This is a genomic window from Streptomyces roseolus, assembly GCF_014649855.1.
Taxonomy (GTDB): domain Bacteria; phylum Actinomycetota; class Actinomycetes; order Streptomycetales; family Streptomycetaceae; genus Streptomyces; species Streptomyces roseolus.
The window spans coordinates 264,933-321,287 of the sequence record NZ_BMTV01000004.1 but is presented as its reverse complement, the minus strand read 5'-3'; the positions used below and the strand labels follow the sequence as shown (position 1 = coordinate 321,287).

Sequence of the window (56,355 nt, the reverse complement as noted above, 5' to 3'; positions counted from 1 at the left end):
CGCCCCTCGCCTGACACGACGGCCACCGGTGGCGTACCTTTGACGGCTGCCCAGTGCACGTCAGAAGGGGGCCTTAGTGGCCGCGCAGGAAGCCGTCGACACGGTCAGAGACCGTGAGATCGGCGTCGAGCAGGAACATCTGGACCAGGTCTACCGCCGCCTGGAGGAGAAGATCCACGAGGCGGAGTTCCTGATGAACGACGCCGCGCAGAAGGGGCACGTCGGCACGCCCGGCGCGCTCGCCGAGCGCGACGCCCAGGTCTTCCGCGCCGGGGTCCACCTGAACCGGCTCAACAACGAGTTCGAGGACTTCCTGTTCGGGCGGATCGACCTGCTGGAGGGGAAGGACGGGATCAAGGGGCCCGACGGGGCGTACACGTCCGTCGAGCCGGCCGACGACGCCGTCCGGGCCGACAACACCGCCGACATCCGCGAGACCCTGCACATCGGCCGCATCGGCGTCCTCGACGCCGACTACTCCCCGCTCGTCATCGACTGGCGCGCCCCCGCCGCCGCGCCCTTCTACCGGTCGACGCCCGTGGAGCCGGGCCGGGTCGTCCGCCGCCGGGTCATCCGGTCGAAGGGCCGCCGGGTCCTCGGCGTCGAGGACGACCTGATGCGTCCGGAGCTGAGGGCGAGCCTCGGCGGCGCCGAGCTGCCCGTCATCGGCGACGGCGCGCTGATGGCCGCCCTCGGGCAGGCCCGCTCGCACACCATGCGGGACATCGTCTCGTCGATCCAGGCCGAGCAGGACCTCGTCATCCGCGCGCCCGCCGCCTCCGTCACGTACGTGGAGGGCGGGCCGGGCACGGGGAAGACGGCCGTGGCGCTGCACCGGGCCGCGTACCTGCTCTACCAGGACCGCAGGCGGTACGCCGGCGGCATCCTCATCGTCTCCCCGACGCCGCTGCTCGTCTCGTACACCGAGGGCGTGCTGCCCTCCCTCGGCGAGGAGGGGCAGGTCGCCATCCGGGCGCTGGGGAACCTGGTCGACGGGGCCGAGGCCGACGCGTACGACGAGCCCGCCGTCTCCCGGATCAAGGGCTCCTCGCGGATGCTCGCCGTGCTCCGCAAGGCGGCCCGCGGCGCCCTGGACCGGCCCGACTCGCCGAAGCTCCTCCGGGTCGTCGCCTTCGGCCGCCGCCTCGAACTGGAGGAGGCCGAGCTGCGGCGGATCCGGCAGAACGTGCTCTCCGGCACCGCTCCCGTCAACCTGCTGCGGCCCCGTGCCCGCCGGCTCCTCCTGGACGCCCTGTACGCCCGCTCGGGCGCCGCGGGCCGGCACAGCGACCCCGAGCTCGCCGCCGAGCTGCGCTCCTCCTTCGACGAGGACGTCTCCACCGAGGACGCCTTCCTCGGCTTCCTCGACGCCTGGTGGCCGGAGCTGGCCCCGCGCCAGGTCCTCGACGCCATGGCCGACGAGAAGCGGCTCGGCCGCTGGGCCCGCCGGATCCTCAACCCGGGGGAGGTCCGCCGGGTCGCCCGCTCGCTGCGCCGTCCGGGGCTCTCCGTCCACGACGTGGCCCTCCTCGACGAGCTGCACACCCTGCTGGGCGCCCCCGCCCGGCCGAAGCGGAAGCGGGAGTACGACCCGCTGGACCAGCTCACCGGTCTGGAGGAGCTGATGCCGGTGCGCGAGGAGACCCAGCGGGAGCGGGCCGAGCGGCTGGCCGCCGAGCGCACCGAGTACGCCCACGTCATCGTCGACGAGGCGCAGGACCTGACGCCCATGCAGTGGCGGATGGTCGGCCGCCGGGGCCGGCACGCGACCTGGACGGTCGTCGGCGACCCGGCCCAGTCGTCCTGGTCCGACCCGGACGAGGCGGCCGCCGCCCGCGACGAGGCGCTGGGCTCCCGGCCGCGCCGGCGCTTCGAGCTGACGGTGAACTACCGCAACCCGGCGGAGATCGCCGAGCTGGCCGCCAAGGTCCTCGCCCTCGCGATGCCGGGCAAGGAGTCGCCGAGGGCGGTCCGCTCGACCGGCGTCGAGCCCCGTTTCGTCGCGGTCGGCGCGGGCGGCGACCTGGCCGGAGCCGTACGGTCCGAGGCGGAGCGGCTGCTCGCCGAGGTGGAGGGCACGGTCGGCGTGGTCGTGGCCATGGACCGGCGCGCGCAGGCCGCCCGCTGGCTCGACGGCCTGGGCGACCGGGTGGTCGCGCTCGGCTCGCTGGAGGCGAAGGGCCTGGAGTACGACGCCACCCTCGTCGTCTCCCCGGCCGAGATCGCCGACGAGTCCCCGGCCGGCCTGCGCGTCCTGTACGTGGCCCTCACCCGTTCGACACAGGCGCTGACGGTGCTCTCGGGCGAGCGGGACCTGCCGGACGAGGCCGGTGTCCCGGACCTCCTGCGGGACTGAGGCCAGGGCTCTCCGGGGGTGATTTCCGGTCAACACGCGCCGGGGGAATCACCTTCGGGGCGGGTTTGTTAGCCTGGTCGTGACACCGGCTCGATCCAAGCCCCCGGGCCCAACCTTCGTCCCTCAGAGGGACCACTTGCCGCGAGGCGAGCATGGCGGGTCGGTGTCACTTAGACATACATACGAAGTTGGGGCCCCGGTCGTCTTCCGACGACCGGGGCCCCTTCTGTTGCCCGGGAAACTCTCGTATGGTGGAAACTACTTTCCGAAAACAAAATGACCGCATTACCTGCTACCGGCGGGTAGGTGCGACGATCGGAGGGCGCCGTCAGGGCAACCAAGCCGGGGCGGCGTAGCAACGAAGCTAGGGAAAGCAGAGGAATCCGGCCATGGCAACGGCGCCCAGCGTCTCGTACTCGATGACGGTCCGGCTGGAGGTGCCCGCGAGCGGCACCGCGGTCTCGCAGCTCACGGCGGCGGTCGAGTCCCACGGAGGGTCCGTCACCGGCCTCGACGTCACCGCCTCGGGTCACGAGAAGCTCCGGATCGACGTCACCGTCGCCGCGACCTCCACCGCGCACGCCGACGAGATCGTCGAGCGGCTGCGGGACATCGAGGGCGTCGTCCTCGGCAAGGTCTCGGACCGTACGTTCCTGATGCACCTCGGCGGCAAGATCGAGATGGCGTCCAAGCACCCCATCCGCAACCGTGACGACCTGTCCATGATCTACACCCCGGGCGTCGCCCGCGTGTGCATGGCGATCGCCGAGAACCCCGAGGACGCCCGCCGCCTCACCATCAAGCGCAACACCGTCGCGGTCGTCACCGACGGCTCCGCCGTCCTCGGCCTCGGCAACATCGGCCCGATGGCCGCCATGCCGGTCATGGAGGGCAAGGCCGCCCTCTTCAAGCGCTTCGCCGACATCGACGCCTGGCCGATCTGCCTGGACACCCAGGACACCGACGAGATCGTGGCGATCGTCAAGGCCATCGCCCCCGGCTTCGCCGGCATCAACCTGGAGGACATCTCCGCGCCGCGCTGCTTCGAGATCGAGGCCCGACTCCGTGAGGCCCTCGACATCCCGGTCTTCCACGACGACCAGCACGGCACCGCCATCGTCGTCCTCGCCGCCCTCACCAACGCCCTCCGGGTCGTCGGCAAGGGCATCGGCGACGTCCGGGTCGTCATGTCGGGCGCCGGCGCGGCCGGCACGGCCATCCTGAAGCTGCTGATCGCCGCGGGCGTGAAGCACGCGGTGGTCGCCGACATCCACGGCGTCGTGCACGCCGACCGCGAGGACCTGGTGGCGGCCCCGGCGGACTCCCCGCTGCGCTGGATCGCCGACAACACCAACCCGGAGGGCGTCACCGGCACCCTCAAGGAGGCCGTCGTCGGCGCGGACGTCTTCATCGGCGTCTCGGCCCCGAACCTGCTGGGCGCCGAGGACGTGGCGGCGATGGCCGAGGACTCCATCGTCTTCGCGCTCGCGAACCCCGACCCGGAGGTCGACCCGGCCGCGGCCCGGCAGACCGCCGCCGTGGTCGCCACCGGCCGCTCGGACTTCCCGAACCAGATCAACAACGTGCTGGTCTTCCCCGGCGTCTTCCGCGGTCTGCTCGACGCGCAGTCCCGCACGGTGAACACCGAGATGATGCTCGCCGCCGCCAGCGCCCTCGCGGACGTCGTCACCGAGGACGAGCTGAACCCGAACTACATCATCCCGTCGGTCTTCAACGACAAGGTCGCGGGCGCCGTCGCCGGGGCCGTCAGGAACGCCGCCAAGGCGGCCGCCGCGGGCGCCTGAGCGTGTCGCGATTCGCGGAGCCGTAAACCCGCCTTTAGGGTGGCTTTTCGGCTCCGCACCGTTTGCGGGGAGTCGACGCTACGTCACCACCAGGGGGCTCCGGCGCCTTTCCTGTGCCCCCAGGGGGTGCCGGATTGGCGTTCCCGCCGCTGGTGGGGGCAGGATGCTCCCCCGAGGACTTCGTCCAGGGGGGAACCCCCAGGGCGCGAGGGATCCACGAGAGACAGACCCGAGTCCGGGGACTGTCCGAGGCCCCTGGCAGCATCGGCTTCGATCTCACGCCTCACAGGCAAGAAGAACACGGGAGTAACAACATGAACCGCAGTGAGCTGGTGGCCGCGCTGGCCGACCGCGCCGAGGTGACCCGCAAGGACGCCGACGCCGTGCTGGCCGCCCTCGCCGAGACCGTCGGTGAGGTCGTCGCCAAGGGCGACGAGAAGGTCACCATCCCCGGCTTCCTGACCTTCGAGCGCACCCACCGTGCCGCTCGCACCGCTCGCAACCCGCAGACCGGCGACCCGATCAACATCCCGGCCGGCTACAGCGTGAAGGTCTCCGCGGGCTCGAAGCTCAAGGAAGCCGCCAAGGGCAAGTAAGCGGCCTGTAGGCGCACGAAAAGGGCGGCCACCCCTTCCGGGGTGGCCGCCCTTCCGTATGCCCTTCTCAGGCCCCCTGGAGGGCTCAGACGAGCGCGCCGCCCGGCAGTTCGACCTTGGCGCCGAGCTCCACGAGCTTCTCCATGAAGTTCTCGTAGCCGCGGTTGATCAGGTCGATGCCGTGGACCCGGCTGGTGCCCTGGGCGGCGAGGGCCGCGATCAGGTACGAGAAGCCGCCGCGCAGGTCCGGGATGACCAGGTCGGCGCCCTGGAGCTTCGTCGGGCCGCTGACGACCGCCGAGTGGAGGAAGTTGCGCTGGCCGAAGCGGCAGTCGGAGCCGCCGAGGCACTCGCGGTACAGCTGGATGTGGGCGCCCATCTGGTTCAGCGCCGAGGTGAAGCCGAGCCGGGACTCGTACACCGTCTCGTGGACGATGGAGAGGCCGGAGGCCTGCGTCAGGGCGACGACCAGCGGCTGCTGCCAGTCGGTCTGGAAGCCGGGGTGGACGTCGGTCTCCAGGTGGATCGCGTTCAGCGAGCCGCCCGGGTGCCAGAAGCGGATGCCCTCGTCGTCGATCTCGAAGGCGCCGCCGACCTTCCGGTACGTGTTGAGGAAGGTCATCATCGAGCGCTGCTGGGCGCCGCGCACGTAGATGTTGCCCTCGGTGGCGAGCGCCGCGGACGCCCAGGAGGCCGCCTCCAGGCGGTCCGGGAGCGCCCGGTGGGTGTAGCCGTCGAGCTTGTCGACACCGGTGATCCGGATGGTCCGGTCGGTGTCCATCGAGATGATGGCGCCCATCTTCTGCAGGACGCAGATCAGGTCCTCGATCTCCGGCTCCACGGCCGCGTTCGAGAGCTCGGTGACGCCCTCGGCGAGGACGGCGGTGAGCAGCACCTGCTCGGTCGAGCCGACCGAGGGGTACGGGAGGCGGATCTTGCAGCCGCGAAGGCGCTGCGGGGCCTCCAGGTACTGGCCGTCGGCGCGCTTCTCGATGGTCGCGCCGAACTGGCGGAGCACGTCGAAGTGGAAGTCGATGGGCCGGCCGCCGATGTCGCAGCCGCCGAGGCCCGGGATGAAGGCGTGGCCGAGGCGGTGCAGCAGCGGGCCGCAGAAGAGGATCGGGATGCGCGACGAGCCGGCGTGGGCGTCGATGTCGGCGACGTTGGCGGACTCGACGTGCGTCGGGTCGAGCACCAGCTCGCCGGGCTCCTCGCCGGGGCGGACCGTCACGCCGTGCAGCTGGAGCAGGCCGCGGACGACGCGGACGTCGCGGATGTCCGGCACGTTGCGCAGTCTGCTGGGGCCGCTGCCGAGCAGGGCGGCGACCATCGCCTTGGGCACGAGGTTCTTCGCGCCGCGAACGCGGATCTCGCCCTCCAGCGGGGTTCCGCCGTGGACAAGCAGGACATCGTCTGTGCCGGTCATGAATCTCGCGTTCCGGAGTCGTCGGTCGGGTGGCCAGAGAAAAGGGTAAGGGGCCATTGGACCCTGATCGGGCCGGTCGGGGTGCCTGTCAGATGTAATGAATTCGGCACAACACCCTCCGTTCCCGTGATCTTGCGGAGTGTCACCGTCCGTTTGTCCCGGAGGGGCGGCCGGGGCGGTCCCGTCCCGCCCTTCCGACCTGCGGGGCTCGCCCTCGCCTCCCCCGCTTTCCCGGGATTCCGCCCGAGAACCCCCGCCCGCGCCGAAGATGCGGGATCATGTGTCGCATGACCGAGGTGTCCTCGCTCACAGGACGGCTGCTCGTGGCCACGCCCGCCCTCGCGGATCCCAACTTCGACCGCGCGGTGGTGCTGCTGCTCGACCACGACGAGGAGGGCTCGCTCGGCGTGGTCCTCAACCGCCCCACCCCCGTCACCGTCGGTGACGTCCTCGCGCCCTGGGCGGGCCTCGCCGGCGAGCCGGGCGTCGTCTTCCAGGGCGGGCCCGTCTCCCTCGACGCCGCCCTCGGCCTCGCCGTCATCCCCGGCGACGAGGGCCCGCTCGGCTGGCGCCGGGTCTTCGGGGCGATCGGCCTCGTCGACCTGGAGACCCCGCCCGAGCTCCTCGGCCCCGCCCTCGGCGCGCTCCGCATCTTCGCCGGGTACGCGGGCTGGGGCCCCGGCCAGCTGGAGCTCGAACTCACCGAGGGCGCCTGGTACGTCGTCGAGTCCGAGCCCGGCGACGTCTCCTCGCCCACCCCCGAGACCCTCTGGCGCCAGGTGCTGCGCCGCCAGCGCGGCGACCTCGCCATGGTCGCCACCTATCCGGACGACCCTTCGCTCAACTGAGGGCCGCGGGGTTCAGTACCCTTGGGACCCATGAGCACTCTCGAGCCCGAGCGCGGGGCAGGTACGGGAACCCTCGTCGAGCCGACGCCGCAGGTGTCCCACGGTGACGGCGACCATGAGCGCTACGCCCATTACGTCCAGAAGGACAAGATCATGGCGAGTGCCCTCGACGGCACTCCCGTCGTCGCACTCTGCGGGAAGGTCTGGGTGCCCGGGCGCGACCCGAAGAAGTACCCGGTCTGCCCGATGTGCAAGGAGATCTACGAGTCCATGGGCTCGGGCGGGGACAAGGACAAGGACAAGGGCGGCAAGGGGAAGTAACCCCTCCTCCCGGACCGTCGGGGACGGCCCCCGTCGCGCGCACCAGCGGTGCGCGCGACGGGGGCCGTTCCGTGTTTCCGGACCCCGCGCCGGGGTGCCCGCCGAGGCCTTCTCCGGTGCCGGGGCGGGGGTGAAGTGGTCGAGACCTCTTGTCGTGATCGCCGGGCGCGCCTAACCTCACCGCTGTTGTTGTGCAGCACGAAACGCCCGTTGCGTATGTTGCAACGCACGCTCGGAGGGGAACCGCCATGAAGCTTCCTGCCCGGATCACCGCCCCCGTCGCCCTGCCGCTCGCCGCCCTCGTCCTGGCCGCCTGCGCCCCCCAGACCTCCGCCCCCGCCGCCGGCGGGGACGAGAAGACCGGCACCCTGCGCGTCTGGCTCTTCCAGGAGGTCGCCAACCAGCCCAAGGAGAAGGTGGTCGACGCGGCCGTCGCCGCCTTCGAGAAGAAGCACCCCGGCGCCGACGTCGAGGTCGAGTACATCCCCGTCGAGACCCGCGCCCAGCGCGTCAAGGCGGCCTTCAACGACCCCGGGTCCGCCCCCGACGTCATCGAGTACGGCAACACCGACACCGCCGGATACGTGAAGGACGGCGGACTCGCCGACATCACCGCCGAGTTCACCGCCTGGGACCAGGCGAAGGACACCGACCCCACCGCCCGGGAGTCCGTCACCGTCGGCGGCAAGGTCTACGGCGCCCCGCTCTTCGTCGGCGTCCGCGCCCTCTACTACCGCACCGACGTCTTCCGGGAGCTCGGCCTCGCCGCCCCCAAGAGCCAGGACGAACTCGCCGCGACCGCCCGGAAGATCCGCAAGGCCAGGCCCGAGATGTACGGCATCGCCGTCGGCGGCGCCTACACCTACGGCGCCCTCCCCTTCGTCTGGGCCGCCGGCGGCGACCTCGCCACCCAGGACGGCTCCGGCGCCTACAAGGCCGCCCTCGACTCCGACGCCGCCGTCCGGGGCCTCACCGCCTACACCTCGCTCCTCGGCGACGACAACTGCCCCGCCGCCACCTGCGCCCAGATGGGCGGCAACGCCACCGTCACCGCCTTCGCCGCCGGCAAGGCCGGCATGGCCATCGTCGGCGACTTCAGCCACGCCGCCGTCGAGGCCGGACAGGTCAAGGGCAAGTACGCCGTCGTCCCGCTGCCCGGCACCACCCCCGGCTCCATCGCCCCCGCCTTCGCCGGCGGCAACAACATCGGCGTCCTCAGGTCCACCTCCCACCGCACCCTCGCCGTCGAACTCACCAAGGAACTCGCCGGCAAGGAGAGCCAGGCCGCGCTCTTCGACGCCATGGGCTTCCTGCCCACCTTCACCGACGTCCGCGCCGCCGCCGCCGGACGCAAGCCCTTCGTGAAGCCCTTCATCGACACCCTCGCCGCCGGCACCAAGTTCGTGCCCGCCACCGCCGCCTGGGGCCGCATCGACTCCTCGCTCGTCGTCCCCACGATGCTCCAGGAGATCGCCAGCGGCCGGAAGAACGTGCGGACCGCCGCCGGCGACGCCGCCGAGAAGATGGACGCGGCCTTCGCCGAGGCGGGCCGAGCCGGATGACGGCCACCCTCACCGAACGCCGGCCCCGGAGCCGTACCGGCAGGACCGGCGCGACCCCCACCGGCACCTCCCGCACCGGAACCTCCGCCTGGACCCCCTGGCTCTACCTCCTGCCCGCCCTCGCCGTCCTCGGCGCCCTCCTCGTCTACCCCGTCTACCAGCTGGGCCTCATCTCCTTCCTGGAGTACACCCAGGCCCAGGTCAGCGGCGGCGAACCCACCTCCTTCCAGGGCCTCGGCAACTACACGGCCCTCTTCACCGACCCGCAGTTCCGTCAGGTCCTGCTCGCCACCGTCGTCTTCGCCGCCGCCTGCGTGGCCGGCACCCTCGCCGTCGGCTGCGCCCTCGCCGTCCTCCTCACCCGCGTCCGGGCGCTGCCCCGGCTCGCCCTCATGCTCGCCGCGCTCGGCGCCTGGGCCACCCCCGCCGTCACCGGCTCCACCGTCTGGGTCTTCCTCTTCGACGCCGACTTCGGCCCCGTCAACAAACTCCTCGGCCTCGGCGACTTCTCCTGGACCTACGGGCGGTACAGCGCCTTCGCGCTCGTCCTCCTCGAAGTCGTCTGGTGCTCGTTCCCCTTCGTGATGGTCACCGTCTACGCCGGGATCCGGGCCGTCCCCACCGAGATCCTGGAGGCCGCGGCCCTCGACGGCGCCTCCCAGTGGCGGATCTGGCGCACCGTGACCGCGCCACTGCTCCGCCCGATCCTCGCCGTCGTCACCATCCAGTCCGTCATCTGGGACTTCAAGGTCTTCACCCAGATCTACGTCATGACCAACGGAGGCGGCATCGCCGGCCAGAACCTCGTCCTCAACGTCTACGCCTACCAGCAGGCCTTCGCCTCCTCCCAGTACAGCCTGGGCGCCGCCATCGGCGTCGTCATGCTGCTGATCCTGCTCGCGGTCACCCTGGTGTACCTGCGGGTCCTCCGCCGCCAGGGGGAGGACCTGTGACCGCTTTCCGCGTCCGCCGTCCCGGGCGGCTGCTGGCCGAGGCGGCGGCCCTCCTGACCGCCGTCGTCGTCGCCTTCCCGCTGTACTGGATGGTGCTCTCGGCGTTCAAGCCGGCCGGGGAGATCCAGTCGACCGAGCCCCGGCCCTGGACCCTCTCCCCGTCCCTCGACTCCTTCCGGAGGGTCTTCGAGCAGCAGGACTTCGGCCGCTACTTCCTCAACAGCCTCCTCGTGGCGACCGCCGTCGTCCTCGCCTCCGCCGTCGTCGCCTTCCTCGCGGCGACCGCCGTCACCCGCTTCCGCTTCCGCTTCCGCACCACGATCCTGGTCATGTTCCTGGTCGCGCAGATGGTGCCGGTCGAGGCGCTGACCATCCCGCTCTTCTTCCTCATGCGCGACGCCGGACTCCTCAACACCCTCGGCTCGCTCGTCCTCCCGCACCTCGCCTTCTCGCTGCCCTTCGCGATCTGGATGCTGCGCGGCTTCGTCCGCGCCGTGCCGGAGGCGCTGGAGGAACAGGCCAGGATCGACGGCGCGAGCCACGCCCGCTTCCTGTGGACGATCCTCTTCCCGCTGGTCCTGCCCGGGCTCGTGGCGACCAGCGTCTTCTCGTTCATCTCGACCTGGAACGACTTCCTCTTCGCCAAGTCGTTCCTCATCAGCGACACCTCGCAGTCCACTCTCCCGATGGCGCTGCTGGTCTTCTTCAAGCCCGACGAGAACGACTGGGGAGGAATCATGGCCGGGTCGACCGTGATGACGGTCCCGGTGCTCGTCTTCTTCGTACTCGTACAGCGCCGCCTGGTCTCCGGACTGGGCGGGGCGGTGAAGGACTGACACGATGGCAGACACGGACCTCGTCCCCGCACCCCTGACGGCCCGGACGGAGGGAGGCGCCCCCGGCTCCCTCTCCCTCGACGAGCGGACCACCCTGGACGCCGGACCCGGCACCGAGGCCACCGCCCGCTGGCTGCGTGCCGTCCTCGGCGCCGCCACCGGCCTCCCCTTCGCCGACGGCACCGGCCCGCACGCCATCCGGCTGCGGCTCTCCCCGGAGACGGAGGAGGCGTACGGCCCCGAGGGCTACCGCCTCTCCACCGAGGACCCGGAGGCCGCCGTCACCCTCGACGGCGGCGGTCCCGCCGGGCTCTTCTGGGGCGCCCAGACCCTGCGCCAGCTCCTCGGCCCCGACGCGTACCGGCGGGCGCCCGTCCGGCCCGGCGCGGACTGGGACCTGCCGTACGTGACCGTCGCCGACCGCCCCCGCTTCGGCTGGCGCGGCCTCCTCCTCGACGTGGCCCGGCACTTCACCGCCAAGGAGGACGTGCTGCGGCTGCTCGACCTGATGGCCGCGCACAAGCTGAACGTCTTCCACTTCCACCTGACCGACGACCAGGGCTGGCGGATCGAGATCCGGCGGCACCCGCGCCTCACCGAGGTCGGCGCCTGGCGGGCCCGCTCCAAGCGCGGCCACCGCGCCTCGCCGCTCTGGGACGACACCCCGCACGGCGGTTACTACACGCAGGACGACATCCGCGAGATCGTCGCCTACGCCGCCGAGCGGCACATCACCGTCGTCCCGGAGATCGACCTCCCCGGCCACTCGCAGGCCGCCATCGCCGCGTACCCCTGGCTCGGCAACACCGACGTCGTCGACACCGCCGCCCTCGCCGTCTGGGACACCTGGGGCGTGAACCCGAACGTCCTCGCCCCCACCGAGGAGGTGCTCCGCTTCTACGAGGGCGTCTTCGAGGAGGTCCTGGAGCTGTTCCCGGGCACCTTCGTCCACGTCGGCGGCGACGAGTGCCCCAAGGACCAGTGGAAGGAGTCCCCGGCCGCGCAGGCCCGCATCGCGGAGCTCGGCGTGGGCGACGAGGACGGGCTCCAGTCCTGGTTCATCCGCCACTTCGACCGCTGGCTCGCCGACCGGGGCCGCCGCCTCATCGGCTGGGACGAGATCCTGGAAGGGGGCCTCGCCGAGGGCGCCGCCGTCTCCTCCTGGCGCGGCTACGGCGGCGGGATCGCCGCCGCCGAGGCCGGGCACGACGTCGTCATGTGCCCCGAGCAGCAGGTCTACCTCGACCACCGGCAGGACGGCGGCGCCGACGAGCCCGTTCCGATCGGCTTCGTACGCACACTGACCGACGTGTACCGCTTCGAGCCCGTTCCGCCCGGTCTCTCCGAGGCGGCCGCCCGGCACGTCCTCGGCACCCAGGCCAACGTGTGGACCGAGGTGATGGAGGACCGCGACCGCGTCGACTACCAGGTCTTCCCCCGCCTCGCCGCCTTCGCCGAGGTCGCCTGGTCGGCGCTGCCCGCCCCCGACGAGCGCGACACGGCGGGCTTCCTGCGCCGCATGGAGACCCACTACCGGCGCCTCGACGCCCTCGGCGTCGCCTACCGCCCGCCCGCCGGGCCCGCCCCCTGGCAGCGCCGCCCCGGTCTGCTCGGCCGCCCGATCGACGGGCCGCCCCCGATCGTGTGAGCCAGCTCGCCTCCCGGGGTCACCCGGGAGCGTCGAAACGGGAGTTACCTTCTCTGTCAGGACGTCCGGCACGTCCGGGAAGTCCGCGGACAACCCGGGCGTGCCGGGTGCCCCGGGCGAAGGGTCCCGCGCGGCCCCTCACTCCGGACGGCCCGGAAGATGTGCCAGAGTTGCCACGTCCGGCCTGTGAGCACGTACGGTACGCCCACACACAGGCGCGCCGTGCGCCCGCTCGCACGCGCGGCGGCCGGGCACAGTCGGGGACGGACCGGGACAACCGGGAAGGGGCAGCGGGTTGACCACGCACGCACCACAGACGGCGCAGTCCGTGACGCTGCCCGCCTCGCTCGACGAGGCCGTGGCCGCGCTGACCGCCATGCCGGCGGCCGTCCCCGTCGCCGGCGGCACCGACCTCATGGCCGCCGTCAACCGCGGCCAGCTCCGCCCCGCCGGACTCGTCGGCCTCGGCCGCATCAACGAGATCCGCGGCTGGCAGTACCAGGACGGCCACGCCCTCCTCGGCGCCGGCCTCACCCACGCCCGCATGGGCCGCCCCGACTTCGCCGCCCTCATCCCGGCCCTCGCCGCCGCCTCCCGCGCGGCCGGACCGCCGCAGATCCGCAACGCCGGCACCCTCGGCGGCAACGTGGTCACGGCCGCCCCCACCGGCGACTCGCTGCCCGTGCTCGCCGCCCTGGAGGCCGACCTCGTCGTCGTCGGCCCGCTCGGCAGCCGCGAGATCCCCGTCTCGCACCTCCTCGCCGGCCGCGACCTCCTCGCCCCCGGCGAGCTCGTCGCCTTCGTCCGGGTGCCGCTGCTGCACGCCCCGCAGGTCTTCCTCAAGGCCACCGGACGCACCGGCCCGGCCCGCGCCTCCGCCTCCGTCGCCGTCGTCCTCGACCCGGCCCGGCGCGGCGTCCGCTGCGCCGTCGGCGCGGTCGCCCCGATGCCGCTGCGCCCGCTGGAGGCCGAGCGCTGGATCGCCTCCCTGGTCGACTGGGACAACGACCGGGCGCTCGCCCCGGAGGCGCTGACCGCCTTCGGCGAGTACGTGGCCGCCGCCTGCGTCCCCGACCCGCCGGGCGGGGAACAGCTGTCGCCCGCCGTCCTGCACCTGCGGCGCACCGTCGCCACTCTCGCCCGCCGGGCACTGGGGAGGGCCCTGTCGTGAACACCGGCAACAACGAGCCGAACGAGACCGTGGCACCCGCCGCGCCGGGCGGCTGGGAGCCGATCCCGCAGAGCGAGGGGTACGACGAGGGCGCGACCGCCTTCGTGCAGCTGCCGCCGGAGTTCATGCTGGACGGCATCCCCCTGGAGGCCCCGGGCCACGGCTACACGCCGCCGATGATCCTGCCGCTCCAGCCGCTGGCGCAGCCGCCGGCCGAGGGCGTGGAGTTCTTCGCGCCCGAGCCGGAGCCGCGGCCGGAGTCGCTGCCGCACGGCTACGGCGAGGACGGCGCGGGCGCGCCGGCCGCCCGGCCGTACATGGGGCACGACCCGCACGCGACGGCGGAGTGGCACTTCGGCGCGACGGGGCAGTGGGCGGCCCCGGCGGAGGGTCTCCAGGAGTTCCCGGCGGAAGGGGTTCAGACGTTCCCGGCGGAGGGGCTCCAGGAGTTCCCAGCGGAAGGGGTTCAGGCGTTCCCGGCGGAAGCGGTCCGGGAGTTCCCGGCGGAGGAGCTCGGGGAGTTCCCGGCCGAGCCGGTCGTGCCCGAGCCCGTCTCGTACGAGCAGGCCCCGCCGACCCTGCCGGGCGGCGCCCGGGCGCCGTGGGCGGTGCCGGACGCGGTGGCGGAGCCCGTCACCGTCACCGAGGCCGAGGCCGCGCTGGATCCGGTGTCCGAGGCCGTGCCGGAACCCGAGGCCGTGCCGGAACCCGAGCCCGAGCTCGCCGAAGAGGCGGCGCCCGAGCCGGAGCCGGGCCCCGAGCCCGCGCCCGTCGACGCGCCCGCGGCCGAGGCCGTCGAGGAGCCCGCCGCGGAGCCGGAGGCGGTCGTCGAGGCGGCCGCGCCCGTGCCGGACGCGGCGGTGCCCTCGTACACCTCCGTCGACAGCGACGAGCACCCGCACACCTCCTACGTGCTGCGGGTCAACGGCGCCGACCGGCCCGTCACCGACTCCTGGATCGGCGAGTCGCTGCTCTACGTGCTCCGCGAGCGGCTCGGCCTCGCCGGGGCCAAGGACGGCTGCTCGCAGGGCGAGTGCGGGGCGTGCAACGTCCAGGTGGACGGGCGGCTCGTCGCCTCCTGCCTGGTGCCGGCCGCGACCGCCGCCGGCTCCGAGGTGCGGACCGTCGAGGGGCTCGCCGTCGACGGCGAGCCGTCCGACGTGCAGCGGGCGCTCTCCCGCTGCGGCACCGTCCAGTGCGGCTTCTGCATCCCGGGCATGTGCATGACCGTGCACGACCTGCTGGAGGGCAACCACGCCCCCACCCCGCTGGAGACCCGCCAGGCCCTCGCCGGCAACCTCTGCCGCTGCTCCGGCTACAAGGGCGTGCTCCAGGCCGTCGAGGACGTCGTCGCCGAGCGCGCCGCCACCGCCGCCGAGCACGCCACCGCGAGCGAGGACGACGCCCCCGCCCGTATCCCGCACCAGCACGACGGAGGCTCGGCGTGAGCAGCGACGCGACGACCGCCATCCCCGCCCTCCCCTTCGCGGAGGCCGCCGGGGCCGCGCCGGAGGCCGAGGCCCCGCGCCAGGGGCTCGGCGCCTCCCTCCCGCAGGCCGACGCGCGGGCCAAGGCCGAGGGCACCTTCCCGTACGCCTCCGACCTGTGGGCCGAGGGCCTGCTGTGGGCCGCGATCCTGCGCTCCCCGCACGCCCACGCCCGGATCGTCTCGGTCGACACCTCCGCCGCCGAGGCCATGCCCGGCGTCCGGGCCGTGGTGACGGCCGCCGACGTGCCCGGCGCGGCCACCTACGGCCGGCGCGTCGCCGACCGGCCCGTCTTCGCCGACGGACTGGTCCGCCACCACGGCGAGGCGATCGCCGCCATCGCCGCCGACCACCCGGACACCGCCCGGCTCGCCACCGCCGCCATCGTCGTCGAGTACGAGCTCCTGGAGCCCGTCACCGACCCGGAGAAGGCGTTCGCCGCCGAACCCCTCCACCCCGACGGCAACCTGATCCGGCACATCCCGCTCTCCTTCGGCGACCCCGAGGCCACCGGCGAGGTCGTCGTCGAGGGCCTCTACCGGGTCGGCCGCCAGGACCCCGCCCCCATCGGCGCCGAGGCCGGACTCGCCGTGCCCCGCCCCGACGGCGGCGTCGAGCTGTACACCGCCTCCACCGACCCGCACACCGACCGCGACCTCGCCGCCGCCTGCTTCGGGCTCACGCCCGACCAGGTCAAGGTCGTCGTCACCGGCGTGCCCGGCGCCACCGGCGACCGCGAGGACCCCGGCTTCCAGATCCCGCTCGGCCTGCTCGCGCTGCGCACCGGCTGCCCGGTGAAGCTCACCGCCACCCGCGAGGAGTCCTTCCTCGGCCACGCCCACCGGCACCCCACCCTGCTGCGCTACCGTCACCACGCCGACGCCGAGGGCCGCCTGGTGAAGGTCGAGGCGCAGATCCTCCTCGACGCCGGCGCCTACGCCGACTCCTCCTCGGAGTCCCTGGCCGCCGCCGTCGCCTTCGCCTGCGGCCCGTACGTCGTCCCGCACGCCTTCGTCGAGGGCTGGGCCGTCCGCACCAACAACCCGCCCTCCGGCCACGTCCGCGGCGAGGGCGCGATGCAGGTGTGCGCCGCGTACGAGGCGCAGATGGACAAGCTCGCCGGCCGCCTCGGCATCGACCCGGCCGAGCTGCGCATGCGGAACGTCATGGCCACCGGCGACCTGCTGCCCACCGGCCAGACCGTCACCTGCCCGGCCCCGGTGGCCGAACTCCTCGCCGCCGTACGCGACTTCCCCCTCCCCGCCCTCCCCAAGGACACCCCGGAGGAGGACTGGCTGCTGCCCGGAGGCCCGGAGGGCGCGGGCGAACCCGGCGCCGTGCGGCGGGGCGTGGGCTACGCGCTCGGCATGGTGCACATGCTCGGCGCCGAGGGCACCGACGAGGTCTCCACCGCCACCGTCCGGGTCCTCGACGGCGTCGCCACGGTCATCTGCTCGGCCGTCGACACCGGTTCGGGCTTCTCCACCCTCGCCCGCCAGATCGTCCAGGAGACCCTCGGCGTCGACGAGGTCCACGTCGCCCCCGTCGACACCGACCAGCCCCCGGCCGGCGCCGCCACCCACGGCCGGCACACCTGGGTCTCCGGCGGCGCCGTCGAACGCGCCGCCAAGATGGTCCGCACCCAGCTCCTCCAGCCGCTGGCCCACAAGTTCGGCATGTCGACGGAGCTGCTCCAGATCAGCGACGGCAAGATCACCTCGTACGACGGCGTCCTCTCGACCACCGTCGCCGAGGAGATGAACGGCAAGGAGCTCTGGGCCACCGCCCAGTGCCGCCCGCACCCCACCGAGCCGCTCGACGAGTCCGGCCAGGGCGACGCCTTCGTCGGCCTCGCCTTCTGCGCGATCCGCGCCGTCGTGGACGTCGACATCGAACTCGGCGCCGTCCGCGTCGTGGAGATGGCCGTCGCCCAGGACGTCGGCCGGATCCTCAACCCCGCCCAGCTCGCCACCCGCATCGAGGCCGGCGTCACCCAGGGCGTCGGCGCGGCCCTCACCGAGAACCTGCGCACCGCCCGGGGCCTGGTCCGCCACCCCGACCTCACCGGCTACGCCCTGCCGACCTCCCTGGACGCCCCCGACATCCGCATCGTCAAACTGGTGGAGGAGCGGGACGTCGTCGCCCCCTTCGGGGCGAAGGCGGCCAGCGCCGTCCCCGTCGTCACGTCACCGGCGGCGGTCGCGGCAGCCGTCCGCGCGGCGACCGGCCGCCCGGTCAACCGCCTGCCGATCCGCCCCCAGGCGGCGGTGGCGGCGCCGTAGGGCACCCGCGGGGTCAGGCGGTGGGCATCGCCACGATCCCGCCCCGGCCGATGAGGAAGACCCGGTTCCCGGCGGCGGCCACCGCCCAGGGTCCCGGGTTCTCCCGTCCATAGGTCCAGACCCGGTCCTTCCCCGACGGCGAGGAGCAGCGCGGTCTCGGCGCCGTCCACCGCCCGCGCCTCCTCGCCGGTGGACGCGTTCCGCACCGACAGGCGGCGCGGCCGTCAGTCCGCCGCGATCTCCGTCCGGGAGGTCAGCTGCGAGGCGGCGACCACGGCGGTGCGGGTGAGCAGCGCGGCCAGCAGGATCGTCCCCCACCCCTCGACGTGCATCGCCGAGATCTTCGGCGCCAGCCAGGACAGCAACCACCAGATCAGCGCGTCCTGAAGGAACCCCAGCCCCCCGAACACGAGCAGCATCCGCACCGGCACCCGCCCCGAGGGCCCGATGAACACGAGCTGGGTGAGCACCACCATGACCATCGTCGTGATCATCACGGAGAGCAGGACGTCGACCGTCTCCGCCCCCATCGTGACTCCGGGAAGCAGCCCCCCGGCCAGCCCGACACCCACGAGGGTGCCCACCCTGCGTCTGACTCGATCATCCATGCGGCGGACTGTGACACACGGGCACGGGACCTGGGAAGCGGTCTCCCCCTGACGTCGGACAGACGGACAGACCGACAGACGGACAGGCGGACAGGCGGACAGACGGACAGACGGACAGAGCCTCACGCCCGTACGTACGGGCGTGGGGCTCTGCTTCCGGAGACCGTGGTCGGATTCGAACCGACGTCACTCGCTTTGCAGACGAGCCCCTGAACCACTCGGGCACACGGTCGTGTCGGTGTGGCGACAACGACGACGTTAGGAGCCCGGGGGAGGGCGCTCAAGGGGGACCGGGACTGTGCCACGGGACTGCAATGCCGCCGCCACACGCCGTTCACAGAACGAGGAGCGGACCTGATGGACTCGGGGCCGTGGTGGGTGGCCGATAGCAGGAGTAAACGTTTGGGCACGTCTGGGGAAAGCCCTGCTGGAGTGTGGAGGGCAGGGTTTCCGCGCGCGGCCGGATTTCGACGCGTACGTCTGTGCGTCCTCGTGTGCGTGCGTAAACTCCGGGGCCATCACTGATGGACGGGGGGACGGCGTGTCGTTCGAGGACGAGTGGGCCGCGGCGAAGGGCACCGCCGCGATGCGGCTCAACCGGGCGCCGGCCGACCCGGGGCGCTGGAGCCCCGGCGTCGACCTCTCCGTGAAGCAGGACCATCTCGGCGCGATCGGCCACGCCGCGTACGAGCTGCACGGGCGGCTGGCGAAGGACGGCAACCACGCGCGGATGGACAGCTACGAGGCGGCGACCGCGCTGTCCGGCAACGGGTTCCGGACGGGAGCGGCCCTGTCGACGGTCCAGGAGACCTGGGGCTTCCAGCTCCGCACCCTGCTGCACGCGGTCGCGCACATCTCCAACCACCTCGACTACAGCGTGGCCTCGCACGCGAAGGACGACGTCGAGGTCGGTACGTCCCTGTCCGTGTCCAAGATCAACGACTACTTCACGTAGGGGGCGGAGCGACCGTGCTGACCTTCGACGGCGTCTACCGGGCGCCGCTCGGCCGGATGAAGGACGCGGCGGACCGCTGGTCCGAGATGAAGCGCAAGCTGGACGCGCTCGCCGAGGACGCCCGCCGGACGATGGTCGACCAGACCAGGGCGGAGGACTGGCGGGGCCTGAACGCCGAGGTGACGAAGCCGTTCATCGACAAGACCGCCAAGGAGTTCGCGGACGCGGCGAAGGCGGCGGACGGCATCCACAAGGTACTGAAGGACGGCTACGAGACGTTCGCGCAGGCTCGCGACGAGTTGAAGAAGATCGTCGAGGTCGAGGCCCCGGCGCAGGGACTCGTCGTGAAGGCCGACGGAACGGTGGAAGTCCGCCATCCGGTGGTCGAGGACCCGACCGCCCGCAACGATCCGGACTTCGACCTCGCCGTGCGCCAGGAACGGGCCAGGGTCGCCTCCATGTCGGCACGCATCGAGGCCGCCGTCGAACGCTGCGACGACGCCGATGTGGCCTGCGCGAACGCCCTGCGCGCCAACATCACCGGCGACGCGCACGACTTCAGCGCGCCGAAGTACGCCGGCCTCGACGCCGAGGAGGCCGATCGGGCCGTCGCGCTGGCCCGCAAGGGCCGGGACCTCACGCACGCGGAACTGGAGCAGCTCAACGAACTGCTCGCCGACAACCGGAAGGCGGGGGAGTTCTCCCGCACCTTCTACGACAGGCTCGGGACGAAGGGCGCGCTGGAGTTCTTCGGCGAACTCGCGACCGACACCGGGAAGGACGAGGAGCGCCTGGCGGACGTCCAGGCCCTCCAGAAGAACCTGGGCCTCAACCTCGCGAACGCCACGCGCGGCGACGACGGCTGGGCCAAGGAGTGGTCCGCCGAGATGCGGAGGCTCGGCACGGAGAGGGTTCCGCTCCCCTCGCGCCCCGACGGCACCGGCCCCTACGGCTACCAGCTGCTCGGCGGCATCCTGCGCCACGGCGACTACCACCCGAAGTTCCTCGTCCCGATCGCCGAGCACGTCACCCAGCTCCACGCCAAGGAACCCGACCTCTTCAAGCCCGACCGCATGATGACGGGCGCCCGGTCCCAGGGCTCGTGCAACCCGTCCGGGGTCAACGGTCACGGCTACGACCCGGTGATCCCGATGCTGGAGGCACTGGGGCACAGCCCGGAGGCGGCGAAGCAGTTCTTCTCGGCCGAGCCGACGGCGTACGGGCGGGACGGGAGTGCCGGGGGGACGCTGGACCTGGGGAAGGGCAAGGACGGTACGAACGTCACGAAGTACCTCGACTACTTCGCCAGCGAGAAGTACACGTCCTTCTCGGACCACGTCACCGGGGACGACGCCGCGAAGGCCAAGGAGTACATGCCGGACGCGCTGGGGCACGCCCTGGAGGCGGCAACGCTCGGGCACGCCTGGGACGATCCCGGCGCGGGGCTCCACAGGGACGCGACCACGGCCCAGGTCATGACAGATGTCGTGGAGAAGTACGGCGATGACGCCGAACTGGTCAAGAAGCACCAGTCGGCCCTCACGGACAGCCTGGGCAACATGGGCGCCGGATACATCGACGACCTCAGCTGGGCACTGACCGAGAATGATCCGAGGTCTTCCCACGCGCCGGAACACCGGGGCAAGTCGCTTCAGGAAAGCGCAGACCTCGCGGCCCGACATCCGGAGTTCGGCAGGGAGAACGCCACCAAGTTCATCAGCCTCTTGGGGCAGCATCCCGATGCGTACGCCTCCATGTCCACAGCGAACCGTCTCTACATGGCGAGCATGCTGGAGGCGCAGGTCGGTTCCACCGGGCGGATCGACGGGCCGGGCGCCGTCGACGCCGTAAGAACGGGGGCCAAGGTTCAAGGGTTGTTGGTCGAGGCTCGTGCGGCGCAGATCGAGGCGGAGGGGGTGAAGCTCCAGGAGGACTACGAGAAGGCCCAGGAAGAGCGCGGCGCGTGGGTGCAGTTCGGAGCGACCGCCGCCATCGCGGCGGGCGTCGCCTTCGTGCCGGCCACCGCCGCAGCCGCGGGAGCCGCCGCGATCCTCGTCCCGCTCGCCGTCGACACGGGATCCGGTGCGATGGAGACCCTCGCGGGGGTGGTGGTCGGAGACTGGTCCGAGAAGTCCGTCGAGAAGCACAAGGACGCCACGGAGGACACGGTCGACGAGGCCAAGGCCGCCGCCTACCTCGCAGGCCTGCACAGCGCGGAGTCTCCGGTGAGGCACTTCATCGGCTTGCGCGGGGACCAGGTGGACGGTGACCTGAGGAACGCCCTCATCGACGCCGTCGAGGGCGGTTACGGGACAGGCGGTCGGTACACCAGAGAGTTCGGTACCGGACCGGAGACGGGGTGATCGCGTGGGACTGTCGGGGGCTGCCGTGCGGAGGGCGCTGAAGCGTGCCGGTTCCGGGATGGCCGTGTGTCTTCTCGCCGCCGCGTGCGGTGCCGCGGAAGAGCCGGAGCCCGAGCGGGTCACGGCCGAGCGGCAGTGTGATGACACGCTGTCGCCGGACGCGGCGCGCGCTCTGGAGAGGGTGCTGGAGACGAAGCGATTCGAGCACGATCCCCGGGGCGGTCTGGAGCGGGGTGCGAACGAGCTGGTCAGGGACTACAAGACGGCTCGGGGGCTGACGCTGAACCCACCCGTGTGCCGTGCGAACCCCCCCACCGGCGCGGAGAGGGTCGACCTCCGCTTCGGCCTGTACGTGGACGACGACCTCTTCGGAGACGTGCACCCCCGAGGGCTTCACCCCTACGACATGGGAGTGGAGGCGCAGTCGGGCCCGAAGAAGGCGTACCTCTTCGTCAGGTGTGTCAGTCCTCGGTTCGAAGGATCCGACAAGCGTCCCGCCCGCATCCGGGGAACGCTCGTCTTCAACGACTCCGAACTCCCCGACACCGTCCCCGTCCGCGAGGCCAACCTCACGATCCTCCACTCGGTCACGCTCGCCATGGCGAGGAAGCTCGGATGCGAGGACGACGCCGGGCTGGACGAGAAGCCCGTTTTCAAGCCGAGGCCCGAAGAGGGGGCGTAGGGCCAAAGGAGGAACGGGGGATCCGACGCGCGACAGGGGTCAGTGGGGGTGACGGCCCTTACCCTGGGCCCATGAGTGCCCTCGAACCCCGTGATGCCGAGACAGCCGTCGGCCCGACGCCGCCCGACGCCCCCCGGGGCTCCGTTCTGGACGCCGCCCATCGGGCGCTCAGCGTCGGCATCGTGTCCGTCGTGCTGCTCATCGCGTTCGAGGCGACGGCCGTCGGGACGGCGATGCCGGTCGCCGCGCGGGAGCTGGACGGGGTGTCCGTGTACGCCTTCGCGTTCTCCGCGTACTTCACGACCAGCTTGTTCGGGATGGTCGTCGCGGGGCAGTGGTCCGACCGGAACGGGCCGCTGGTGCCGGTGACGGCGGGGATCGGCGCCTTCGCGGTGGGGCTGCTGCTGTCGGGGACGGCGACCGCGATGTGGGTGTTCATCCTCGGGCGGGCCGTGCAGGGGCTGGGCGGCGGGCTGGTGATCGTCGCGTTGTACGTGATCGTCAGCCGGGCGTACGAGGAGCACCTGCGGCCCGCGATCATGGCGGCCTTCGCCGCGAGCTGGGTCGTGCCGTCGGTGGTCGGGCCGCTGGTCTCCGGGACGATCACCGAGCGCCTGGGGTGGCGGTGGGTCTTCGTCGGGATCCCCGTCCTCGTGGTGCTGCCGCTGGCGCTCGCGCTGCCGGCGATCCGGCGGATCGCCTCCGGGCCCGCCGACCCGTCGGCGCCGCGCGCGCCCTGGGACCGGCGCCGGGTCCTGCTGGCGCTTGCAATATCGGCGGGCGCCGGGCTGCTCCAGTACGCGGGGCAGGAGCTGCGCTGGCTGTCGCTGCTGCCCGCCGCCGCGGGCACGGCGCTGCTGGTGCCCGCCGTGCGGGGGCTGCTGCCGCGCGGCACGGTGCGGGCGGCGCGCGGGCTGCCGGCCGTGGTGCTGCTGCGGGGTGTGGCCGCCGGGTCGTTCATCGCGGCGGAGTCCTTCGTGCCGCTGATGCTCGTCACGCAGCGCGGGGTCAGTCCCACGCTCGCCGGGCTGTCGCTGGCCCTCGGCGGCCTGACCTGGGCGCTCGGCTCCTGGATCCAGTCGCGGCCGTGGACGGAGCCGTACCGGGAACGCCTCGTCGTGCTCGGGATGCTGCTCGTCGCTCTCGCGATCGCCACCGTGCCGGCCGTGCTGCTGCCGGGCGTGCCGGTGTGGCTCGTCGCGATCGCCTGGGGCTTCGGCTGCCTCGGCATGGGCCTGGTGATCGCCTCGACGAGCGTGCTGCTGATGAAGCTGTCGCCGCCGGAGGAGGCGGGCGCGAACTCCGCCGCGCTCCAGATCTCCGACGGCCTGTCGAACGTGCTGCTGCTCGCCGGCGGCGGCGCGGCCTTCGCCGCCCTCGGCGGCGGGGCGGTCGGGCACGCCGTCTCCTCGTCCGCCGCCGGGGCCTCGCACCCCGCCGCCTTCGCCGTCGTCTTCCTGCCGATGGCGGGGGCCGCGCTGGTGGGGGCGTGGGTGGCGACGCGGCTGCGGGGGGCGTCACCGGAAAGCCGGTGACACCGCGTGGTACCACGCGGTACCGTATGAGCATGGCCGGTCTGAATGTCAGGTTCACCGAGGAAGAGCTGGACGCGCTGCGCGAGCGGGCCGAGGCCGAGGGGCGCAGCATGCAGTCCTTCGCCCACGACGCCGTGATCCGGGCCGTGAACGAGCACGCGCGCCTCTTCGACGAGGCGGCCGAGCACGTGCTGAAGGTCAGTGGGGAGCTGAACCGGAGGCTCGCGTGACGTACTACCTCACCCTCCCCGAGCTGCTGAACCTCGCGGCCAGGCTGGGGGCGGACGAGGTGCGGGACTACGGACTGCTCGATTCCGCCCTGGCGCGCCCCCGGTCCAGCGTGTTCGGCCAGGACGCCTACCCCGACGTGTGGCAGAAGGCGGCCGCCCTCATGGAGTCACTGGCCCGCAACCACGGCCTCGTGGACGGCAACAAGCGCATCGCCTGGTACGCGGCCTGGGTCTTCCTGCACCTGAACGGGCACCCGCTCGACGCGGACTTCGACGTGGACGAGGCCGAGGCGTTCGTCTTCGACGTCTGCCAGGGCGCCCTCGACGTTCCCGAGATCGCCGCGCGGCTCCCGAGGTTCGCGCGCTGAACCGAGGCCGGGCCGCACGGCGGATGTGAGACGCGCCGCACGGCCCGAGGTCAGAGCGCCGACCGCACCGTTCCGATCGAGGTTCCGCCCATCCCGCCGGTAAGGTGGCCCGGTTGTCATATCTGGACGAGCGTCTGGACGAGCGTCGAACCGTGACCGGAGATCGTGACTACCACCACCGCCACCTCCTCTCATCACCTCTCTCCCGCCTTCCCCGGCCGTGCCCCCTGGGGCACCGCCAACAAGCTGCGAGCCTGGCAGCAGGGCGCGATGGAGAAGTACATCCAGGAACAGCCCCGTGACTTCCTCGCCGTCGCCACGCCCGGCGCCGGCAAGACCACCTTCGCCCTGACCCTCGCGTCCTGGCTGCTGCACCACCACGTCGTGCAGCAGATCACCGTCGTCGCCCCCACCGAGCACCTGAAGAAGCAGTGGGCGGCCGCCGCGGCGCGGATAGGGATCAAGCTGGACCCGGAGTACAGCGCCGGGCCGCTCAGCAAGGAGTACGACGGCGTCGCCCTCACCTACGCCGGCGTCGGCGTGCGGCCCATGCTCCACCGCAACCGCTGCGAGCAGCGCAAGACCCTCGTCATCCTCGACGAGATCCACCACGCCGGTGACTCGAAGTCCTGGGGCGAGGCCTGCCTGGAGGCGTTCGACCCGGCCGCCCGCCGGCTCGCCCTCACCGGCACCCCCTTCCGCTCCGACACCAACCCGATCCCCTTCGTGACGTACGAGGAGGGGAACGACGGCATCCGCCGCTCCTCCGCCGACTACACCTACGGGTACGGGAACGCGCTCGGCGACGGCGTCGTCCGGCCGGTCATCTTCCTCTCCTACAGCGGCAACATGCGCTGGCGCACCAAGGCCGGCGACGAGATCGCCGCCCGGCTCGGCGAGCCGATGACCAAGGACGCGATCTCGCAGGCCTGGCGCACCGCGCTCGACCCGCGCGGCGACTGGATGCCGAACGTGCTGCGCGCCGCCGACCAGCGCCTCACCGAGGTGCGGAAGTCCATCCCGGACGCGGGCGGCCTCGTCATCGCCTCCGACCAGGACTCGGCCCGCGCCTACGCCAAGCTGATCCGCGAGATCACCGGCACCAAGGCGACCCTCGTGCTCTCCGACGAGGCGGCCGCCTCCGAGCGCATCGACGAGTTCAGCGAGTCCACCGACCGCTGGATGGTCGCCGTCCGCATGGTGTCCGAGGGCGTCGACGTGCCCCGCCTCGCCGTCGGCGTGTACGCGACGACGATCTCGACCCCGCTGTTCTTCGCCCAGGCCGTCGGCCGCTTCGTGCGATCGCGCAGGCGCGGCGAGACCGCGTCCGTGTTCCTTCCCACCATCCCCAGCCTCCTCGGCTTCGCCAGCGAGATGGAGGTCGAGCGCGACCACGTCCTCGACAAGCCGAAGAAGGCGGGCGAGGACGAGGACCCGTACGCCGAGTCCGAGAAGGAGCTGGCGGAGGCCGAGAAGCAGCAGGACGAGGACACCGGCGAGCAGGACATGCTGCCCTTCGAGGCGCTGGAGTCCGACGCCGTCTTCGACCGCGTCCTCTACAACGCCGCCGAGTTCGGCATGCAGGCCCACCCCGGCAGCGAGGAGGAGCAGGACTACCTCGGCATCCCCGGCCTCCTCGAACCCGACCAGGTGCAGCTCCTCCTCCAGAAGCGGCAGGCCCGGCAGATCGCGCACAGCCGCAAGAAGCCGGACACCGAGGCCGACCTGTTGGAGCTTCCGGCCGAGCGGCGGCCCGTCGTTTCCCACAAGGAGCTCCTGGAGCTGCGGAAACAGCTCAACACCATGGTCGGCGCGTACGTCCACCAGAGCGGCAAGCCGCACGGCGTGATCCACACCGAGCTGCGGCGCGTCTGCGGCGGCCCGCCGAGCGCCGAGGCCACCGCCGGCCAGATCCGCGAACGGATCAAGAAGGTCCAGGAGTGGGCCACCCGGATGCGGTGAGCCCCCCCGCGCGGGACGTGAGAGAGGCCCGTACGACGGCGGTCGTACGGGCCTCTCCGCCGTCCCGCGCAGGGCGGAACGGCACCGGGGCCGGCCCCCACGGACGGCCTTCCGGCACCCTCCACGCTACGGGCACGACATAGCCGCATCTGTCAGCCAAAGTCCCGAGGAGGGCCGACGAAAGTCCTGAACCGTCCGCATCCGGTCGCCCGCGCCCGGATTCTGGACGAGGTCTTCCGCTGAGCGGAGCGGGTCGCTACTGTCCCGGCACAAAGCAACCGCCCCGTGGCAGCGCCGCCGCGGAGCGCAGCCGGTGTACCCCTTCCTACCGGCGGCCTCTGACGTGCGTCGCCGACGGGACCGGCGCCGCGAACCCCGTGGGAGCCGCCGCCACTCACTTTCCGAAGGAGAGGGCGTCGTGACCGCGGAGACCTCCCAGACGCTCGACCGGGGACTCAGAGTCCTCAAACTGCTCGCCGACACCGACCACGGCCTGACCGTCACCGAGTTGTCCAACAAACTCGGCGTCAACCGGACCGTGGTCTACCGCCTGCTCGCCACCCTGGAGCAGCACGCCCTCGTCCGCCGCGACCTCGGCGGCCGGGCCCGCGTCGGCCTCGGCGTGCTGCGCCTCGGCCGCCAGGTCCATCCGCTGGTGCGGGAGGCGGCCCTGCCCGCCCTGCGCTCGCTCGCCGAGGACATCGGCGCGACCGCGCACCTCACGCTCGTCGACGGGGCGGAGGCGCTCGCCGTCGCCGTCGTCGAGCCCACCTGGACGGACTACCACGTGGCCTACCGGGCCGGCTTCCGCCACCCGCTGGACCGGGGCGCCGCGGGCCGCGCCATCCTCGCCGCCCGCCAGGGCACCCTCATCGAGCCCGGCTTCACCCTCACCCACGGCGAGCTGGAGGCCGGCGCGAGCGGGGCGGCGGCGCCGCTCGTCGGCGTGACCGGCATCGAGGGCAGCGTCGGCGTGGTCATGCTCGCGGACGCCGTGCCGGAGCGCGTCGGCCCCCGCGTCGTCGACGCGGCCCGGGAGGTGGCGGACGCGCTGCGCTGACCGCCCGGCGCCCCACCGGGTCCACCACGGCGTCCACGGCTCAGCGGAGCAGCAGCTCCGCCACCGCCGTGCGGCTGTGGTGGACCGACCGGCCCGTGCGGGCCGTGGTCAGCAGCCCGGCCGCGCGGAGGGCCGCCGTGTGCCCCGAGACCGTGGCCGCCGACACCCCCAGGGCCCGGGCCAGTTCGGTCGTCGTCCGCGGCGCGGGCAGGGCGCGCAGCAGCGCCGCCCTCGTCGGGCCGAGGACGCCCGCCAGCGGTTCCTCCCGGCCGCCGCCTCCCTCCGGTACGGGAGGCAGCCCGGGGCCCGCCGGATACGCGAGCACCACCGGCCGCCCCGGCAGGTCCTGCACCAGCGGCCCGCCCCGCCAGTGGAACGTCGGCAGCAGCACCAGCCCCCGCCCCCCGAGCCGTACGTCCCCGCTCCCGGACCCGGCCGGCCAGGTCCACACCCCGCCCTCGAAGGCCGAGCCCGGCGCCAGGGCCGTCAGCGCCGCCGCGGGCCCGCCCTCCGCAAGGGCCACCGCGTGCCGGGCGAACTCCGCCCGGTGCAGGTCCTGCACCAGCCCCCACACCGGGGCCAGGACCGTCTCGTACGCCGCCCGCTGCGCGCCCGCGAGCGTCCGCCAGCCCTCCGGCCCGCCCGCGTGCAGCGACCGCACCCACGCCGGGGCCGGCCCGCCGTGCCCCGCGTACACCCGCTCCAGTTCGGACCGTACGAGGCCGGGCGGAGCCGCCCGCATCTGGGCGAACCCCTCCTGCCGGGTCTCGCCCAGCACGTCCAGGAACGCGGGCGCCGAACCGCCCGGCACCAGGTCCGCCAGCGGCCCCGCCGCGGCCGGCAGGGCCCGCGCCGTCCTGGCCCGCCACCGCCCGAACAGCAGCGCCTCGTGCGGCGTGCCGAGCATCAGCAGCGCCGCGTGCAGCTCGGGCAGGGGCGAGGGCCGCGGCGCGTACCGCAGCCGCCCCCAGTCCTCCACCGAGAAGTGGACCCGCACCACGCCCCCTCACCGTCCGCCGCCCTCACCGTCCGCCACCCGCCCGGGCGGACGCTCCGGCCCGGGCGGACGCTTCCGCCCGGACAGACGCTTCCGTCCGGATCACCGTTCCCGCGCGAGCCTTTCGGGTCCGGTCGAAAGGCTCGTCCCCGGGCGAGGACGGCAAGCAGCATGCCCGGCATGAACGACACCTTCCCGCTCCCCGCCCCCTCCCGCCGGACCTTCCTCGGCGCCGCACTCCTCGCCGCCGCCTCCTCCGCGGCCCTGCCCGCCCTCCCGGCGCGGGCCTCGGCCGGACTCGTGCCCGTCCTGCCCGCGCCGACCGGGCCGTACCCCGTCGGCGTCGTCCGGCACGCGTTCACCGACCCGGCGCGCACCGACCCGTGGGACCCGGCGCTCGGGGCCCGGCAGATCGTCGTCGGGGTCGTGTACCCGGCCCGGAGCGTCACCGGGTTCCCGCGCGCCCCGCAGCTCACGCCGGGCGAGGCGGTCGTGTTCGGGGCGCTCGCGCCACTGGTGCGGGGGCTGCCGGCCGCCGGGGTCGACTGGGCCGGGACGCTCACCCACGCGCACGCCGGCGCGCCGCCGCTGCCGGGCCGCCGGCCGGTCGTGCTGTACACGCCCGGCGGCGGTGACGCCCGCACCCTCGGCACCGGCCTCGCCGAGGAGCTGGCGAGCCACGGGGCGGTCGTCGTCCTCGTCGACCACCCCGGCGAGGCGAGCCAGGTGGAGCTGCCCGACGGCACGGTCCGGGAGACCGTGCTCCACGGGCCGCCGGACCCGGCGACCTTCCGCACCATGGTCGACACCCGCGTCACCGATCTCCGGCTCGTCCTCGACCGGCTCGCCGAGCTGCCGCACGCCGCCGTCATGGACCCGCGCCGGACCGGGATCCTCGGGCACTCCGCCGGCGGCACCGCGGCCGTCCTGCTCGCCGCCCGCGACCCCCGGATCCGGGCCGTGGCGAACCTGGAGGGCTACCTCGACCCGGAGCCCCGGCCGGGGGACCGGCCGCTGCTCCTGCTCCGCACCGACGGCTTCGAGGGCGCCGGCCGGATCGAAGGCTCCTGGGCGGGCCTGCGGGCCCGGCGCCGCACCCTGCGCGCCGCGAACCACTGGGTCCTCACCGACCACGCGGCGATCGTCCCCCGGCTGCACGCCGCCGGGCTCGTGCCGGACGCCGTGCGGGACGGGCTCGTCGGCCCGGGCGACGCGGCGGCGTCCTTCGCGGCCGTCCGCCGCGAGCTGCGCGGCTTCTTCGGCCGGGAGCTGCGGGGCCTCCCCGGCCGGGAGGCGGGCCGCGTCCGCCGCTGAGCCCGGCCCAGTAGATTGGACGCGTGCTCTCGCGTCTCTCCCGTATGCCCCGGTCCCGTGTGCTCGCGGCGTGCGCCGTGCCCGTCGTCGCGCTGGTCGCCGTGGCGGGGCTCGCGCCGCTGCCGTTCGCCATCGCCCAGCCCGGCAGCACCGCCGACGTCCTCGGAAAGGACCAGGGACGGGAGATCATCACGATCACCGGCGCCCCGGTCCGGCCCACCACCGGGCAGCTGCGGATGACGACGATCCTCGCCACCGGGCCCGGCACGGACATCGGCCTCGGGGACGTCGCCGACGCCTGGTTCCGCACCGACCGCGCCGTGCTGCCGCACGACTCCGTCTACCCGCCGGGCAAGTCCGACGCGGAGATCGAGAAGCGGAACATCGGGCAGATGGAGGAGTCCCAGGACGCCGCCGCGGCGGCCGCACTGGCGTACCTGGAGCTCGACCCGGCGAAGGTGAAGGTGGAGCTGCACCTCGCCGACGTCGGCGGGCCCAGCGCCGGCCTGCTCTTCGCCCTCGGCGTCGTCGACAAGCTCGACGGCGACGGCGACGGCGGCGAGCTCACCGGCGGCGAGGTCGTCGCCGGTACGGGCACGATCGCGCCGGACGGCAAGGTCGGGGCGGTCGGCGGCGTCTCCCTCAAGACGCAGGCCGCCTCCCGCGACGGCGCCACCGTCTTCCTGGTCCCGAAGGCCGAGTGCTCCGACGCGCGGGCCGAACTCCCGGACGGCATGCGGCTCGTGCCCGTGACCGCGCTCACCGACGCGGTGGACTCGCTGCGGGCGCTGGGGCAGGGCCAGGAGTCGAAGGTCCCGAGCTGCTGACGGAGCCCTCGTCCATGGCGCGCCACGCGGGGAAGACCGCCGGGGCGAGCGTCACCAGGAAGTAGAGCGCCGCGACCCCGAGCAGCGTCGCCGTCAGCCCCGCCCGCTCGACCACCAGGCCCGTCACCAGGCCGCCCAGCGGCGTCGCCATCAGCACCCCGGCCGTGGAGGCCCCGGCGACCCGGGTCCGCAGCTCCTCCGGCACCCGCTCGTACATCACGGTCGCCAGGATCGGGTTGAGCACCCCGGCGCCGAGCCCCGCCGTCACCGCCACCACGAGAAGCGGCGCCACCGTCCCCGTCAGCGCCGCCACCACGAACAGCGGGGCGCCGGTGAGGACGAAGCCGACCGTGAAGATCCCCCGGCGCGGGAAGCGGTGCCCCACCGCCCCGTAGAGCAGCGCCCCGGCGAGCGCGCAGCCCGCGAAGACGGCGACCAGCAGGCCCTGCGCCGCCGGTCCGCCCAGGTGCTCCCTGGCGTGCAGCGGCAGCAGCACCGAACTCCAGCTCAGTGCAAGGCCGTTGGTGGTCATGACCAGGAGCATGATGCCGAGCATCAGCCGGTCGCGGAAGAGGTAGGCGTACCCCTCGCGCAGGTCCGCGCGGTAGCGCTCGGGGGAGAGCGGCGGCCCGTCCCGGCGGGGCGCGGCGGCGGCGAACCGGTGCAGCCCGACGGCCGTGAGCGCGGCCGAGACGCCGAACGTGGCCGCGTCGAAGAGGAGCACCGTGTGCGCGCCCACCGTCGCCACCAGTACGCCGCCGAGCGCCGCGCCGCCCATCCGCGCCCCGCGCGACACCGCGTCGTACAGGCTCGCGGCCCGCGCCAGCGGCGTCCCGGCCCGCTCGGCGAGGTCCGGCACGAGGACGTACCGCGCCGTCTCGCCGGGGGCGTGGAAGAGCCCGCTGACCCCCATCAGCACGCACAGCATCCAGTAGGAGAGGAGCCCGGTGTGGTGCAGCACCGGAATCGCGGCGAGCGCGAGCCCGCACACCACGTCGGAGGCGATGCCGACCCGCCGACGGCCGATCCGGTCCACGACCGGTCCGCCGGCGATCGCCGAGAGGACCACGGGAAGGGCCGCGCAGAAGGCGACGAAGCCGGCCTTGCCCGGGGAGCCGGTGGTCTCCAGGGCGAACCAGGGGACGCCGATGAGGGTGAGCGAATTGCCCGCGATGGAGATGGCGTTGGCGGTCAGGACGGTGAACAGGGGCCTTCTGCGCGGCCCTTCGTCATCGATCGGGTTCGCGTTCGCGTTCGCGCCGGTCGTGCCGGCGGCGGCATGCATGGTCTCGCGGTCCCTTCCGTGGGGGTGGGCGGTGCGGGAGCGTGGTGCGGGACGGCCGCCGCGCGGGGCCTTTCCCCACCCGGCGCGGCGGCGAGGCGCGCCCGGGGTCAGGCGTCGTGCTGGGGGAAGGCGTGGAGGTGGAGGCGGACGCGGACGGCGTCGGGCGCTTCGGCTTCGGGGGAGTGCCGGTACTCCTCGATCAGGGCGTGCAGCCGCTCGCCGAGTTCGCGCGCGGCGGCCGGCGGGAGGCGCAGGGTGAAGTCGCTCATGTCCGACGCGCGGGCCCAGTCGGGGTCCCACTCGTGGCGGGTGGCGATCCAGGTCGCCAGCTCCTGGGTGTGGTTGGTCGCGACCTCGTGCATGAGCAGGTCGGCGGCGCCGCGCACGGCGGGGTCGGGGTCGTGGTGCAGCGAATCGTCCCAGCTGATGCCCTGCTGGACTGCCTTCCACCAGCGCTCGCGGCCCTTGCCGAGGGTGGGATCGTCCTCGACGAAGCCGTGCGCGGCGAGCTGCCGCAGGTGATAGCTGGTGGCGCCGCTGGACTCGCCCAGGCGCTCGGCGAGTCCGGATGCGGTGGCGGGGCCGTGGTGGCGCAGGGAGCGGAGGAGCCGGATGCGGAGGGGGTGGGCGAGGCCGCGCAGGGAGCGCGGGTCGAGCACGCGGGTGTCGTGGGGCCTGGGTGCCGCGGGTGGGGTGTTCGCGGGCTTCTCGGGCTCGGGCATGCCCTGAGCGTAGACATGCAAAGAAGGCGCTGCAAGGCTTTCTTTGCAACGTCTTCTTTGCATTCCCGCCCGGCCGTCCTCCCCGCGCTCCTCCGGCTCCCGTCCGGACGGGAGCCCGGTGCTACTCCGGCTCCCCGCCCGCCGCCTGCTCCACCAGCGGGATGATCCGCAACGGCACCGCGTTCTCCATCACGATCGCCGTCGACGCCCGCACGATCCCCTCGAAGGCGACCACCTTGTCGATCACCCGCTGGAGGTCCGCGTTCGACCGCGCCACCAGCCGGCAGAGCATGTCGCCGTGGCCGGTCGTGGTGTGCAGTTCGAGGACCTCCGGCACGGTCGCCAGGTGCTCGCGCACGTCCGCGCCCTGGCCCTGCTTGATCTCCAGCGTGGCGAAGGCCGTCACCGGGTAGCCGAGCGCCGCCGGGTCCACCTGCGGCCCGAACCCGCGGATCACCCCGCTCGCCTGGAGGCGGTCGAGGCGGGCCTGGACGGTGCCGCGGGCCACCCCGAGCCGCCGCGACGCCTCCAGGACGCCGATGCGCGGCTCCCTCGCCAGGAGCACGATCAGCCGGCCGTCCAAATGATCGATCGCCACGACGCCCTCCGAATGGTCACGATGTACAAGTCGCCCGGCCATGGTCCCCCGGCGCTGTACAGATTGCCCAGCCCTCTAGCGAACTATTGCGCAGCTTGCGGGTCGGCGGGACGCTGCTGCCATGACTGAGACCCTCGATCACACCCCTTCCACCGCGCGTGAGGCCGACCCCTTCCCGGTGAAGGGCATGGACGCGGTCGTCTTCGCCGTGGGCAACGCCAAGCAGGCCGCGCACTACTACTCCACCGCCTTCGGCATGAAGCTGGTCGCCTACTCCGGACCGGAGAACGGCAGCCGGGAGACCGCCAGTTACGTCCTCACCAACGGCGCCGCCCGTTTCGTGTTCACCTCCGTCATCAAGGCGAGCAGCGACTGGGGCCGCTTCCTCGACGCGCACGTCGCCGAGCACGGCGACGGCGTGATCGACCTGGCCATCGAGGTCCCCGACGCCCGCGCCGCGTACGCCCACGCCGTCGCGCAGGGCGCCACCGGCCTGGTGGAGCCGTACGAGCTGAAGGACGAGCACGGCACCGTCGTCCTCGCCGCCATCGCCACCTACGGCCAGACCCGCCACACCCTCGTCGAGCGCTCGGCCTACACCGGCCCGTACCTCCCCGGGTACACCGCCGCCGCCCCCATGGTCGAGCCGCCGGCCAAGCGCACCTTCCAGGCGATCGACCACTGCGTCGGCAACGTCGAGCTCGGGAAGATGAACGAGTGGGTGACGTTCTACAACGACGTCATGGGCTTCACCAACATGAAGGAGTTCGTGGGCGACGACATCGCCACCGAGTACTCCGCCCTCATGTCGAAGGTGGTCGCGGACGGCACCAAGAAGGTGAAGTTCCCGATCAACGAGCCGGCGATCGCGAAGAAGAAGTCGCAGATCGACGAGTACCTGGAGTTCTACAACGGCCCCGGCGTCCAGCACATCGCCCTCGCCACCAACGACATCGTCGCCACCGTGCGCGCGATGCGCGCCGCCGGCGTCGAGTTCCTGTCCGTCCCGGACGCCTACTACGACACCCTCGGCGAGTGGGTCGGCGACACCCGCGTTCCGATCGACGAGCTGCGCGAGCTGAAGATCCTCGCCGACCGCGACGAGGACGGCTACCTGCTCCAGATCTTCACCAAGCCGGTCCAGGACCGTCCGACGGTCTTCTTCGAGATGATCGAGCGCCACGGCTCCATGGGCTTCGGCAAGGGCAACTTCAAGGCCCTCTTCGAGGCCATCGAGCGCGAGCAGGACAAGCGCGGCAACCTGTAGGGCCGGCCGGCGCGTCCGGGGCGGGGCACGGGGCCCGTCCCGGACGCGCGGTCAACTCCTCGAACCCTTCACCGATTCCCCGGGGTGGTCGTCACCGGCGGCGCGGCCGTCACGGGCGGTGCGCCCTTCGCCGCCGATGCGTCCTTCACCGGCAGTGCGGCCTTGACCGGCACCGCGTCCTTCGCCGCCACCGCGGCCCTCACCGGCAGCGCGTCCTCCGGCACCGCCTCCGGGTCCGGCTCGCCCAGCTCCGCCAGCGCCGCCTCGGCCCGCGGCGCGTGCAGCGGCGAGAACGACGGGTGGATCCGCAGCGCCTCCTCCAGGTGCCGCCGCGCCTGGCCGGTCCGCCCCAGCGCCCGCTCGATCTCGCCCAGGTGGTACGTGAACGAGGCGCTCCGCAGCCCCTCGTCGGTGGCCCCGCGGGCGTACGGCAGCGCCTCCTCCGGCTCGCCCGCCCGGTGCAGCGCCCAGCCCAGCGCGTCCGCCACCGCCACCGACCGGTGGCCCTTCGCCCAGACGGCCTTCAGCCGGGCCACCGCCGCGGCCGGATCGCCGTGGTCGGCGTCCAGCAGCCCGAGGACGACGTCAGGGGCGGCCCAGCTCCCCTCCCGCAGCCGCTGGTACGCCGCCCGCGCGTCCCCGTCCAGGCCCAGCGACTCCGCCAGCTCCCCGGCCTCCAGGACGTACTCGGGGAGCGGCTGACGGGCCAGCGCCGCCCGCCACTCCCGCTGCGCCTCGTCGGTCCGGCCGAGCGCCGCGAGCGCCCGCGCCCGGCCCGCGAGCGACGGCCCGTGGTCGCGCACGAACCGCAGCGCCGTCCCGTACCGCTCCAGGGCCTCGGCCGGCTCGCCCCGCTCCCACGAGAACCGCCCGAGGCGCGCGTACGCCTCCGCCTTCTCCGCGTCCGACGCCGCCAGCGCCGCCGCGTCCAGCGCCGTGGCGTCGGCGTCCTCCCGCCAGCCCCGGTCCCGGTAGACCTGCGCGGCCCGGCCCCGCACCACGGCGCCGCCGTGCAGCTCGTCGAGGCGTTCCATGGCCTTGCGGGCCGCCGCGTAGTCGCCGAGGCCGTTGTACGCGTCGATGAGGAGCGGGTACGCGTTCCACCGCTTCGGCGCCGCCTTCCTGGCCCGCTCGCCCCATTCCCTGGCGTCCTTCCAGTCGCCCCGCGCCCCGGCGAGCGCCGCGAGCCCCAGCGGCGCATCCACGTTCCCCCGCCCCGCCGGCAGCTCCGCCAGCGAACGGTTCAGCGCCCGCTCGGCCCTCGGCAGGTCCCGTACGTCCCCGAGCCGGGTGCCCCGCTCCGTGTAGGCCGCGCCGAGCACCGCCCACGACGCGGCGTCGTCCGGGTGCTCCGCCAGCCACTCCTCCCGGTCGCCGATCAGCGCCACGAGGTCCGGCAGTGCCGCCGGCGCCCCCGCGTGGGCCGCGCTCACCGCCCGCTCGGCGGGCCCCGGCGGCCGCGGCGGCGCGTCCCCGCCGAGCAGCTCCGGCAGGTACAGCAGCGCCGTCGCCGCGAGCACCGCCGCCGCCCCGGAGGCCAGCACCACCCGCGACACGTTCTGGCTCTTCATCGCGCTCATGCGCCTCACTGTGCGCCCGCCCGCGCTCGTACGAAGACCACACCGGCCGCCCGTCCCGGCGGGTTCACACCATCGGCCCCCGGTGCCACGCTGGGACCATGGACGATCTCCAGACGCCCCACCCGGACGCCCACCAGGGTCCCCGTGCGGCCCTCCTCGCGGACCTCCGTGCCGGACTCCCCGCCGACGCCGTCCTCACCGACCCGGACGTGACCGCCTCCTACGCCCACGACATGGCGAGCTTCTGCGCGGCCGGCACCCCCGCCGCCGTCGTGCTGCCGCGCACCGTCGAACAGGTCCGGCACGTCATGCGGACGGCGACCGCGCACCGCGTCCCGGTCGTGCCGCAGGGCGCCCGCACCGGACTCTCCGGGGGCGCCAACGCCTCCGAGGGCTGCGTCGTGCTCTCCCTCGTCAAGATGGACCGGATCCTGGAGATCGACCCGGTCGACCGCGTCGCCGTCGTCGAACCGGGCGTCGTCAACGCCGTCCTGTCCCGCGCCGTGAACGAACACGGCCTGTACTACCCGCCGGATCCCTCCAGTTGGGAGTCGTGCACCATCGGCGGCAACATCGGCACCGCCTCCGGAGGACTGTGCTGCGTCAAGTACGGCGTCACCGCCGAGTACGTCCTCGGCCTCGACGTCGTGCTCGCCGACGGACGCCTCCTGACCACCGGGCGCCGCACCGCCAAGGGCGTCGCCGGATACGACCTCACCCGGCTCTTCGTCGGCTCCGAGGGCAGCCTCGGCGTCGTCGTGAAGGCCGTCCTCGCGCTCAAGCCGCAGCCGCCCGCCCAGCTCGTCCTCGCCGCCGAGTTCCCCTCCACGGACGCCGCCTGCGCCGCCGTCTGCGCGATCATGGAGCGCGGCCACACGCCCTCGCTCCTCGAACTCATGGACCGCACCACCGTCCGGGCCGTCAACCGCATGGCGCGGATGGGCCTCCCCGAATCCACCGAGGCGCTCCTCCTGTGCGCCTTCGACACCCCGGACCCGGCCGCCGACCTCGCCGCCGTCGGCGCGCTCTGCACCGCCGCCGGGGCCACCGAGGTCGTCCCCGCCGCCGACGCCGCCGAGTCCGAACTCCTCCTCCAGGCCCGCCGGCTCTCCCTCACCGCCCTGGAGGCCCTCAAGCCCGCCACGATGATCGACGACGTCTGCGTGCCCCGCACCCGGCTCGCCGAGATGCTCGCCGGCACCACGGCCATCGCCGAGAAGCACGCCCTCACCATCGGCGTCTGCGTCCACGCGGGCGACGGCAACACCCACCCCGTCGTCTGCTTCGACCACACCGACGAGGACGAGTCCCGGCGCGCCCGCGAGTCCTTCGACGCGATCATGGCGCTCGGCCTCTCCCTCGGCGGCACCATCACCGGCGAACACGGCGTCGGCGTCCTGAAGAAGGAGTGGCTGGCCCGCGAACTCGGACCGGTCGGACTCGGGCTCCAGCGGGAGATCAAGCGCGTCTTCGACCCGCTGGGGCTCCTCAACCCCGGAAAGCTGTTCTGACCCCGGGGGTCCGTCACAGCTCGCCGTCCTGGACGTCGTCCGAGCCCCACGGGTCCCGCAGCCACAGGTCGTCGCCGACCGCGGTGGTCGCGAGCAGCTCCGCGAGCCCGTCGTCGATGCCGAGCCGCTCCGACTCCGTGCCCGGCGGCACCGTGCGCAGGGTCCGCTCCAGCCAGGCGGACACCTGCGCCGACGGGGCCTCCAGGAGCGCGTCGCCGTCGGGGGAGGAGAGGGCCATCAGGATGACGCTGCGGCCGTCGACCTTCGTCGGCCAGATCCGCACGTCCCCGTGGCCGCAGGCCCGGAAGACGCCCTCGACGAGCAGCTCGCGGGCGAAGGTCCAGTTCACCGGGTGCTCGGAGCCGATGTGGAAGGTCATGTGGACGGCGTACGGGTCGTCGGTGCGGTAGGCGAGCCGGGCGGGCACCGGGACCGAGCGCTCGGGGGACAGGACCAGCTTCAGTTCCAGCTCGCGCTCGACGGTGGTGTGCTCGGTGTTGTTCCGCATGACTGCTGCCTCTCGGGTAGGGGCCCCGGACGGGCCTTCACCTGGAGAGAGCGCGGTGGACGCGGTTCATTACGCGACTTCGGGAAATTTTTTCCGGGAAGTTCTTCCGGCCGCCCGCGCACCCCGGCCCCGGGCCCGAACCTCACGGGGAGTGAGCGATTCCGTCCTCCTTCGCGTGAAGGCGGGCTTTCTCGCGGGCTCTTTCCTCCCTCACGGAGGTTCTTCGTTACTGTGCCTCCTTAGTGTGGTGACGGAACGTTGTGACTGAACGGAGTCGGGGCAGTGGCTACTCCTCCCGGAGGCGGCGGCGAGGTACCGCAGGCGGGGTACTACCCGGATCCGTCGATCCCCGGATACATCCGGTACTGGAACGGCGGCTCCTGGGTGCCCGGCACGAGCCGGCCCGCGCCCAAGGACGGCGAGGGCGCGCCCGTGCCGCCCGCCTCGGCCATGCCGGCCGGCCCGGTCCTCGCGCCGAGCCCCGCCCCCGCGCCGGCCGTGCCAGCCCCGGCGCCCGTTCCCGAGCCCTCCCCGGCGGCCGTCGCCCCCGCGCGGGCCGCCGTCGACGAGACCGGGCCCGTCTTCTTCGACGAGGAGCCGGAGGCCTGGGAGGCCCCCGCGGCCGCCGTGCCCGACCCGCGCTCCCCGGTCGAGTGGCCCACCGCCCCCGCGCAGGCCGAGGCGCCCGCCGCCGACCCCCGGGTCCCGAGCGCCCCCGCCCGCCTCGGCGGCATGCCCGTCACCCCGGCGCCCGCCCCGGCCCCCGAGCCCCCCGCCCCTGCGCCGGCGCCCGCCCCCGCCCCGGCCCCCGTCCACGAGGCCCCGGCCCCCGCGCCCGTACAGCCGCAGCCCCAGCCCGCCCCCGTACAGGCGCAGGCCCCGGCCCCGGCTCCCGCGCCCGCCGCCCCCTCCTGGGCCCACCCCCACCCCCAGCCGGCGCAGCTGCGGCCGCAGCCTCATCCGCAACAGCCCCAGCAGCCCCAGCAGGGGCAGGGGCAGGGGCAGCCCGTGGTCCCGTGGAAGCCGCCGGTCGAGGACCCCTTCCTCGCGGCCGTCCGCGAGCAGTCCTCCGCACCGCCGGCCGGGCTCGGGCGCCGGCTGCTCGCCCGGGTGATCGACACCGTCCTGCTCGGCGCGATGGCGGCCGGCGCCGCCTTCCCCTTCGTGACCGCCGCCCTGGACCACATCCAGGCCAAGATCGATGCGGCCGAGCGCTCCGGCGTCACCGTGCAGGTGTGGCTGGTCGACGGCACCACCTCCGTCCAGTTCGGCATCGCGCTCGGCCTGTTCCTCGTCCTCGGCGTGCTGTACGAGGCGCTGCCCACCGCCAAGTGGGGCCGCACGCTCGGCAAGAAGCTGTGCGGCGTCCAGGTCAGGGACATCGAGGCGCACGAGCCGCCGTCCCTCGGGCGGTCCCTGCGCCGCTGGTTCCTCCACACCTTCCTGGGCCTGCTGGTGATCGGCGTGCTCAACGTGCTCTGGTGCGTCTTCGACCGCCCGTGGCGCCAGTGCTGGCACGACAAGGCGGCCGGCACCTTCGTCGCGAAGACCTGAACCCGGGGCCCGCGCCCGGGGCCCGCCCGGCGGCGGGCGGGGGTCCCCCGAACGGGGGCCCATCCGTTGCGGCCCCCCGGTCGCCGGGATGCGATGCCCCCATGAGCACCGACCAGCCGCCGCCCGGCCCGCCCCCCGACGACGACCCGTTCGCCAAGCGGCCCCAGGAACCGCCCAGGGAGCCGCCCTACGGGCCGCCGCCGGGGTCCCCGCCGCCGGGGAGCCCGTACGACTCGCCGTACCCGCCCCCGCCCCCGTACGGCGGCTACGGCGGGGGCTACGGCGGCACCGACCCGCTCTCCGGGATGCCGCCGCTCGCCGAGACCGGACGCCGGATCCTGGCGCGCCTCGTCGACTGGGCGATCATCGCGGTGCCGCTCGCGATCATCGGCATCCCGTTCGACATCTACGACCGGGCGACGGTCGACGGCGACGACTTCCAGGCCACCTGGACCGGCGGCGGACAGCTGGTCTTCCAGCTCCTGACGATCGTCGCGTACGTGACGTACGACACGGTGCTCACGGCGAAGAACGGGCAGACCCTCGGCAAGCGGCTGATGAAGCTGCGCGTCGCCATGCTCAACGACGGCTCCACGCCCCCGATGAGCCAGTCGCTGCTGCGGGCCGTCGTGCTCTGGCTGCCGGCGCTGATCTGCTGCGCCTGCCTGTGGCCGCTGCTCATCCTGATCCTCATCCTGGTCGACAAGCCCTACAAGCAGGGCCTGCACGACAAGGCGGCGAAGACGGTGGTCGTCACCGTGGCGCGGTAGCCGCCGGCGGCACGGACGGACTCACCGACCGGTCCGGGTATCGGCTCCCGCGCCCATCCGCGCGGCCGGTATCCGGACCGCGTCGTTCCCGGCGGCGGGCGCCGGACCGTCGGGGGACTTGACGGGCCGCGCCGCCGAGGGCATCGTCACCGCCACGAGCACGCCGAGCACCAGTCCGGCGAGACAGGCCGCGGCGACGGCCGGCGGCCCGGTGGCGCCGGTCAGCAGCAGGAGCGCGGTGGTCGCGAGGACCACGACGGCCGAACCGTAGGCGTACTGCGCTGCGTTCGGACGCTGCATGACGGATACCGCCCCTCCGGATTCCCGGTCGACTCTACGACGCTCGATGCCCGCCGGGGACGCCGGGTAAGCGTGACCTGACCCACGGTGCCGGAGCACGGGGGGCGCACGGGGGGGCACGGCCGGCCCGGAGGGCGGGGCCGGAGACGGCCGCGACGGCGGCCGCGGAGGGGCCGGGAGGGCGGCCGCGGAGGCGGTCCGGCACCTGAACTTCCCCTTCCCCTCCCCTTCCTGACCGTCCGCATATCGGATTCCGACACCCGCATAGTGCACTTGGTGTGTGCAAGTCAAGATCTGTCTTTTCTGCTCGCTCTCCGGTCGAATGTCGTCACTTGTGACGCGCGACCCCGCCCGGACGGACACCCCACCTTCCTGGTCCGAGGGCGTGGGCGCCGGGGAGGAACGACACCAAGTGACCAACAGACGACGGGCGATTCGGGCGTCCGCGGTCGTCGTGGCGCTCGCGGCCACGGCCGCCACCGCCTCGACCTTCAGCACCGCGTGGGCGAACGAGGACGGCAGGATCTCGGCGGCGGACGTCCGCCACGACCCGGCGCCGGGCGACGGCCACGGCCACAGCCACGAGAAGACCACGGTCGACCACGACCTGGACGGCCCCTTCAGCAAGCAGCAGGCGGCCCAGCGCAAGGCCGCCCTGGAGCAGGTGCTCAGCGGCGACGCCAAGGTCGAGAACCGCGGCGGCTCCAAGGTCGTGAAGCTCGACGCGAAGAAGTACGTCGAGCTGGGCCGCGAGAAGACCGACAAGATCTTCACCATCCTCGTCGAGTTCGGCGACCAGGTGGACAACACCACCCTCGTCGACCGCAAGGACGACGAGACGGACGAGCTGAAGCCGAAGTTCGGCGGCCAGCCCGGCCCGCTGCACAACCAGATAGCCGAGCCGGACCGGTCGAAGGACAACTCGACCGCGTGGCAGGCCGACTACAACCAGAAGCACTTCCAGGACCTGTACTTCGGCACCGGCAAGGACCCGAAGACCGGGCAGCAGAAGCACTCCCTGAAGACCTACTACGAGCGCACCTCGTCCGGCCGCTACTCGGTCGACGGCGCCGTCTCCGACTGGGTCAAGGTCCCGTACAACGAGGCCCGTTACGGCTCCAACTACTGCGGCCAGACCAACTGCGCCAACGTGTGGGACACCGTCCGCGACGGCGTGAACGCCTGGGTCGCCGACCAGAAGGCCAAGGGCAAGACCGACGCCCAGATCAAGGCCGACCTGGCGTCCTACGACCAGTGGGACCGCTACGACTTCGACGCCGACGGCAACTTCAACGAGTCCGACGGCTACATCGACCACTTCCAGATCGTCCACGCGGGCGAGGACGAGTCGGCCGGCGGCGGCGCCCAGGGCACCGACGCCCTGTGGGCCCACCGCTGGTACGCCTTCGGCACCAGCGCGGGCAAGACCGGCCCGGAGAACAACAAGGCCGGCGGCACCCCGATCGGCGACACCGGCATCTGGGTCGGCGACTACACGATGCAGCCCGAGAACGGCGGCCTCGGCGTCTTCGCCCACGAGTACGGCCACGACCTCGGCCTGCCGGACCTGTACGACACCGCGGGCGGCGAGAACTCGACCGGCTACTGGTCCCTGATGTCCTCCGGCTCCTGGCTCGGCCTGGGCAAGGAGTCCATCGGCGACATGCCCGGCGACATGAACGCCTGGGACAAGCTCCAGCTCGGCTGGCTCAACTACACCAAGGTGAGCGACGAGCAGCGCGCCGAGAAGTCCACCCACAAGCTGGGCGTGGCGGAGTACAACACCAAGAACCCGCAGGCGCTCCTCGTCGAGCTGCCGAAGAAGGCCGTCACCACCGACATCGTGGAGCCCGCCCAGGGCGCCACGCAGTGGTGGAGCGGCATGGGCGACGACCTCAAGAACACCCTGACCCGCCCGGTCGACCTCACCGGCAAGTCGTCCGCCACCCTGAACCTCAAGGGCTGGTACGACATCGAGGCCGAGTACGACTACCTCTACACCGAGGTGTCGACGGACGGCGGCGCCAACTGGACCGCCCTGGACGGCACGGCCGACGGCAAGCCGATCGACCGCGACGCGGCCGGCACCCCGGCGCTCTCCAGCGTCTCCGGCGCCCACAAGTCGCTCTCGTTCGACCTCTCGGCGTACGCGGGCAAGAAGTTCGACCTCCGCTTCCGCTACCAGACGGACGGCGGCCTCGCGCTCAAGGGCTTCGCGGCCGACTCCATCTCGCTGACCGCCGACGGCGCCACCGTCTTCTCGGACGACGCCGAGAACGGTGACAACGGCTGGACGGCCAAGGGCTTCACGCGGATGGGCAAGGGCTTCACCAACGAGTACGAGCAGTACTACATCGCCGAGAACCGCCAGTACGTCTCGTACGACGCCACCCTCAAGGTCGGCCCGTACAACTTCGGCTTCACCGGCGACAAGGCGAGCTGGGTCGAGCACTACCCGTACCAGAACGGTCTGCTCATCTGGAAGTGGGACCTGTCCCAGAAGGACAACAACACCTCCCAGCACCCGGGCCAGGGCCTGATCCTCCCGGTCGACGCCCACCCGACCCCGCTGAAGTTCGGCGACGGCTCCCTGATGCGCAACCGTGTCCAGGCGTACGACTCCACCTTCGGAACGTACCGGACGGACGCTTTCCGTCTGCACAAGGCCGACGTCCCGACCTGGGTCCGCTCGCAGCCGGGCAACCCGGTCTTCGACGACCGCAAGGGCACCTACTGGTACCAGGAGACCGAGCGCGCCGGCGTGAAGGTCACTGACACCAACACCAAGATCGAGGTCGTCAAGGAGCCGAAGAACGGCCAGACGATCACGGTCCGCGTGGGCCCGTCGACCAAGTGATCGATTAGCTTCACGTAAAACCGCAGGTCAAAGCGTGATCGGCCGTCGCCCCCTAGCGGGCGACGGCCGATCGTGTTTAGGTGCAGCTGACCTGGTCCTCAGGGACTCCTTATTGACAGTCGGCTCACGGGGGAGTGGTTCCGCATGCCCGGTGGCGGGTTCTGCAAGTTGCCGGGAGGCAGTGTGGTGGTGGCGATAGGGCTGCCCAGTCCGGCCGGCGACGGCGCGACCGTGCGCTTCCTCGTCCACGCCGCGAACCGGGCCCGCGCCCTGACCAGGCTGCGAAACCTGGGCCTGCGGTCGGTTTACCTGCGGGGGAACGCGGAGCCGCCCACCGGGGACGAGATCACCGCCGTCCTCCACCACCCGGACGGCCTGCTGTGGAGGTCCACCCCGGGCGCCGCCCAGGAGCTGTGGCACCCCGCCAGGGCTCTGCCGAAGGCCCCGGCGGCCTGAGCCCGGGACCGACCGCACGGGCGACACGGGGCGCACGGGCCGCACGGTCCCAGCGAGACGCGCCCTAGGCGACGACCGGCTCGCCCGTGAGCTCGACGCCCGCCTCGCGGAGCTCGGCGAGCGCCCGGTCGGTGGTCGCGCGGGCGACGCCCGCCGTGAGGTCGAGCAGGACCCGGGTGCGGAAGCCCTCGCGGGCCGCGTCCAGGGCGGTGGCCCGCACGCAGTGGTCGGTGGCGATGCCGACCACGTCGACCTCGGTCACCTCCCGCTCCCGCAGCCACCCGGCCAGCGTGCCGCCGTTCTCGTCCCGCCCCTCGAAACCGCTGTACGCGGCCTCGTAGGCGCCCTTGTCGAAGACGGCCTGCACCGCGCCGCCGGCGACCGCCGGGGCGAAGTTCGGGTGGAAGCCGACGCCCTCGGTGCCGGCCACGCAGTGCCGCGGCCAGGAGGTGACGTAGTCCGGCGCCTCACCGGCCGGGGCGAAGTGCGCGCCCGGGTCGATGTGGTGGTCGCGGGTGGCGACGACGTGGTGGTAGACGGAGCCCGCCGCCTCGCCCACCAGCTCGGTGATGGCGGCGGCGACGTCCGCGCCGCCCGTCACCGCGAGGCTGCCGCCCTCGCAGAAGTCGTTCTGTACGTCCACGACGATCAGTGCGCGGTGCATGGCGGGTGTCCTCGGGTGGTCGGGGCGGTGGGGATGGGGCTCGGGGTGGGGTCGAGCCTAGGGGCTTCCCCTCCGGTCCGGGAGGGGAAGCCCCGGGCTCTGGACGTATCTCCAGACGGACGCGTCCGGTCTCCAGGTGTACGCGTCCGGCGGACGCTACGCGTACTCGGTCGGGAGCACCGGCTCGCCGCGCGACAGCTGGACGGCCGACATCGGCAGCCCGGCGCGGGCCGCGATGTGCCGGGTGCGGGCCGCCTCCAGCGGCTCCCTGGCCACCACCTCGCCGCCCTTGACCAGCTCGACCATGAGCTGGTCGGCGGCGAGCGCGTCCGGGACCGGCCCGGTGCCGACGACCTCGGCCTCGGCGATCCCGTGGGCGTCCTTGCGGCGCGCGGCCCACTTGCGGCCGCCGATGGACGCCTTGCCGCCCAGCGACTTCTTGGCGACCGGGACGAGGGGCGCCCTGCGGTCGCCGGAGGCGGCGCGGGCGACCAGCTTGTAGACCATCGAGCAGGTCGGGTGGCCGCTGCCGGTGACCAGCTGGGTGCCGACGCCGTACGCGTCGACCGGCGCGGCGGCCAGCGAGGCGATGGCGTACTCGTCGAGGTCGGAGGTGACCACGATCTTGGTGTCCCGGGCGCCCAGCTCGTCCAGCTGCGCCCGCACCCGGTGGGCGACGAGCAGCAGGTCGCCGGAGTCGATGCGGACGGCGCCGAGCTCGGGTCCGGCGATCTCGACGGCGGTGCGGACCGCCTCGGCGACGTCGTAGGTGTCGACGAGGAGGGTGGTGCCCCGGCCCAGGCTGTCGACCTGGGCCCGGAAGGCGTCCCGCTCGCTGTCGTGGAGCAGGGTGAAGGCGTGCGCGGAGGTGCCGACGGTCGGGATGTTGTAGCGGAAGCCGGCGGCGAGGTCGGAGGTGGCCTCGAAGCCGCCGACGTAGGCGGCGCGGGAGGCGGCGACGGCGGCCAGCTCGTGGGTGCGGCGGGCGCCCATCTCGATGAGCCGCCGTCCGCCGGCGGCGGCCGACATGCGGGAGGCGGCGGCGGCGATGGCCGAGTCGTGGTTGAGGATCGAGAGGATCACCGTCTCCAGGAGCACGCACTCGGCGAAGGAGCCCTCGACGCGCAGCACGGGGGAGCCGGGGAAGTACACCTCGCCCTCGGGGTAGCCCCAGATGTCGCCGGAGAAGCGGTATCCGGCGAGCCACTCCAGGGTCGGCTCGTCGACGATCCCCCGCTCGCGCAGGAAGCCGAGGACGGCCGGGTCGAAGCGGAAGTTCTCGACGGCGTCCAGGACCCGGCCGACGCCCGCGAGGACGCCGTACCGCCGCCCCTCGGGCAGCCGCCGGGTGAACACCTCGAAGACGGAGTGCCGGTCGGCGGTGCCGGCCCTGAGGGCCGCCTGGAGCATGGTCAGCTCGTACTGGTCGGTGAAGAGCGCGGTCGACGGCACGTCCACCGGGAGCCCAAGGTCCGCAGCGTTCATGGGGACGATGCTAGCGCAGAAATCGTCAGTTTGACGAATACTCTTTCGGGGAGGCGTCGCGGAGGTGTCCCGGAGGCGTCGGGGGAGGGAGGGGGGGGCGGGCGGGGCGGCTTCGACGGGGCCCGGACGGTGCCCCGTTTGTGCGACAGGGGGTCCCGGGTGGCAGCATGGGGTAAGTGAGCATCGCGCCTATCGAGATCGAACGGACCGAGTCGGCCGAGGAGGTCTCCGCGGTCGTCGAGCCCGACGTCCCCTGGGTCACCCTCGTGCACAACGACCCGGTGAACCTGATGAGCTATGTCAGCTACGTCTTCCAGACGTACTTCGGCTACTCCAAGGACAAGGCGCACAAGCTGATGCTCGACGTGCACAACAAGGGCCGCGCGGTGGTCTCCAGCGGCACCCGCGAGGAGATGGAACGGGACGTGCAGGCGATGCACGGCTACGGACTGTGGGCCACGCTCTCCCAGGACCGCGGCTGATGGCCGGCCACTTCGAGGCCGTGCCCGGGGGCGGAGCGGCCGTCGCGCTCGACGAGGTCGAGGTCTCCATCCTGCGCTCCCTCGCCGTCCAGCTCCTGGAGCTGATCGGCCCGGGCGACGAGCCCGGGGCGGACGCCGACCCGCTCGCCGCCCTCTTCGCCGAGGGCCCCAGCGAGCCGCCCTCCGACCCCGCCCTGCGCCGGCTCTTCCCCGACGCGTACGGGGACGACACCGAGGAGCTGCGGGCGGCCGCGGCCGACTTCCGCCGCTACACCGAGAACGACCTGCGGGCCCGCAAGCGCGAGGACGCCCTCTGCGTGGTGCGCGCGCTGGACGGGATGGCCAGCGAGGGCCCGGAGGAGTCCGCGCTCCTGAAGCTGACCCCGGACGAGTCCCGTGCCTGGCTCGGCACCCTCAACGACCTGCGGCTCACCATCGCCACCCGCCTGGAGATCACCGAGGACGAGGAGAGCGAGCGGCTCTACCGGCTGCCGGACGACGATCCGCGCAAGCCGATGGTGATGGCGTACCTCTGGCTGGGCGCCCTTCAGGAGTCATTGGTTGAGACGCTGATGTCCTGACGGGCGGACGTCACCAGGTGTTCGCTCAGCGGACGCTCAAATCCGGATAACGAACTCGTTATCTGGGCGAACACCTCATCATCTTGAATCACTTATGTCCGTATTTTTTTGTGGCGCGCGCCACACCCATCTCCGCTGATCGCCCCCCACCCCGTGATAAATCTTCACGACCACTCGGGGACGCCACCCCTGTTCCCGAGGGCGCTTCGGCCGGCTGACCGCCGGTGGCACTCCATCCACATCCGGGGGGATCAGGACCTGATCCGCAGCAGACGCAGTCGCGCGGATCAGCATGGAGAAAGGCGCACCAACCATGACCTCAGTGCGGGTCGACAAGCAGCACGACGGCAATGAGGCCGCGGACTCCGCCTCCGGCGAGGGCTACCACCGGGCACTCGGCGCCCGCCAGATCCAGATGATCGCGATCGGCGGCGCCATCGGCACCGGCCTCTTCCTCGGAGCGGGCAAGGGCATCTCCAAGGCGGGACCCAGCCTGATCCTCGCGTACGCCCTCGCGGGCCTCGTCATCTTCTTCATCATGCGGGCGCTCGGCGAGCTCCTCATGTACCGCCCCGTCTCCGGCTCCTTCTCGGAGTACGCGCGGGAGTTCATCGGCCCCTTCGCGGGCTTCGTGACCGGCTGGACGTACTGGCTCTTCTGGGTCGTCACCGGCATCACCGAAGTCACCGCGGCGGCCACCTACATGACCTACTGGTGGGACATCCCGCAGTGGCTGTCCGCCCTGGTCTTCACGGTCATCCTGTACGGCGCCAACCTGATCTCCGTGAAGCTCTTCGGCGAGCTGGAGTTCTGGTTCTCCATGGTCAAGGTCACCGCCATCATCGGCATGATCCTGATCTGCGCCGGCATCCTCACCCTCGGCTTCTCCGACGCCGGTGACACCGCCTCGATCACCCACCTGTGGGACCTGGGCGGCTTCTTCGCCGGGGAGAACGGCATCGCCTCCACCCTCATGACCCTCCAGATGGTCATGTTCGCCTTCCTCGCGGTCGAGCTGGTCGGCGTCACCGCCGGCGAGTCGAAGGACCCGAAGACCGTCCTGCCCAAGGCCATCAACACCGTGCCGTGGCGCATCGCCGTCTTCTACGTCGGCGCGCTGATCATGATCCTGTCGGTCGTCCCGTGGACCGAGTTCCAGCCGGGCGTCTCGCCGTTCGTCGCCGCCTTCGAGAAGATGGGCCTCGGCATCGGCGCCGCGATCGTCAACTTCGTCGTCCTGACCGCGGCCCTGTCCTCCTGCAACTCGGGCATGTACTCCACCGGCCGCATGCTGCGCGACCTCGCGCTCAACGGCCAGGGCCCGAAGCTCTTCACCCGGCTGACGGCGAGCGGCACCCCGCTCGTCGGCACCACCTTCTCCGCCGGGCTGATGATGGTCGGCGTCTGGATCAACTACCAGTGGCCCGGCGAGGCGTTCAACTACGTCGTCTCCTTCGCCACCATCTCCGGCATGTGGGCCTGGATCATGATCCTGGTCTGCCAGATCCGCTACCGCCTCAAGGCCGACCGCGGCGAACTGCCCCAGTCCTCCTTCAAGGCCCCCGGCGGCATCTGGGCCAGCGTCTTCGCCCTCGCCTTCATCGGCCTGGTCGTCGTCACCATGGGCATGGACGCCGGCAACCGCGTCGCCCTCTACGGCGCCCCCGTCTGGGGCCTCCTGCTCGCCGTCGCCTACCTGGTGCTCAAGGCCCGCAACCCCGAGGGCGCCGCCTTCGCCAAGCGTTCCTGACCAGCGCCGTCCCGGCATCCGGGCCGCCCCGTACCACTCCTCGGTACGGGGCGGCCCGTCTGCTTATCCTGTCGGCATGCTGACCCTCACCCGAGACCTGTACGACCGGATCGTGGAACACGCCCGGGCGGACCACCCCGACGAGGCCTGCGGCGTGGTCGCGGGCCCGGTCGGCTCCGGCCGCCCCGAGCGGTTCATCCCGATGCTCAACGCGGCCCGCTCGCCCACCTTCTACGAGTTCGACTCCGCCGACCTCCTCAAGCTCTACCGCGAGATGGACGACCGGGACGAGGAGCCCGTGATCATCTACCACTCGCACACGGCGACCGAGGCGTACCCGTCGCGCACCGACATCACCTACGCCAACGAGCCCGGCGCCCACTACGTGCTCGTCTCCACCGCCGACACCGACGCCGCCGGCCCCTTCCAGTTCCGCTCGTACACGATCGTCGAGGGCGTCGTGACCGAGGAGGAGGTCAAGGTCGTGGAGGCGTACGAGTAGGCCTTGTGCGAGGTCCTGTCCGACAGGCGGTCGGAAAACGTCCACCATCTGAGATCACATTCCGGAACCCGGACCGGGAATCGATACGATGAGCCCATGGTTTCCCACGACGTGAGCGAAGAGACTCCGGGCACCGTGCTGCTCGTGGCCCGCCTGCACGTCGACCTGTGCCGTGTCGCCGGCGCGATCTGTACGTCCCGCGCCGCGCTCTGACCGACCGGCCGAGCGCACCTCACCCGTACGACCCCCCTCCGCGCGGGGGCCCCAGAGCGCGCCCACCACGTCACGCAAGAGTCCTTCCGACAGGAGCCCACGCCCATGGCCATCGAGGTCCGCATCCCGACCATCCTCCGCACCTACACCGACGGCGAGAAGGCCGTCGAGGGCAGCGGGGCGACCCTCGCCGAGCTCTTCGCCGACCTGGAGACCCGCCACACCGGCATCGAGGCCCGCATCGTGGACGACGGCAAGCTCCGTCGCTTCGTCAACGTCTACCTGAACGACGAGGACGTCCGCTTCCTGGAGGGCATCGAGACCAAGCTGTCCGACGGCGACAGCGTCACGATCCTGCCGGCCGTCGCCGGCGGCATGGTCTGATCCGATGCGCTACGACTCCCCGCTGGCGGCGGTCGGCAACACGCCGCTCGTCCGCCTCCCCCGGCTCTCGCCCTCGGACGACGTCCGCATCTGGGCGAAGCTGGAGGACCGCAACCCGACCGGCTCGGTCAAGGACCGCCCCGCCCTCCACATGATCGAGCAGGCGGAGAAGGACGGCCGGCTCACCCCCGGCTGCACCATCCTGGAGCCGACCAGCGGCAACACCGGCATCTCGCTGGCCATGGCCGCCAGGCTCAAGGGCTACCGCATCGTCTGCGTCATGCCCGAGAACACCAGCGAGGAGCGTCGGCAGCTGCTCGCCATGTGGGGCGCGGAGATCATCTCGTCCCCCGCGGCGGGCGGCTCCAACACGGCGGTGCGCGTCGCCAAGGAGCTGGCGGCGGAGAACCCGAGCTGGGTGATGCTCTACCAGTACGGCAACCCGCACAACGCCGGCGCCCACTACGCCACCACGGGCCCGGAGATCCTCGCCGACCTCCCGTCCATCACCCACTTCGTGGCGGGCCTCGGCACCACCGGCACCCTCATGGGCGTCGGCCGCTACCTGCGCGAGCACAAGCCCGACGTCAAGATCGTCGCCGCGGAGCCCCGCTACGACGACCTCGTCTACGGCCTCCGCAACCTCGACGAGGGCTTCGTCCCCGAGCTGTACGACGCCTCCGTCCTCACCACCCGCTTCTCCGTCGGCTCCGCCGACGCCGTCACCCGCACCCGCGAACTCCTCCAGCAGGAGGGCATCTTCGCGGGCGTCTCCACCGGCGCGGCCCTCCACGCCGCGATCGGCGTGGGCAACAAGGCCGTCAAGGCCGGGGAGAGCGCCGACATCGCCTTCGTCGTCGCCGACGGCGGCTGGAAGTACCTGTCCACCGGCCTCTACACGGCGGCCACCACCGAAGAGGCCATCGCCACGGTCCAGGGCCAGCTCTGGGCGTGACGCGCCGGGCGGGCTCCCCGGGCCGCGCCGCCTGAACCGCACCCGACGCGCCCGCGCCGAGCTCAGCGCGCGAGATGGCGGACCTGGTCCCACACGACCGGGTCCGCCTCGCCCACCCGCCGCCGGAACTCCCCGAGCGGCACGTCCCGGAGCTCGTCCGTCTCCAGGAAACTGGCCCGCCCCCGCGCGTCGCCCACCGATCCCGGCGGCAGCGCGATGACCCCGGCCCGCTCGTCGTGGTACTTGCTGGTGATCTTCGCGACCAGCGCGCTGTCCCTCCGTACGGACAGCACGAGACACGGCCGGTCCTTCGAGCCGGGCCCGTCCTCGAAGGGCACCTCCGCCCACCAGATCTCCCGCGCCCGCGGCCCCCGCGCACCGGGCTTCCCCGCCGGCTTCCGCGCGGGCGGCCGGGTCCTCCCCGAAGGGCGACGCGACGGACGCCCCGGCGGCCGGGTCCGCACCGAGGTCCGCGACCTCCCGCCCGTGACCGCCACCACCAGCGCGATCACCACGACCGCGACCAGCGCGGGCCACCACGACGTGTCCATACCCCATGACGTTACCGGCGCCGACCGGGCCGCGCCGCCCCGCCCCGCCGTCCATCCGAACCGGTGACAGAGCCCGTGAGTTGCCCCACAACGGGACGCCACGAAGGAGCGACGGGCCCCCGTGCGCCTTACTCTCGTCTGACCGCACGGCCTCCCCTCCCCTTTTCCGTGTGCCTGACCGCACCCGTCCACGGAGGTTCACGCTCCTATGAAGCTCACCGTCGTCGGCTGCTCCGGGTCGTTTCCGTCCGCGGAATCGGCCTGTTCGAGCTACCTCGTCGAGGCCGACGGCTTCCGGCTGCTCCTCGACATGGGCAACGGCGCCCTCGGCGAGCTGCAGCGCCACATCGGCCTGTACGACCTGGACGCGATCTTCCTCAGCCATCTCCACGCGGACCACTGCATCGACATGTGCGGCTACTTCGTCGCCCGCTACTACCGGCACGAGGGCGGCCGCTGCGACGCCCTCCCGGTGTACGCCCCCGAGGGCGCCGAGCAGCGCCTGACCACGGCGTACGCCGACACCCCCTCGCCCACGGCGATGAGCGAGGTCTTCGACTTCCGCACCCTGACCACCGGCAGCTTCGAGCTGGGCCCGTTCACGATCCGCACCGCGAAGGTGTGCCACCCGGTGGAGGCGTACGGCATCCGCGTCGAGCACGGCGGTCGCGTCCTCGCGTACTCCGGCGACACCGGCGTCTGCGAGGCCCTGCACGCGCTCGCCGACGGCGCGGACCTCTTCCTCTGCGAGGCGTCCTTCACCCACGGCAAGGAGGACATCCCGGAGCTCCACCTCAACGGCCGCGAGGCCGGCGCGCAGGCGGACCGGGCCCGGGTGGGCCGTCTCGTCCTCACCCACATCCCGCCGTGGACGGACGGCGAGCGCAACCTCGCGGACGCGCGCGCGGTCTACGGGGGCCCCGCGGAGCTGGCGAAGGCGGGCGCGGTCTACGAGGTGTGAGGACACGGGAAAGGCCCCGGAACCTGAGGTTCCGGGGCCCTTTCGCGTACGGGGCGAGGCTCACGCCTTGGTGAGGTCCTCGACCTCCTCCTCGGGCTCGCGGCCCGGGGTGGGGAGGTTGAACTTGGTGATCGCGAAGCGGAAGAGCACGTAGTAGATCGCCGCGAAGACGAGGCCGATCGGGATGATCATCCACGGCTTGGTCGCGAGACCCCAGTTGAGGAAGTAGTCGATCGCGCCGGCCGAGAAGCTGAAGCCGTGATGCACGCCGAGGGCCCAGGTGACCGCCATCGCGACGGCGGTGAGGACCGCGTGGATCGCGTAGAGCACCGGGGCGATGAACATGAACGCGAACTCGATCGGCTCGGTGATGCCGGTGACGAAGGAGGTCAGCGCCAGGGAGATCATCATGCCGCCGACGACCTTGCGGCGCTCCGGACGGGCGCAGTGCGTGATGGCGAGCGCGGCGGCCGGGAGGGCGAACATCATGATCGGGAAGAAGCCCGACATGAACTGGCCGGCGGTGGGGTCACCGTGGAAGAAGCGCGGCAGGTCGCCGTGCCAGACCGCGCCGGCGGAGTCCTTGAAGGAGCCGATCTCCTGCCAGGCGACGGTGTTGACGAACTGGTGCATGCCGATCGGCAGCAGGCCGCGGTTGACGACGCCGAAGATGCCGGCTCCGATCGCGCCCAGGCTGGTCATCCACTCGCCGAAGTCGGTGATGACGTTGCCGATCGGCTCCCAGACGAGGCCGAAGAAGACGCCCATGATCGTGCCGACGAAGGCCATGATGATCGGGACGAGGCGGCGGCCGTTGAAGAAGCCGAGCCAGTCGACCAGCTTGGTCCGGTGGTAGCGCTGCCAGATCACGGCCGCCAGGAGACCCATGACGATGCCGCCGAGGACCTTGGGGTCGTTGTAGGTGGCGGCGACGTCGACGCCACCGTTCTCCGTGGTGTTGACCACGCCCTCGGTCACCGGGAACGCCGTGAGGACGTTCTTGTAGACGAGGAAGCCGACGAGCGCGGCGAGGGCGGTGGAGCCGTCGGCCTTCTTGGCGAAGCCGATGGCGATGCCGACGCAGAAGAGCAGCGGCAGGTTGGCGAAGACCGCGTCGCCGGCGGTGGCGAAGACCTTCGCCACCTTGTCCCAGCCGAGGCCGTCCTTGCCGAAGACGTCGTCCTGGCCGAGACGGAGCAGAATACCCGCGGCCGGCAGCACGGCGATCGGCAGCTGCAGGCTGCGACCGACCTTCTGCAGGCCCTGGAACAGGCCGGATCCGCGCTTCTTCGCGGGAGCGGCGGCCTGGGCGGTGGCCGTACTCATCAACTTCCTCCAGTAGGCAAGGCGCCGCCAGAGGACAGTGATACGGGGGGACGGCGGCGTCTCGTGGAACGCGGTGGTCTGGACCGCGTGGTCTACACCAATGAGTGGTGTAGACCAGTTTTAGCACGTGAGACTTAGATAAGGAACCTGCGAATTTTCGGTGCGGGGCCCTCGTGATGAAGGCGTGACAAAAGGCCCCCGGACCAGGAGGTCCAGGGGCCCTGTCAGCCTTCCGCGGCGGGCCCCGAAGGGCCCGGAACCGACGCGTCCGCCCGCGCTACTTCACGTTGTCGCGCTCCAGCTGCTCCTGGACCTCCTCGGGCTCGCGGCCCGGAGTCGGCAGGTCGAACTTGGTGATCGCGAACCGGAAGATCACGTAGTACACCACCGCGAAGCCCAGGCCGATCGGAATGATCAGCCACGGCTTCGTCGCCAGGTTCCAGTTGATGACGTAGTCGATGAGACCCGCCGAGAAGCTGAACCCGTCCTTCACGCCCAGCGCCCACGTCACCGCCATCGACACGCCCGTCAGCAGCGCGTGGATGGCGTACAGCACCGGCGCGATGAAGAGGAACGAGTACTCCAGCGGCTCCGTGATGCCCGTCACGAACGAGGTCAGCGCCACCGACAGCATCAGACCGCCGACCTCCTTGCGCCGGTTCGGACGCGCGCAGTGGGTGATCGCCAGGGCCGCCGCCGGCAGGGCGAACATCATGATCGGGAAGAAGCCCGACAGGAACTGGCCGGCCTCCGGGTCGCCCGCCAGGAACATGCTGATGTCACCGTGGACCACCGTGCCGTCCGGCTTCGTGTACGAACCGAACTGGAACCAGATGGGCACGTTCAGGAACTGGTGCAGACCGATCACCAGCAGCGCGCGGTTCGCCACGCCGAAGATGCCCGAACCCCAGGCACCCAGCCCCACCAGCCAGTCGCTGAAGCTCTCCAGCGCGTCACCGATCGGCGGCCAGATCCACAGGCACAGCGCGGCGAACAGGATGCCCACGAACGCCATGATGATCGGCACCAGCCGGCGACCGTTGAAGAAGCCCAGCCAGTCGACCAGCTTCGTGCGGTGGTACCGCTGCCACAGGTACGCCGCCAGCAGACCCATCACGATGCCGCCGAAGACACCCGGGTTCTGGTACGTGTACCCCGCGAACGCGTCGTCCGCGCCCAGGCAGCCACCGCCGATGTCCCTCGTCCCCGTCGGGCAGTCCTTCGGGAACTGGCGCAGCACCGTGTAATAGACGAGGAAGCCGACCACCGCGGCGAGCGCCGTCGAACCGTCCGACTTCTTCGCCATGCCGATCGCGACACCGATGCAGAACAGCAGCGGCAGACCGAGACTCCCGTCGAGCAGCGCCCCGCCCGCGCCGGACATCACCTTCGCGACGTTGTCCCAGCCCAGCCCGTCGGCGCCGAAGACGTCCGGCTGCCCCAGCCGGTTGATGATGCCCGCGGCGGGAAGCACGGCGATGGGCAGCTGCAGACTGCGGCCCATCTTCTGCAGCCCCTGGAAGAAACCTCCCCACGAGACCTTCCTGGAGCCGGCTGCTGTGCTGTCGGTACTCATCGGCGACCTCCCTGTCCCGGAACAACCCGGGGCCGCGTCTCGTTGCACACTGGTGTAGACCACTTGCGGTAGGCTCCGGGAGCCCGCTGAGGACAGGCCGCCGGTGATCGTCATCATTCGACAGAACGGCGGCATTCGCTCGCGAAGTTGGGCCAACCGTGGGTTACCGTGACACAGCGGACCGTCGGTGCGCCGAGATTCGCGTATCCCGCGAACGAGAGACGGACAGGGAGAAAGACATGGCCAGCAAGGCTGAGAAGATCGTCGCCGGGCTCGGCGGCATCGACAACATCGAAGAGGTCGAAGGCTGCATCACCCGCCTGCGCACCGAGGTCGCCGACGCCAGCCTCGTCGACGACGCCGCCCTCAAGGCCGCCGGCGCCCACGGCGTCGTGAAGATGGGCACCGCCATCCAGGTCGTCATCGGCACCGACGCGGACCCGATCGCCGCCGAGATCGAAGACATGATGTGAGCAGCTGACACCAGCTGACGAGGGCCCGTTCCGGCAGGGGAACGGGCCCTCGTGCGCACCCCCGGACGGACCGGCGGCCCCCGCCGAGGGGGCTAGGCTCGTCCCATGTCTCGCATCGACGGCCGTACCCCCGAACAGCTCCGCCCCGTCACCATCGAACGCGGCTGGAGCAAGCACGCCGAAGGCTCCGTCCTCATCTCCTTCGGCGACACCAAGGTCTTCTGCACCGCCTCCGTCACCGAAGGCGTCCCCCGCTGGCGCAAGGGCAGCGGCGAAGGCTGGGTCACCGGCGAGTACTCCATGCTCCCCCGCTCCACCAACACCCGCGGCGACCGCGAATCCGTCCGCGGCAAGATTGGCGGCCGCACCCACGAGATCTCCCGCCTCATCGGCCGCTCCCTGCGCGCCGTCATCGACTACAAGGCCCTCGGCGAGAACACCATCGTCCTCGACTGCGACGTCCTCCAGGCCGACGGCGGCACCCGCACCGCCGCCATCACCGGCGCCTACGTCGCCCTCGCCGACGCCGTCGCCTGGGCCCAGGGCAAGAAGCTCGTCAAGCCCGGCCGCAAGCCCCTCACCGGCACCGTCTCCGCCGTCTCCGTCGGCATCGTCGGCGGCACCCCCCTCCTCGACCTCTGCTACGAGGAGGACGTCCGCGCCGACACCGACATGAACGTCGTCTGCACCGGCGACGGCCGCTTCGTCGAGGTCCAGGGCACCGCCGAGGCCGAGCCCTTCGACCGCGCCGAACTCAACGCCCTCCTCGACCTGGCCGCCGCCGGCTGCGCCGACCTCGCCGACCTCCAGCGCAAGGCGCTCGACGCCACCCTCTGAGCGCGTCCCCTAGGG

53 protein-coding genes and 1 tRNA gene (1 of these 54 cut by a window edge) are annotated in these 56,355 nt (G+C 72.5%); 39 read left to right on the top strand and 15 right to left on the bottom strand.

Annotated elements, in window-relative coordinates; translation table 11 throughout:
• The 4 genes from IE245_RS06910 to IE245_RS06895 all read left to right on the top strand — a co-directional run.
• Nucleotides 1–14 carry the end of a GNAT family N-acetyltransferase gene (locus IE245_RS06910; protein WP_189945822.1) on the top strand. Its footprint begins 505 nt before the window's first position, so the window shows 14 of its 519 coding nt (coding positions 506–519); the start codon falls outside the window, past its left edge; its stop codon occupies nt 12–14.
• 62 nt (nt 15–76) lie between these two features.
• Complete coding sequence (locus tag IE245_RS06905; RefSeq protein WP_189945821.1) at nt 77–2,356, top strand: HelD family protein; 2,280 nt, start codon at nt 77–79, stop codon at nt 2,354–2,356.
• 389 nt (nt 2,357–2,745) lie between these two features.
• Nucleotides 2,746–4,161 (top strand): NAD-dependent malic enzyme, encoded by a 1,416-nt coding sequence (locus IE245_RS06900; protein ID WP_189945820.1) that lies wholly within the window; start codon nt 2,746–2,748, stop codon nt 4,159–4,161.
• 314 nt (nt 4,162–4,475) lie between these two features.
• Nucleotides 4,476–4,757: an HU family DNA-binding protein gene (locus IE245_RS06895; RefSeq protein WP_017237029.1), complete on the top strand. Its 282-nt coding sequence runs from the start codon at nt 4,476–4,478 to the stop codon at nt 4,755–4,757.
• An 85-nt stretch (nt 4,758–4,842) separates the two neighbouring features.
• Here the strand turns inward: IE245_RS06895 and murA are convergent, their stop codons facing one another.
• The gene (gene murA / locus IE245_RS06890) at nt 4,843–6,183 is read right to left on the bottom strand and encodes a UDP-N-acetylglucosamine 1-carboxyvinyltransferase (RefSeq protein ID WP_189945819.1); all 1,341 of its coding nucleotides are present in this window, start codon (nt 6,181–6,183) and stop codon (nt 4,843–4,845) included.
• Nucleotides 6,184–6,470: 287 nt separating this feature from the next.
• Here murA and IE245_RS06885 point away from each other — a divergent pair, with 287 nt between their 5' ends.
• The 9 genes from IE245_RS06885 (at nt 6,471) to IE245_RS06845 (ending at nt 17,291) form a co-directional block, all read left to right on the top strand.
• The gene (locus IE245_RS06885) at nt 6,471–7,031 is read left to right on the top strand and encodes a YqgE/AlgH family protein (RefSeq protein ID WP_189945818.1); all 561 of its coding nucleotides are present in this window, start codon (nt 6,471–6,473) and stop codon (nt 7,029–7,031) included.
• 30 nt (nt 7,032–7,061) lie between these two features.
• Nucleotides 7,062–7,352 carry a DUF3039 domain-containing protein gene (locus IE245_RS06880; protein WP_037879418.1) on the top strand — a complete coding sequence of 97 codons (291 nt, stop codon included), beginning with the start codon at nt 7,062–7,064 and terminating at the stop codon, nt 7,350–7,352.
• Between the two features lie 248 nt (nt 7,353–7,600).
• Nucleotides 7,601–8,914 carry an extracellular solute-binding protein gene (locus IE245_RS06875; protein ID WP_189945817.1) on the top strand — a complete coding sequence of 438 codons (1,314 nt, stop codon included), beginning with the start codon at nt 7,601–7,603 and terminating at the stop codon, nt 8,912–8,914.
• Nucleotides 8,911–9,867 carry a carbohydrate ABC transporter permease gene (locus IE245_RS06870; RefSeq protein ID WP_189945816.1) on the top strand — a complete coding sequence of 319 codons (957 nt, stop codon included), beginning with the start codon at nt 8,911–8,913 and terminating at the stop codon, nt 9,865–9,867. The genes IE245_RS06875 and IE245_RS06870 overlap by 4 nt, the downstream gene beginning before the upstream one ends.
• Complete coding sequence (locus IE245_RS06865; protein ID WP_189945815.1) at nt 9,864–10,703, top strand: carbohydrate ABC transporter permease; 840 nt, start codon at nt 9,864–9,866, stop codon at nt 10,701–10,703. The genes IE245_RS06870 and IE245_RS06865 overlap by 4 nt, the downstream gene beginning before the upstream one ends.
• A 4-nt stretch (nt 10,704–10,707) precedes the next feature.
• A complete protein-coding gene (locus IE245_RS06860) occupies nt 10,708–12,351 on the top strand; it encodes a beta-N-acetylhexosaminidase (protein WP_189945814.1) in 1,644 nt (547 codons plus the stop codon).
• 295 nt (nt 12,352–12,646) lie between these two features.
• Nucleotides 12,647–13,522 carry an FAD binding domain-containing protein gene (locus IE245_RS06855; protein WP_189945813.1) on the top strand — a complete coding sequence of 292 codons (876 nt, stop codon included), beginning with the start codon at nt 12,647–12,649 and terminating at the stop codon, nt 13,520–13,522.
• On the top strand, nt 13,519–14,970 hold the full coding sequence (locus IE245_RS06850; RefSeq protein WP_229851109.1) for a (2Fe-2S)-binding protein: 1,452 nt from the start codon (nt 13,519–13,521) through the stop codon (nt 14,968–14,970). The genes IE245_RS06855 and IE245_RS06850 overlap by 4 nt, the downstream gene beginning before the upstream one ends.
• Complete coding sequence (locus tag IE245_RS06845; RefSeq protein ID WP_189945812.1) at nt 14,967–17,291, top strand: xanthine dehydrogenase family protein molybdopterin-binding subunit; 2,325 nt, start codon at nt 14,967–14,969, stop codon at nt 17,289–17,291. Before IE245_RS06850 ends, IE245_RS06845 begins: the two co-directional genes overlap by 4 nt.
• Before the next feature lie 224 nt (nt 17,292–17,515).
• Here the strand turns inward: IE245_RS06845 and IE245_RS06840 are convergent, their stop codons facing one another.
• Nucleotides 17,516–17,899: a hypothetical protein gene (locus IE245_RS06840; RefSeq protein WP_189945811.1), complete on the bottom strand. Its 384-nt coding sequence runs from the start codon at nt 17,897–17,899 to the stop codon at nt 17,516–17,518.
• 160 nt (nt 17,900–18,059) lie between these two features.
• Nucleotides 18,060–18,131, bottom strand: a tRNA-Cys gene (locus IE245_RS06835).
• A gap of 309 nt (nt 18,132–18,440) precedes the next feature.
• Between IE245_RS06835 and IE245_RS06830 the strand changes: the two genes are divergently transcribed.
• The 8 genes from IE245_RS06830 to IE245_RS06795 all read left to right on the top strand — a co-directional run bounded on the left by IE245_RS06830 (nt 18,441) and on the right by IE245_RS06795 (nt 27,054).
• Complete coding sequence (locus IE245_RS06830; RefSeq protein ID WP_189945810.1) at nt 18,441–18,854, top strand: hypothetical protein; 414 nt, start codon at nt 18,441–18,443, stop codon at nt 18,852–18,854.
• Between the two features lie 14 nt (nt 18,855–18,868).
• The gene (locus IE245_RS06825) at nt 18,869–21,217 is read left to right on the top strand and encodes a hypothetical protein (RefSeq protein ID WP_189945809.1); all 2,349 of its coding nucleotides are present in this window, start codon (nt 18,869–18,871) and stop codon (nt 21,215–21,217) included.
• A 58-nt stretch (nt 21,218–21,275) separates the two neighbouring features.
• The gene (locus tag IE245_RS06820; RefSeq protein WP_189945808.1) at nt 21,276–21,899 is read left to right on the top strand and encodes a hypothetical protein; all 624 of its coding nucleotides are present in this window, start codon (nt 21,276–21,278) and stop codon (nt 21,897–21,899) included.
• A 71-nt stretch (nt 21,900–21,970) separates the two neighbouring features.
• Nucleotides 21,971–23,434, top strand: a complete 1,464-nt coding sequence (locus IE245_RS06815; RefSeq protein ID WP_189945807.1) for an MFS transporter — start codon at nt 21,971–21,973, stop codon at nt 23,432–23,434.
• A 32-nt stretch (nt 23,435–23,466) separates the two neighbouring features.
• The gene (locus IE245_RS06810; protein WP_189945806.1) at nt 23,467–23,664 is read left to right on the top strand and encodes an Arc family DNA-binding protein; all 198 of its coding nucleotides are present in this window, start codon (nt 23,467–23,469) and stop codon (nt 23,662–23,664) included.
• Nucleotides 23,661–24,032, top strand: a complete 372-nt coding sequence (locus tag IE245_RS06805) for a type II toxin-antitoxin system death-on-curing family toxin (RefSeq protein WP_189945805.1) — start codon at nt 23,661–23,663, stop codon at nt 24,030–24,032. The genes IE245_RS06810 and IE245_RS06805 overlap by 4 nt, the downstream gene beginning before the upstream one ends.
• A gap of 165 nt (nt 24,033–24,197) precedes the next feature.
• Nucleotides 24,198–25,994 carry a DEAD/DEAH box helicase gene (locus tag IE245_RS06800; protein WP_189945804.1) on the top strand — a complete coding sequence of 599 codons (1,797 nt, stop codon included), beginning with the start codon at nt 24,198–24,200 and terminating at the stop codon, nt 25,992–25,994.
• Between the two features lie 418 nt (nt 25,995–26,412).
• Nucleotides 26,413–27,054: an IclR family transcriptional regulator gene (locus IE245_RS06795; RefSeq protein ID WP_169084335.1), complete on the top strand. Its 642-nt coding sequence runs from the start codon at nt 26,413–26,415 to the stop codon at nt 27,052–27,054.
• A 40-nt stretch (nt 27,055–27,094) separates the two neighbouring features.
• Here the strand turns inward: IE245_RS06795 and IE245_RS06790 are convergent, their stop codons facing one another.
• A complete protein-coding gene (locus tag IE245_RS06790) occupies nt 27,095–28,054 on the bottom strand; it encodes an ArsR/SmtB family transcription factor (RefSeq protein ID WP_189945803.1) in 960 nt (319 codons plus the stop codon).
• A 177-nt stretch (nt 28,055–28,231) separates the two neighbouring features.
• Here IE245_RS06790 and IE245_RS06785 point away from each other — a divergent pair, with 177 nt between their 5' ends.
• Nucleotides 28,232–29,365, top strand: a complete 1,134-nt coding sequence (locus IE245_RS06785) for an alpha/beta hydrolase (RefSeq protein WP_189945802.1) — start codon at nt 28,232–28,234, stop codon at nt 29,363–29,365.
• 44 nt (nt 29,366–29,409) lie between these two features.
• Nucleotides 29,410–30,192 carry a S16 family serine protease gene (locus tag IE245_RS06780; protein WP_189945870.1) on the top strand — a complete coding sequence of 261 codons (783 nt, stop codon included), beginning with the start codon at nt 29,410–29,412 and terminating at the stop codon, nt 30,190–30,192.
• Here the strand turns inward: IE245_RS06780 and IE245_RS06775 are convergent.
• The 3 genes from IE245_RS06775 to IE245_RS06765 form a co-directional block, all read right to left on the bottom strand.
• Nucleotides 30,125–31,477: an MFS transporter gene (locus IE245_RS06775; RefSeq protein WP_189945801.1), complete on the bottom strand. Its 1,353-nt coding sequence runs from the start codon at nt 31,475–31,477 to the stop codon at nt 30,125–30,127. The genes IE245_RS06780 and IE245_RS06775 overlap by 68 nt on opposite strands.
• A 107-nt stretch (nt 31,478–31,584) precedes the next feature.
• The gene (locus IE245_RS06770; RefSeq protein WP_189945800.1) at nt 31,585–32,199 is read right to left on the bottom strand and encodes a winged helix-turn-helix domain-containing protein; all 615 of its coding nucleotides are present in this window, start codon (nt 32,197–32,199) and stop codon (nt 31,585–31,587) included.
• A gap of 121 nt (nt 32,200–32,320) precedes the next feature.
• A complete protein-coding gene (locus IE245_RS06765; protein ID WP_043228120.1) occupies nt 32,321–32,797 on the bottom strand; it encodes an Lrp/AsnC family transcriptional regulator in 477 nt (158 codons plus the stop codon).
• A gap of 121 nt (nt 32,798–32,918) precedes the next feature.
• On the opposite strand from IE245_RS06765, the gene hppD reads away from it, so the two are divergent.
• Nucleotides 32,919–34,064, top strand: a complete 1,146-nt coding sequence (gene hppD, locus IE245_RS06760; RefSeq protein ID WP_189945799.1) for a 4-hydroxyphenylpyruvate dioxygenase — start codon at nt 32,919–32,921, stop codon at nt 34,062–34,064.
• A gap of 68 nt (nt 34,065–34,132) precedes the next feature.
• Here hppD and IE245_RS06755 read toward each other — a convergent pair whose 3' ends face one another.
• A complete protein-coding gene (locus IE245_RS06755) occupies nt 34,133–35,644 on the bottom strand; it encodes a tetratricopeptide repeat protein (RefSeq protein ID WP_189945798.1) in 1,512 nt (503 codons plus the stop codon).
• Between the two features lie 98 nt (nt 35,645–35,742).
• On the opposite strand from IE245_RS06755, the gene IE245_RS06750 reads away from it, so the two are divergent.
• Nucleotides 35,743–37,155 (top strand): FAD-binding oxidoreductase, encoded by a 1,413-nt coding sequence (locus IE245_RS06750; RefSeq protein ID WP_189945797.1) that lies wholly within the window; start codon nt 35,743–35,745, stop codon nt 37,153–37,155.
• 13 nt (nt 37,156–37,168) lie between these two features.
• Here IE245_RS06750 and IE245_RS06745 read toward each other — a convergent pair whose 3' ends face one another.
• On the bottom strand, nt 37,169–37,663 hold the full coding sequence (locus IE245_RS06745; protein ID WP_189945796.1) for an SsgA family sporulation/cell division regulator: 495 nt from the start codon (nt 37,661–37,663) through the stop codon (nt 37,169–37,171).
• 282 nt (nt 37,664–37,945) lie between these two features.
• Between IE245_RS06745 and IE245_RS06740 the strand changes: the two genes are divergently transcribed.
• On the top strand, nt 37,946–39,217 hold the full coding sequence (locus tag IE245_RS06740; protein ID WP_189945795.1) for an RDD family protein: 1,272 nt from the start codon (nt 37,946–37,948) through the stop codon (nt 39,215–39,217).
• Between the two features lie 101 nt (nt 39,218–39,318).
• On the top strand, nt 39,319–39,987 hold the full coding sequence (locus IE245_RS06735) for an RDD family protein (protein WP_189945794.1): 669 nt from the start codon (nt 39,319–39,321) through the stop codon (nt 39,985–39,987).
• Between the two features lie 21 nt (nt 39,988–40,008).
• Here IE245_RS06735 and IE245_RS06730 read toward each other — a convergent pair whose 3' ends face one another.
• Complete coding sequence (locus tag IE245_RS06730; protein ID WP_189945793.1) at nt 40,009–40,287, bottom strand: hypothetical protein; 279 nt, start codon at nt 40,285–40,287, stop codon at nt 40,009–40,011.
• Nucleotides 40,288–40,699: 412 nt separating this feature from the next.
• On the opposite strand from IE245_RS06730, the gene IE245_RS06725 reads away from it, so the two are divergent.
• Both IE245_RS06725 and IE245_RS06720 read left to right on the top strand, forming a co-directional pair.
• Nucleotides 40,700–43,144 carry an immune inhibitor A domain-containing protein gene (locus tag IE245_RS06725; RefSeq protein ID WP_189945792.1) on the top strand — a complete coding sequence of 815 codons (2,445 nt, stop codon included), beginning with the start codon at nt 40,700–40,702 and terminating at the stop codon, nt 43,142–43,144.
• A 144-nt stretch (nt 43,145–43,288) separates the two neighbouring features.
• On the top strand, nt 43,289–43,600 hold the full coding sequence (locus IE245_RS06720; protein WP_031011690.1) for a hypothetical protein: 312 nt from the start codon (nt 43,289–43,291) through the stop codon (nt 43,598–43,600).
• A 64-nt stretch (nt 43,601–43,664) separates the two neighbouring features.
• Here the strand turns inward: IE245_RS06720 and IE245_RS06715 are convergent, their stop codons facing one another.
• Entirely contained in the window at nt 43,665–44,264 is a 600-nt protein-coding gene (locus IE245_RS06715) for a nicotinamidase (RefSeq protein ID WP_189945791.1), read from the bottom strand.
• 156 nt (nt 44,265–44,420) lie between these two features.
• The gene (locus IE245_RS06710; RefSeq protein ID WP_189945790.1) at nt 44,421–45,749 is read right to left on the bottom strand and encodes a nicotinate phosphoribosyltransferase; all 1,329 of its coding nucleotides are present in this window, start codon (nt 45,747–45,749) and stop codon (nt 44,421–44,423) included.
• 176 nt (nt 45,750–45,925) lie between these two features.
• Between IE245_RS06710 and clpS the strand changes: the two genes are divergently transcribed.
• From clpS to IE245_RS06680, 7 genes are all read left to right on the top strand, one after another.
• Nucleotides 45,926–46,231, top strand: coding sequence for an ATP-dependent Clp protease adapter ClpS (clpS, locus tag IE245_RS06705; RefSeq protein ID WP_189945789.1), 306 nt, complete (start codon nt 45,926–45,928; stop codon nt 46,229–46,231).
• The gene (locus IE245_RS06700; protein ID WP_189945788.1) at nt 46,231–46,812 is read left to right on the top strand and encodes a DUF2017 domain-containing protein; all 582 of its coding nucleotides are present in this window, start codon (nt 46,231–46,233) and stop codon (nt 46,810–46,812) included. The genes clpS and IE245_RS06700 overlap by 1 nt, the downstream gene beginning before the upstream one ends.
• A gap of 313 nt (nt 46,813–47,125) precedes the next feature.
• Nucleotides 47,126–48,562 (top strand): amino acid permease, encoded by a 1,437-nt coding sequence (locus IE245_RS06695; RefSeq protein ID WP_189945787.1) that lies wholly within the window; start codon nt 47,126–47,128, stop codon nt 48,560–48,562.
• A gap of 76 nt (nt 48,563–48,638) precedes the next feature.
• On the top strand, nt 48,639–49,064 hold the full coding sequence (locus IE245_RS06690) for a M67 family metallopeptidase (RefSeq protein WP_189945786.1): 426 nt from the start codon (nt 48,639–48,641) through the stop codon (nt 49,062–49,064).
• A gap of 96 nt (nt 49,065–49,160) precedes the next feature.
• On the top strand, nt 49,161–49,277 hold the full coding sequence (locus IE245_RS38025) for a putative leader peptide (protein ID WP_346768217.1): 117 nt from the start codon (nt 49,161–49,163) through the stop codon (nt 49,275–49,277).
• 105 nt (nt 49,278–49,382) lie between these two features.
• Nucleotides 49,383–49,661 carry a MoaD/ThiS family protein gene (locus IE245_RS06685; protein ID WP_189945785.1) on the top strand — a complete coding sequence of 93 codons (279 nt, stop codon included), beginning with the start codon at nt 49,383–49,385 and terminating at the stop codon, nt 49,659–49,661.
• A 4-nt stretch (nt 49,662–49,665) separates the two neighbouring features.
• Entirely contained in the window at nt 49,666–50,616 is a 951-nt protein-coding gene (locus tag IE245_RS06680; protein WP_189945784.1) for a PLP-dependent cysteine synthase family protein, read from the top strand.
• A gap of 62 nt (nt 50,617–50,678) precedes the next feature.
• Here IE245_RS06680 and IE245_RS06675 read toward each other — a convergent pair whose 3' ends face one another.
• A complete protein-coding gene (locus IE245_RS06675; protein WP_189945783.1) occupies nt 50,679–51,167 on the bottom strand; it encodes a type II toxin-antitoxin system PemK/MazF family toxin in 489 nt (162 codons plus the stop codon).
• Between the two features lie 208 nt (nt 51,168–51,375).
• Between IE245_RS06675 and IE245_RS06670 the strand changes: the two genes are divergently transcribed.
• Nucleotides 51,376–52,128, top strand: a complete 753-nt coding sequence (locus tag IE245_RS06670; RefSeq protein WP_189945782.1) for an MBL fold metallo-hydrolase — start codon at nt 51,376–51,378, stop codon at nt 52,126–52,128.
• Nucleotides 52,129–52,188: 60 nt separating this feature from the next.
• On the opposite strand, the gene IE245_RS06665 is transcribed toward IE245_RS06670, so the two are convergent.
• Together IE245_RS06665 and IE245_RS06660 are read right to left on the bottom strand one after the other, a co-directional pair.
• Nucleotides 52,189–53,454, bottom strand: a complete 1,266-nt coding sequence (locus tag IE245_RS06665) for a PTS transporter subunit EIIC (RefSeq protein ID WP_189945781.1) — start codon at nt 53,452–53,454, stop codon at nt 52,189–52,191.
• Between the two features lie 277 nt (nt 53,455–53,731).
• Nucleotides 53,732–55,030: a PTS transporter subunit EIIC gene (locus IE245_RS06660; RefSeq protein WP_189945780.1), complete on the bottom strand. Its 1,299-nt coding sequence runs from the start codon at nt 55,028–55,030 to the stop codon at nt 53,732–53,734.
• 197 nt (nt 55,031–55,227) lie between these two features.
• On the opposite strand from IE245_RS06660, the gene IE245_RS06655 reads away from it, so the two are divergent.
• Together IE245_RS06655 and rph are read left to right on the top strand one after the other, a co-directional pair.
• Nucleotides 55,228–55,503: a PTS sugar transporter subunit IIB gene (locus IE245_RS06655; protein WP_268256527.1), complete on the top strand. Its 276-nt coding sequence runs from the start codon at nt 55,228–55,230 to the stop codon at nt 55,501–55,503.
• Between the two features lie 105 nt (nt 55,504–55,608).
• On the top strand, nt 55,609–56,340 hold the full coding sequence (gene rph / locus IE245_RS06650) for a ribonuclease PH (RefSeq protein ID WP_189945779.1): 732 nt from the start codon (nt 55,609–55,611) through the stop codon (nt 56,338–56,340).
• Nucleotides 56,341–56,355: the final 15 nt, after the last annotated feature.

Excerpts from the sequence above, each read along its gene's own strand:
- IE245_RS06690 (WP_189945786.1), top strand. The coding sequence starts at position 48,639 with ATGCTGACCCTCACCCGAGACCTGTACGACCGGATCGTGGAACACGCC.
- IE245_RS06840 (WP_189945811.1), bottom strand. The coding sequence starts at position 17,899 with ATGGATGATCGAGTCAGACGCAGGGTGGGCACCCTCGTGGGTGTCGGG.
- IE245_RS06700 (WP_189945788.1), top strand. The coding sequence starts at position 46,231 with ATGGCCGGCCACTTCGAGGCCGTGCCCGGGGGCGGAGCGGCCGTCGCG.
- IE245_RS06720 (WP_031011690.1), top strand. The coding sequence starts at position 43,289 with ATGCCCGGTGGCGGGTTCTGCAAGTTGCCGGGAGGCAGTGTGGTGGTG.
- IE245_RS06775 (WP_189945801.1), bottom strand. The coding sequence starts at position 31,477 with ATGCATGCCGCCGCCGGCACGACCGGCGCGAACGCGAACGCGAACCCG.
- IE245_RS06750 (WP_189945797.1), top strand. The coding sequence starts at position 35,743 with ATGGACGATCTCCAGACGCCCCACCCGGACGCCCACCAGGGTCCCCGT.
- murA (WP_189945819.1), bottom strand. The coding sequence starts at position 6,183 with ATGACCGGCACAGACGATGTCCTGCTTGTCCACGGCGGAACCCCGCTG.
- IE245_RS06680 (WP_189945784.1), top strand. The coding sequence starts at position 49,666 with ATGCGCTACGACTCCCCGCTGGCGGCGGTCGGCAACACGCCGCTCGTC.
- IE245_RS06735 (WP_189945794.1), top strand. The coding sequence starts at position 39,319 with ATGAGCACCGACCAGCCGCCGCCCGGCCCGCCCCCCGACGACGACCCG.
- IE245_RS06660 (WP_189945780.1), bottom strand. The coding sequence starts at position 55,030 with ATGAGTACCGACAGCACAGCAGCCGGCTCCAGGAAGGTCTCGTGGGGA.
- IE245_RS06695 (WP_189945787.1), top strand. The coding sequence starts at position 47,126 with ATGACCTCAGTGCGGGTCGACAAGCAGCACGACGGCAATGAGGCCGCG.
- IE245_RS06900 (WP_189945820.1), top strand. The coding sequence starts at position 2,746 with ATGGCAACGGCGCCCAGCGTCTCGTACTCGATGACGGTCCGGCTGGAG.
- IE245_RS06745 (WP_189945796.1), bottom strand. The coding sequence starts at position 37,663 with ATGCGGAACAACACCGAGCACACCACCGTCGAGCGCGAGCTGGAACTG.
- IE245_RS06885 (WP_189945818.1), top strand. The coding sequence starts at position 6,471 with ATGACCGAGGTGTCCTCGCTCACAGGACGGCTGCTCGTGGCCACGCCC.
- IE245_RS06755 (WP_189945798.1), bottom strand. The coding sequence starts at position 35,644 with ATGAGCGCGATGAAGAGCCAGAACGTGTCGCGGGTGGTGCTGGCCTCC.
- IE245_RS06770 (WP_189945800.1), bottom strand. The coding sequence starts at position 32,199 with ATGCCCGAGCCCGAGAAGCCCGCGAACACCCCACCCGCGGCACCCAGG.
- IE245_RS06875 (WP_189945817.1), top strand. The coding sequence starts at position 7,601 with ATGAAGCTTCCTGCCCGGATCACCGCCCCCGTCGCCCTGCCGCTCGCC.
- IE245_RS06785 (WP_189945802.1), top strand. The coding sequence starts at position 28,232 with ATGAACGACACCTTCCCGCTCCCCGCCCCCTCCCGCCGGACCTTCCTC.
- IE245_RS06675 (WP_189945783.1), bottom strand. The coding sequence starts at position 51,167 with ATGGACACGTCGTGGTGGCCCGCGCTGGTCGCGGTCGTGGTGATCGCG.
- rph (WP_189945779.1), top strand. The coding sequence starts at position 55,609 with ATGTCTCGCATCGACGGCCGTACCCCCGAACAGCTCCGCCCCGTCACC.
- IE245_RS06870 (WP_189945816.1), top strand. The coding sequence starts at position 8,911 with ATGACGGCCACCCTCACCGAACGCCGGCCCCGGAGCCGTACCGGCAGG.
- IE245_RS06715 (WP_189945791.1), bottom strand. The coding sequence starts at position 44,264 with ATGCACCGCGCACTGATCGTCGTGGACGTACAGAACGACTTCTGCGAG.
- IE245_RS06895 (WP_017237029.1), top strand. The coding sequence starts at position 4,476 with ATGAACCGCAGTGAGCTGGTGGCCGCGCTGGCCGACCGCGCCGAGGTG.
- IE245_RS06670 (WP_189945782.1), top strand. The coding sequence starts at position 51,376 with ATGAAGCTCACCGTCGTCGGCTGCTCCGGGTCGTTTCCGTCCGCGGAA.
- IE245_RS06820 (WP_189945808.1), top strand. The coding sequence starts at position 21,276 with ATGGCCGTGTGTCTTCTCGCCGCCGCGTGCGGTGCCGCGGAAGAGCCG.
- IE245_RS06780 (WP_189945870.1), top strand. The coding sequence starts at position 29,410 with ATGCCCCGGTCCCGTGTGCTCGCGGCGTGCGCCGTGCCCGTCGTCGCG.
- hppD (WP_189945799.1), top strand. The coding sequence starts at position 32,919 with ATGACTGAGACCCTCGATCACACCCCTTCCACCGCGCGTGAGGCCGAC.
- IE245_RS06665 (WP_189945781.1), bottom strand. The coding sequence starts at position 53,454 with ATGAGTACGGCCACCGCCCAGGCCGCCGCTCCCGCGAAGAAGCGCGGA.
- IE245_RS06810 (WP_189945806.1), top strand. The coding sequence starts at position 23,467 with ATGGCCGGTCTGAATGTCAGGTTCACCGAGGAAGAGCTGGACGCGCTG.
- IE245_RS06815 (WP_189945807.1), top strand. The coding sequence starts at position 21,971 with ATGAGTGCCCTCGAACCCCGTGATGCCGAGACAGCCGTCGGCCCGACG.
- IE245_RS06730 (WP_189945793.1), bottom strand. The coding sequence starts at position 40,287 with ATGCAGCGTCCGAACGCAGCGCAGTACGCCTACGGTTCGGCCGTCGTG.
- IE245_RS06710 (WP_189945790.1), bottom strand. The coding sequence starts at position 45,749 with ATGAACGCTGCGGACCTTGGGCTCCCGGTGGACGTGCCGTCGACCGCG.
- IE245_RS06880 (WP_037879418.1), top strand. The coding sequence starts at position 7,062 with ATGAGCACTCTCGAGCCCGAGCGCGGGGCAGGTACGGGAACCCTCGTC.
- IE245_RS38025 (WP_346768217.1), top strand. The coding sequence starts at position 49,161 with ATGGTTTCCCACGACGTGAGCGAAGAGACTCCGGGCACCGTGCTGCTC.
- IE245_RS06685 (WP_189945785.1), top strand. The coding sequence starts at position 49,383 with ATGGCCATCGAGGTCCGCATCCCGACCATCCTCCGCACCTACACCGAC.
- IE245_RS06860 (WP_189945814.1), top strand. The coding sequence starts at position 10,708 with ATGGCAGACACGGACCTCGTCCCCGCACCCCTGACGGCCCGGACGGAG.